Consider the following 57,671-nt stretch of genomic DNA (forward strand, 5'->3'; position numbering starts at 1 on the left):
GGTTAGAAGTGTATGCGGATGTGAAAAAATATTGGAATTTATATCAGCTTGCTGAAAAATTGATTGATATTGAAGACTGGCTACAACAATGGCGTTTCCGTCATATGAAAACAGTAGAAAGAATTATTGGACATAAAATGGGTACAGGTGGATCCTCCGGTGTTTCTTATTTAAAGCGAGTACTTGATCAACAATTCTTCCCAGAGCTTTGGAATGTTCGTACAAAATTATAAAAATAAACCTGTCAGTTCATTATGGCTGACAGGTTTATTTTTATTTGAGCACAATTATGTTTAAAATGAAGGAACAAGATATAATAAATGGATTAACTATTTAAATGGAGGTAAAGTTTTTGGATTTCAAGCAACTAGAAAATAAATTCGAAAAGAAAAAAGTGAATACATTTCTTGTTTATCAAAAAGGACAATTAACAACTGAGTATTATAAAACACCCGAATGTGCAAATAACTTATATAAAATAAATTCGATTACAAAAAGTATCGTATCTTTATTAATTGGTATTGCAGTTGATAAGGGCTATATAAATGATATACATACACCGATCACAGAGTGGATTGAAAATGTACCTAGGGGAAAACATAATTTAACACTATATCACTTATTAACAATGACTACTGGTGAGGACTGGAAAGAGTTTGGGAATGGAGTAGTATTCCCAAATGACTTTGTAGAATCAGAGAACTGGGTACAGTACATATTAGAAAAGCCAATAATTGAAGAACCTGCTACAAAAATGAATTATAATTCAGGTTCTTCTCATTTACTGAGCTATATTATTCAAGAAGCTACTGGAATGTCGACAGAGCGGTTTGCAAAGAAATATTTATTTAATCCATTAGAAATTAACGAATACGAGTGGCAACAAGATCCGCAGGGTATATATGTCGGCGGCTTCGGTATGAAAATGAAATCTACCGATTTATTAAAATTAGGAAAATTATGTTTGCAAAATGGATATTGGAATGAAAAAGAAATTGTATCAGCGAAATGGTTAGAAGAGTCAAGTAGGGCGCATTTTGAAACATATGAACATGTCGGCGCATATGGATATCACTGGTGGGTATTACATACCGAAAGATTTCACATGCCGTATTGTATATATTTCGCTATGGGATACGGCGGACAATACATCGTTATCATTCCTCAGTTAGAAGTAGTAGCTATTATAAGTAGTCATATGCCAAAACGTGGGCTCGTTCCATTAAAACTATTTATTGAGCATGTACAGGGAAATTCTAATTATATATAAGAAAAGGAGGGAATGTATGAAGGATGAAAAAATTTTATCTTTATTTAGATTCTGTTTAAGTCTTCTAGTATGTAGCGCCATTATTACGCAATTCATAATCAGGGCACAAGTGAAACCGTTCAATCCAGTTAACTTTTTTAGTTTCTTTACTATCGAAAGTAACATTTTAGTTGCATGTATTCTCCTTTTAAGTAGTATCGGAACAGCTACATTTGGTCGCTCAGAGCAGTTTAGTATACTTCGTGGTGCGGCGACGGTATATATACTTACGACAGGACTCGTTTATTTTTTGTTACTAAGAGGATTAGAAGAGTCACTTCAAACGGCAATACCATGGGTAAATACTGTGCTACATTATATCATGCCGATTACAATGCTTTTAGATTGGATTTTAAATCCACCTATTAAGAAAATCACTTGGAAACAAGCTGCAAGTTGGCTTTTATTCCCGTTTTTTTACGTTGTATATAGCTTAATACGTGGTCCAATCGTGAATTGGTATCCATATCCGTTTTTAGATCCGAGAATAGGTGGATATGGTAAAGTACTTTTATACAGTATAGGAATAGCAGTTGTAATTGGTGCTATTTGTATATTGGTAAGATTTTTAGGGAATCGAAACTTTAGAAAAGAATTTTAGAAATGCAAGAACCCCACTGTGTCTGTTTTTAACAGTGGGGGTTTCACTTTATCCAGCTATTTGTCGGGCTGCTCGTAAAAGTCCGATTGGTGAGGGCTGATGATTAGTGGGAGATGAACAAAACCCCCACTGATTAAGGTTTCACTTTATCTACTCGTCTTCTGAAACGACAACTTTATAAATTTCTCCGTCTTCGTTTCAAATTCTACATCAACAAAAACACCGTATTCTTTTCCGTTCTCACGTAACCACAATTTAAATTTTTCAACAGTTATTTGAACTGTTTTTGGTTTTCTACCTATATGAAGATAGTCAATAATTTCTGCTTTTGGGTATTGTTCTTTCGTCTTTTCTACGGCAAGTTTACCCCATTTGGCATACGGTGGCTGCGCATGAACAATTGATGAGCCTGTATATATATTTGAACATGTTGTTAGGAACAGAATGACAAGTGCGACACGTTTTAACAATTTTTTCATGATGAACTCCTTTTATCCTTTTTTATATTGTTTACATATTTTTTCAACGATATTAGTTTGGATTTTTTTGTCTTCTTTACATAAAAGCGAGGCTTTTACAAAACATAACCAAGAAATCATTTCCGTAATTAAGGAGGGAAAATTATGCGCCAAAAAGCTATTTTTAAAATAGCAGTTTTACTTGCGTTCATAGGACTGTCTTTAATGGTCAGTAGTATACAATTAAAGAATGTAGAAGCTTTTTCTAATCAAGTTATTCAAAGAGGAGCATCTGGCGAAGATGTCATTGAACTGCAATCTCGTTTGAAATATAACGGGTTTTATACGGGAAAAGTGGATGGTGTTTTCGGATGGGGTACATATTGGGCACTTCGGAATTTTCAAGAGAAATTCGGATTACCCGTTGATGGTTTAGCTGGAGCTAAAACGAAGCAAATGCTCGTGAAGGCAACGAAGTATGACAAGTCAACTGCTAATAAAGGGACGACAACGAATAAAGGAAATAGCGGTGGCACTGCACAAGAGAATAAACCACCTCAAAATAAAGGGACAAATGTTCCGAACGGTTATTCTCAAAATGATATTCAGCTTATGGCAAACGCAGTATACGGAGAATCACGCGGTGAACCATATTTAGGACAAGTTGCAGTAGCTGCTGTCATTTTGAACCGTGTTACAAGTGCGTCATTCCCAAATACTGTTTCAGGTGTAATCTTTGAGCCTAGAGCATTTACAGCGGTAGCCGATGGGCAAATATATTTAACGCCAAATGAAACAGCAAAAAAAGCAGTTTTAGATGCGATTAACGGATGGGATCCAACAGGAAATGCTTTATATTATTTCAATCCAGATACCGCGACTAGTAAATGGATTTGGACTCGTCCACAAATTAAAAAAATCGGTAAACATATTTTCTGTAAATAGAGCGGAGGTGGGACAATGTTACGAGGTATTATCATTGTATTATTAACAGTCGGTGTAGTAGGAACAGGCTATTGGGGCTATAAAGAGCACCAAGAGAAAAATGCAGTTTTAATTCGAGCGGAAAATAGCTATCAACGTGCATTCCATGATTTAGCATACGAAGTCGATTTATTACACGATAAAATTGGCACAACACTTGCGATGAATTCACGATCATCTTTATCACCTGCATTAGCGGATGTATGGCGTTTAACATCTGAAGCTCGCTCAGATGTAGGGCAACTTCCTTTAACATTAATGCCATTTAATAAAACGGAAGAATTTTTAGCGAATATCGGTGATTTTAGTTACCGTGCAGCCATTCGTGATTTAGAAAAAGAACCGTTAAATGAGCAAGAATATAAAACGTTGCAAACTTTATATTCAAATGCAGGAAATATACAAGATGAACTAAGAAAAGTACAACATCTTGTTTTGAAAAATAATTTACGCTGGATGGATGTAGAAATGGCACTTGCATCAAATCGCGATCCAGCAGATAACACAATTATTGATGGATTGAAAACTGTAGAGAAAAACGTAACATCATATTCTTCTACAAACTTCGGACCGACCTTTACAAGTGCGCAAAAAAATAAAAAAGGCGGATTTGAAGCGGAAGGAAAGGCAATTTCTAAAGATGAAGCGGCGAAAATTGCCAAATCGTTTTTGAATTTAAAAGGAAATGAAAAAGTAGATGTTGAGAAAAGCGGAAAAGGTGCGAAAGAATCCTTCTATAGTGTGAAAATTAAAGATGAAGCAACGAACAACGAGTTCTATATGGATATTACCGGAAAAGGCGGATATCCAATTTGGGTTATGAATAACCGCGAAATTAAAGAACAGAAAGTTAGTTTAAACGATGCAGGTAGTAAAGGTTTGAAATTTTTAAAGGACCATAAGTTTAATAATATGGAGCTTTATGATAGCTCTCAATATGATAATGTTGGTGTATTTACGTATGTAGTAAATGAAAATGGAGTACGAATTTATCCAGAAGCAATCCAAATGAAAATTGCTTTAGATGATGGTTCTATCGTTGGGTTCTCCGCAAAAGAATATTTAGCGTCACATCAAAAGCGAACAGTTCCATCGGCAAAGCTAACTGCAGCAGAAGCAAGAAAGAAAATCAATCCGGATGTAAAAGTCATGGAAGAACGTAAAGCTTTAGTAGTCAATGATTTGCATAATGAAGTACTTTGCTATGAATTTGTAGGCACTTTAGGAAAAGATACGTACCAAATATTCATTAATGCTAATAGCGGGGCCGAGGAAAAGGTAAAGAAAATGCAAGCTGTTGAAAAAATTTATGATTAAACCTTAATAGTGAAGTGGTGAAAATAATGAAAACTCTAATATATATATTGATGCTTTGCTTCGTTATAACTGGATGCAGTATTGGAAAAAAAGACAATCCAAACGAAAAGCCGGAACAAAAAAATGTTTCAATGAAAAATGTTAATTATACGAATAAATCAAATAAGCCAAATGAAAAAGCAGCAGATCATTTAGCATCTTTAGCAGCAAGTGTGCCAGGTGTGAATGATGCAACAGCGGTCGTTGTTGGAAAATATGCTATTGTAGGTATTGATGTAAAAGCAAAACTTGATCGAACTCGAGTTGAATCAATTAAATACTCTGTTGCAGAAAGTTTAAAAAATGACCCTGACGGTGCTAATGCAGTCGTTGTAGCAGATGTTGATACGTATGAACGGCTCAAACAAATCGGAAAGCAAATTAAAAAAGGAAAAACAGGTGAAGGTATACTAGATGAATTAGCCGCTATTGTGGGCCGAGTAATGCCACAAGTTCCAAATGATATGATAGAAAATAGAGAAACGAATCCAATTAAAGATAATGATAAACAATTACCAAAAGATGAAGAACAAGAGTTAAGAAAAGAACAGGATGATCAATCAAATAATCATTTGAATAAATGAAATTAGCCTCGTACTTAATTGTACGAGGTTTTTAAATATAATATTAAATATTCAGTTTATTTTTAAGGAAAAATATGGTTTAATTATGATGGGAGGGACAACTGTTATGATGAAAAAAAGCGCATGTATATTGTTTAGTTTATGCTTAGGTTTCAGTATGACAGCGTGTGAACAGAGAAAAGAAGTGAAAAATCAAACAGCAACTTCTTCTACTGTGATGGAAAGGCAACAGAAAGAGTCTATCAATATAAATCATTTTTCGAGTATAAATGAAGGGATGACTTATACAGAAGTGAAAGATTTAATTGGTTTTGAAGGAGATTTACTTATAGAAGAAGGGGTAGAACATTCTACACAAATTAAACAAATTTTTGCTTGGAAAGGAAACAATCCAAATTCATTTGTTGAAATTACCTTTTTAGATGGAAGAGTGCATTCAAAAGCACAGCAAGGTATAAGTTAATAAGCTAAAAAATGGGAGAGTTTAGCATGAACATACACACAGGGGAAATTCAATTAGTTCCGTATAAGGAGAAATATAAAGAAGTTATACAAACATTTACTTTACCAAGTGAACAAGTTCAGTTTACATCAGATCCAAGCGCATTACTGGAGAAAGCAAAAAGTGATCGTACAAAAAATGTGATTGTTATTTTAGATTACAATGGGGTACCGGTGGGTCTTTTCGCATTGGAAACGGGAGATAGAGTAAAGGAGTTCACAGATAATGAGGATGCTTTACTTTTAACATCATTTTCTATTAATCACAATAGACAAAGAAAAGGATTCGCTAAAAAGTCATTGTTATTATTAGAAGAGTTTGTAAAACGTTATTTTCCAATAAAAAATGAAGTTGTACTTGCTGTGAATGAAAGAAATATTCCTGCACAAAATTTATATGCAAAAGTCGGCTTCCAAGATAAAGGTTTTAGAAGAATGGGACCAATAGGCCAACAAATAATAATGCATTTGTCTATAATGAAATAATGAGATAGAAAACTTACTCTTGAATATTCATGTAGTAGGTTTTTTTATTTTAATAATATACAATATATGTATATAAAATGAAATAGAAATGAAGGATATAAAAAATGAATCAAGATAGAAAATGGAATCTCGTTGGGGGAAGAGTGATTAAAACTGGGATTGCAGTTTTTCTTACAGTGTTAGTTTGTGAATTTTTTAATATCTCAACTTGGAGTTATAAAAATGATTTAAAAGATTATAAACCAAATCATTATCATCACCATTTTTCAAGTGAGTATATTATTTTATTTGAGGTATTATCTATTCATGATATGTTAGAAGAATTAAAACAAATATCCGAGAAATATGAGTGGGGAAATCGATTCAATTGATAAGTTCATTTTATTGTGGGGGGAATAGTATGACACTTTATATTGCATTACTAAGAGGAATCAATGTCGGTGGACATAAAGTAATCAAAATGGCTGAGTTAAAACGAGTGTTTGAATCAATAGGGTTAAAACAAGTGAAAACGTATATACAAAGTGGTAATATCGTGTTCGAATCTGAGGAAGATATAAACTTTCTAAAAGACCGAATACAAACGGAAATAAAAAATGAATTTGATTTCGATGTTCCAGTCATGCTAAGAACACATGATGAATTTATAAATATTATTAAGCAATGTCCGTATGAAGTTCATTCATTGTTAGAAGGAGAAAGTGTTCATGTTGCTTTTTTAGCGAATGTACTTTCTGAAGAAGAGAGTAGTCAATTGCTTATATTTAAAAGTGAACTTGAAGATTGCTATATAGATGAGAAAGTCGTTTATTTGTTTTTCAAAAATAGCATTCGAAATTCTAAATTAATGAACCAGTTTCAGAAGTTACATACACCAGCTACAGTTAGGAATTGGCGGACTGTGAACAAATTAAAAGCAATTGTAGAGGGTATGTAAATATAAAAAGATGAGGTTTTCTACATGTAGAAAACCTCATCTTTTTATTTATATTGTTTTGCAACTACGAGTTCGACAATAGGATAAATAAAGAAGGAAGAGCAAATTGCGATGAACAGAGGGAGGTTTTTTACTCCATCTAAATTAGCCCCCATAGAAAATCCTTCAGAGAAGATTAATATAAGGAACATTACAATTACAAGCACAAAATATGCAATTTTAAAGCTTTTATATGTAATTTGTTGTCCCATTTCATCTTGACTTTCTTCTGATACACCGTGGGGATCTCCCCAAGTAATGTAATTAATTAAATTACTAAGTATTAACGAAATAGCAAAAATCGTACCGCCCAAAATAGAACCTTCAGTTATGTATTTATATGTGCCATGTACTAGTATTGCAATTAATGCTAAAACAATGATTATAAAAATAGTTTTTTTAGTATTCAATAAATAATTGCCCCCTCGATTGTAAAAAACTCTTTACAAATATAAGTATAAAATTGGAAAAGTATCATGTCAAATACTTTTTACACGAAATATGTAAGTATGTAATATTTTAGTTCTATGATAAATAAAAAATTACAATACATTTGAATGTAAAAGAATGGGCTCGCATATATTTGGAAGGGATGTCAGATTAATTTAGGGGGTAGTTATGTCTATACTTTTAAAAGCTGGTGCAGATGCAGGAAACAACGGTTTGAAGTTAATGGTGAAAGGGCAAGACCCTATTTTTATTCCGAGTATTTATTCTTTATATATAGGTGAGCCTACAGGACTCTTAGATGAGGTAGATGTTTCATTATCTGAATTAGAAAACCACATTGATGTGACTATAAGTTCGCCATCGTTAATGCTAAATAATGTACGATACATCGTTGGAGAAAAAGTCATTCAAGATCAATTAAAAGGTACTGAGGTAGAGAAGAAATCAAATAAGTCAACGGATGAGTTAATGGTTATTACAATACTATCAGGTTTGGCGGTAAGCGCTATGCGTCAAAGTCCAACTTCTAGCCATATTAATATTCGTTATGATTTATCTGTCGCTCTTCCTATGCAGCTTATTACACAAGAAATAGCTGCTGAAAATGCAAAACGTTATATGGGAAATCATAAGGTTATTTTCCATTATCCGAACGGACGCGATGTGACAATTAATGTTTCAATTGAGTATTGTAAATGCCTACCTGAGGGTGCTTCTGGGACGTGGGGCATTGTATACGATGAAGAAGGAAATGTTGTGAAACATAAAATAGAATGTGAGCAAAATCAAGTTTCTGAAATTGATTTTGTAGATAAAACTCTACTCTCTTTTGATATTGGCGCAGGGACGACAGAAGAAGTCGTTTCATTAGGGGTGAATTTCCGTCCGCAACTAAGTAAAGGTTTATCTTATGGTGTAAAAGAGACGTTACTACAAATCATTACGAGATGGAACCGGAAGTATCCAACTAAAACGATTGATAGCATTACAGAATTCAATCAAATTTATTTAAATGATAAGCATCCGAGAAATACATTATTAGTTGAGGAATCACAGCCAGCGCTATTAGGTTTAGCAGCGCGTGTTGCAACAGATATTATAAATAAAATTGATGATATGAAAGACGATCCATACGTGTTTATTTATGGCGGGGGTGCAGTAATTATTAAAAACAGTTTAAAAATGATTTTAAAGCAAAAAGGACGACTCAAAAATGTAATCTTTGTAGATAATCCGTTATTTACAAATGCACGAGGATTATTAGTCTATACTTGTTCGCCAAAATATAGAGAGCATAAGCAAAAAGAGTTAGGATTTACAAACTTAACGATAAGTTAGTTGGTGGAAGTATGCGATCTAGGCGATATAAACGTGGTGATCGAGTAAAAATCAATATTCATAAATCGGTATCACCTGAAATGCTTGCGTGGCTGAATAAACAATCAAATCCAACTAATTTCTTCTTCTTTGCTGCGCAGCAACTATTTAAACAAGTAGGAGATATTGACGTTTCTAAAGCTTTACCAAGCAGCCATGTTTTCTCATTATATGTGGAGCCTTCATCCTTATTAAAAGTCGAAGTAAACCCTTTTAAAAACATGACACTAGACACAAATACATCCACTGAAAATGCAAAAAAAAAATTATGGGAATCTGTTGATCAATTAGATTGTCCATTTTTTTAAACATAGAAAAATATAAGAAGTCCCCATCACTATACATACGAATACAGTGATGGGGTTTTGTTTGTAAATGGAAGGGGCACAATACAATTTGTGACCCTTCCATTAGTTATTTATCTAAATTTTAGATGTATGTTTAGAAACAGCATTAATTATGCTTTCCCAGTCATCTGGATGGTTTTCATGGCCTGCCCCTTTAAGGGTTAATAGTACTGAGTTTGGAATTTCATCAATTAGTGCGAGGCCATGTTCAAATGGTAGTGCTGTATCGTCTGTTCCGTGAATAACTAATGTAGGTGCTTGTATGGATTGAAGTACACCTTCATATGCATCATCACCTTGAAGTAAAGCGTGATTAAACATACTTATTAAATTGTTTGCGCGTTCTATTTCTTGTTTTACTTGTTTATAAACTCTATTTTCATCAAATATTCGTTCTGATCCACATAATAGACGAGATCCTGAAACTAAATACTCTGCCACATCATTTTTATTTGCCCAATCTATACTTGTGCCATTTACATGATGTGTTAAAATCCTTTCATCCATTGGAGGTAAATCGCGAGTATTGTCATCAGATCCTATTACACTAGTCGCTAGTAAAGTTAGCGTCAAAATTCTTTCGGGATGTTTTACAGCGGCAATTTGAGCAATCATACCACCTAATGACATGCCAAATAGGTGAGCTTTATCAATATGATAAGCATCTAGTACTCCAATTGCATCTTCAGCCATATCTGTTACTGTGTAATTGGAAGTTCTAGGTTCATAGGCAACAGAGCGCCCAACATCACGGTTATCAAAGCGAATAACAAACTTCCCCGTACTAGCCAACAGCTCACAAAACTCTTCATCCCAATAAACCATGGAACATGTAGCGCCCATAATTAATAAAATAGCAGGGTTCTTAGGGTTCCCAAAGCTTTCTGTACATATATCAATTCCGTTTATTTTAAATATCTTTTCACTCATATAGTTAGCCTCATTTCTTTTGAATTAATTAATAAAACAATTTTGGATGATTCTAAGATGTGTGTAAGATTCGTGGTGGAATTCATCCCGCTATTTGCTGGGCAGTAAGAGTCCCATCTTAAAATTCAGGGAAAGTAAAGAAGTTGGGAGGGGACCAACTGCCCGGAAAAGCCCGATTGGCGAGGGTTGATTAAAGTTTCACTTTATAATGCTTCTTGCATAATTACCCCCAAAAATAATTATATGTTAATTCAAGGCAAAAAATTTTGAGAAATAATTGTATGTTATTAAAATAAACAGCAAGGAGGAGAGTAAATGAAAGCAATTGTTATTGATCAATATGGTATTGTTGAAGAATTAAAAGAAAGACAAGTTTTAAAACCGGTTGTTCAGAATAACGAAAAAGCTCAACAATAAATAATATCCCATACTATACATTTTCATTTTCGAGTATTATTTATTGTTAGCTATTGTGATATTACTTCTAACAAATACTGTTTCGTATTGTATCGTGTAATTTTTCTAATCCAATTTCCATATCTTTCTCGTTTAACATTGAATAGCTAATTCTTAATTGGTTATCATTTGTTTCGTAATTTAATAGACAAGCTGTTCCTGGTAAAAAAGAGACATCTACTTCATTTGCTTTTTGTAATAAGGTAAAGGGATCTATCGAATCAGGTAGTGTCACCCATAAATTAAAACCTCCATTTGGTATTTCAAAGTGTAGTTCTTTTAATGGCGATAATATATCAATTGTTAAATCACGTCTCATTTGTAAAGCTGTACGTAATTTTTCTAAATGGTTTTTCATACGTTCTGCACGTAAAAACGGTAGAAGTGCCTTCTGTGTTAATAAAGGACTACCGATATCCATTGAACCTTTTACTGCATATAGCCATTCAAAAATAGGACCATCGGCAATAAGTGCCGCGATACGCAGTCCTGGTGCTAACGTTTTACTAAATCCTTTTATATATATTACGTGGCCATCCTTATCAAAACTTTTGATTGGGGGCGGGATTATAGCATCCCCAAAATATATTTCTCCGAAAGAATCATCTTCAATAATAAAAAATTGATATAACTCCGATAGTTCTATAAGTTCCATTCTTCGTTCTTTACTCATTACTGTACCTGTCGGATTCTGGAAGGTGGGATTCGTATACAATAAAACGGGATTTTTACTTTGACAAATATCATCAATTAAGTCGGAGCGAACTCCATGATTATCAAGAGAAACGGGAATGATTTGAACACCTTTATTGATGAAAATATCAAGCGCAGCACTGTAACATGGACTTTCTACTAATACAATATCTCCAGGTTTTAATAATGTTTGAGCAATTAAATCAATTCCTTGTTGTGCGCCGCTTGTAATTAATAATTGAGATGGGTCTGTCACTAATTTCTGGTGTTCATTTAAGTAATTTGCTATTTCAACTCGCAATTCATAATCGCCTTGAACTGGCCCATAAGTTGCTAACAACATCGGATTTTTATCCAGCAATTTATGCATTTCATCTGCCAAAAATGGATTTGGTAACAGACGAGGATACAGAATTGCTTGTGAAAAATTATAATATTTACGGTGCTTATTCATTGCATATTGAGAACGCATAACATTAATCGTTTTCATTTGTTGCCATTTATACGGAATTGGTTTGAAATCTTTCTTTACCCGTTTATATATGTAAGCACCTTTTCCTTGTTCGATGCGTATATACCCTTTCGTTTCTAACTGTTTATACGCTTTACGAACTGTTAATACATTGATTTGTAAATCTGTGGCCATACAACGTAAAGAAGGAAGAGATTCACCATGTGAAAGCATACCACTTTGTATTCTGTCAACAATTTGCATATATATTTGCTTGTAATACGGTATGTTTGTTTCTTTACGCAATACAATTTTCATAGGTTCACCTATTTTTCTTTTTAACTTAATTAAAGCGAAAAATATATAGGGAATCAACTACAACTTGAAGTAACTGTTATATGTACCGATACACTGTTATACACCATAGCCTCTATACTCATTCTAAGAGTAAAAAGGAGGAAGCAAAATGGTCATTTTTAATTACATTTTAGTATGTATTATTTTCGGGACAACATTTTTAACGATAAAAATTGGAATTGAAGCAGGGGCGCCACCGTTGTTTTCAGCAGGAATTCGCTTCTTTTTAGCGGGCATAATCCTTATGATTATTTTTAAATTAAAGCGAAAAGAAATTATGCCACATATATTTTCAAAACGCATTATGTATGCTGGATTTTGTTTAACATTTATGACATTCGCAAGTTTATATTGGTCAGAACAATATATTTCTTCGGGATTAGCTGCTGTTCTTTCTGCTACGGGACCAATGATGATTTTATTAATACAAGCAAAGAGGAATAGGGAGAAATTACAAAAGGAACAACTCGTTGCTTTAGTTATTGCACTAATAGGTGTTATATTTGTTTCTTTACCAGGAATGCATCAACAAGTAAGTTTCATATGGAGTATTGCTTGTATTGTGTTAGTTATAGGGGAGTTATTTTACGGAATAGGCTCTATTCGTTCGAAAGAAATACTGTCAGATTTATCAAATGTATCACCATTTCTTATTAACGGTATTCAAATGTTTTATGGAGGGATTTTACTACTAATCGCATCTATTATTGTAGAACAACCAAATGTAACCGTATTAACTTCATGGAGTGTGCAATGGCCTATTTTATATCTCATATTTATCGGATCGATTGGTGGACACGGATTATATTACTGGCTCTTATCAAAAACAAATCCAGTATTTCCATCGACGTGGTTATATGTATCACCATTAATTGCAATAATTGTGGGATATATCATTTTAGGAGAACCTTTAAATCCTACAATGGGAATGGGGGCTTGTCTTATATTGATTGGTGTATTTTTGGCCAATCGTTCAACACTACGGACTTATTTCAAAAAAGGGCGGTTATTAGAGAAGGAGATGTAGTTTAATAAAGCAATAGCCCTGTATATTACAGGACTGATAAAATCAAAAACACAGTTGGAAAAATAACCAACTGTGTTTTTGATAATTAATTCACTTTTTTAATAAAGCCTTTATAATGACGTTTTACAAGCTGGCTTTCTAACGTCTTCATAGTTTCTAGTGCTACACCGACAATGATAAGTAAGCTTGTACCACCAATTTGAGCAGAAGGTGGTAACGTAGCAATTTTCGTGAATACGAGCGGTAATATAGAAATAGCACCTAAGAAAATTGCACCGATAAATGTTAAACGGTATAGAATTTTAGTTACATATTGTTCAGTTGCTTTACCAGGACGAATACCAGGAACATATCCATTTTGCTTTTTCAAATTCTCAGCCATTTGTTCAGGATTTACTTGAATAAATGCGTAGAAGTATGTGAAAGCAACGATAAGACCGACATAAAGTGTCATTCCAATTGGATGTGCGAAATCAAGATTTGCAACTAACCATTTTGATACGCTTGAATCAGGGAAGAGCTGCGCAATTGTACGCGGCGTCATTAAAAATGCAGAAGCAAAGATAACTGGTATAACACCAGCACTATTTACTTTAAGCGGTAAATGAGTGTTTTTTGCTCCTTGATATTGATTGTTTCCTGAAACAGCTTTTGCATATTGGATCGGTATTTTACGTACAGCTTGTTGAATGTAAATAACACCAACAACTATCGCTAAAATTACGAGTCCAATTAAAACAATTTTTATTATGTGCATAAATAGCTGATCGCCAGCATTTTGGAATTGTTGTAAATAAATTTGATTTGCAACATTTGGAATGGCGGCAACGAGACCTGCGAAGATAATCATCGAAATACCATTACCAACTCCGTTAGCGGTAATTTGTTCGCCTAACCAAAGTAAAAATGCAGTACCTGCAGTTAAAACTGTCGCAATAAATAAGTATGTAGTCCAGCTTTGATCTGTTATTAATTGTCCACCTGCTATATTATTAAAGCCATAAGACATTCCGATGGCCTGTATGAATGCGAGAATGATTGTAAAGTATCGAGTGAATTGAGCTGATTTCTTACGGCCCATTTCTCCTTGCTTTGCCCATTCCGAAAATTTAGGTATAACATCCATTTGTAGTAACTGTACTATGATGGAAGCTGTAATATATGGTGTAATACCTACAGCAAAGATTGAGAAGTGTTGCAATGCTCCTCCGCCAAATACGTTTAACATACCTAGAACGTTAGCTTGATCTTGTACTTTTAATACCTCTGCGTTAGTATGAGGAACTGGAATAAACGTGCCAATTCGAAAAACGATTAACATCGCTAGTGTAAAAAGGATTTTCCTTCTTATCTCAGCTACTCTCATGAAATTTGAAATCGTACGAAACATTATGTCGCCTCCTATATTTTTATCAGTAAAAAACTGATTATTATACCCTATGAAGTAACCACAAACCTCCTTCCGCACTAAATTCATTTGACAAATGGATTTTCATACACTTTGTAGTTTTCACGGATATAAAAATATAAGGTGTTATATAAGCGACCTATACACTTCACGTAATCATTCAATACCCATAATATATCGAATAAATTAACAAATGTACATACATACGCATTAAAAATGAATAAATAGGGTCATTTTTTACATTTATTTAATGATAAATTGATAGGACATTATACTGGTAAATGCGCTTCGTATATTCCTTTAATCAATTAAAATCCTCCACCTTTTTATTTTCTTACAATTAATATATCGATTTAAAAAGAATTTAAAATCAAATAAAAGTATGAAAGTACATACTACTTTAGTAGTAGTAATAGTAATCAATTGTATTTCAATTAAAATTCATGTGATTAGAGGATTCTTTTTATTTAAGAAGGAATAAATATTTAAAGAAAGCTAAATAAACAGTGTACATATTTATAGGGGAGAAGATGTAAATGAAAGTTTTTATAAAAAAATTTCCACCATTAGAAGTAGCATATATAAGACGAACTGGTAGCTACTTTGAACCACAAGATCACTGGGGAAAGTTACTGAATTGGTCAATTGAAAATAAACTTTATCCACCAGAGCAATCATTTATCGGAATATCATTAGATAATCCTGAACTTGTTGCAAGTCATAAGTGCCGGCATGATGCATGTGTTACGATTCCTGAAAACTTCGATAAAGAAAAGTATCATGATGTGCAATTTAAAAGATTAGATGGAGGTACATATGGTCTATACCAGTTCTATGATGAACCTCATAAATTAAGTGAAGCGTATCAATACATGTATGCAGAGTGGCTACCAAATAGTGAGTATGATGCAGATTATGATAGAGATAATTTAGAGTTTTGCTTAAATAATGTTGCTGAAGATCTAGATGGAAAGTTAAAGGTTAATTTATTTGTGCCAATTAAAAAGATATAAAAAACAAATAATTTCATTTGTAGCTTTAAAATGAAATTGGAATAGTAGTGAAAGAAAAACTTTTTTTGAAGATAATATTTCTAGCGTAGGAATTTAAGTATGTAGGTTGCAATGAAAGGAGAATCCACATGGATACATTTGTAAATGACAAGTTTTATGAAACGAGAGATCAATTAGTTGAGGAAATTAATTTGTTGAGTGATGCTCAATTTAATAGGAAACCAGATAAGGATAAATGGAGTATTGCACAAGTTTGTCATCATTTAGTTTTATTAGATGAGAGAGTTATAACAGTTATTTCATCAGGATTAAAAAAGTTAGATAGTACCCAAAATGAGCGTAAAGAAATTCACACTATTTTATTAGATAGAACGAAAAAGTTTATAGCTCCAGAAATGATTGAACCAAGTAAAGAACCATTTGAAGTGGAGCAAATGCTCAATATGCTAAACGAATCAAGAAAAGAATTGATGCGTTTCCTGAGTACAATAGAAGATGAGTCTATATTAGCGAAAAAAGCAGTGATGCATCCAGCTCTTGGAGAATTATCCCTTGATCAGTGGATAGAACTGATTTATTTACATGAACAGCGTCATATTTCACAAATAAAAGAGATAAAATTACTTTGTGAAATTGAAAAGTAAAAATCATTCCCTATTTATTGATGCGTATTATAAACAGGGAAAACGGTTGATTCATATTGATTCAGAAGAAAACAAAAATAGAATGAAATTAGTTGAAAGTAACCAATAAGCTTAAGAAAATATGAAACTATCCGATTTTCTGTATAAGTGTAACCCCGTCTTAAATGAAGAGCGGGGTTATTTTTTTGGAAGTATTTTCATTGAGAAGGAAATACTTCGACAATGAAATTCAAAAAAATAATCATCATAACATATTTTATATGCGAATTTTAGTAAATTGAAATAATGATTTTATGATGATGAATGATATGTCCTTATTTTGAAAGTACTCTTCACACGCTTAAGGAAGGGGTATTCTGTCAGGAAACGATAAAATACAATTCTGTTAGGGGATGTATGCAATTTATTCTCTTTATTTTGCAACAGAACCACCTTCAAAATTATCTTTTGTAGTTGAAGTTTCCTGAATAATAAGTTACATTTTTAAAGTTCAAGCAACTTTATGAAAGTACAAAAAGGGGAGAAATATTATTATTATGCAAAAAATGAAATGGAAGAACTATGTATGTTACTTTGTAATTCTATTACTGCTTGGAACAGCAGTAATAGTCAAACCACCTATCTCTAAGGCTGAGGAATCTGAAGTTAATATCACATTGTTAGGTACTGCAGATATTCATGGTAGATTTATGCCTTGGGATTATGCGCTTGATGGAGCAAATATGAGTGGAAGTTTGACGCAGCTTTATACGGTTATAAAGAAGGTCCGTCAAGAAAATCCAAATACCATATTAGTAGATGCTGGGGATACAATTCAAGGAAACTCAGTAGAATTATTCAACGATAAACCACAATCGCCAATGATGGTAGCGATGAATACAATGGGATATGACGCCTGGGCATTTGGAAATCATGAATTCAATTTTGGATTAGATACATTGAAAAAAGTTAGTGAGCAATATAAGGGAAAAACGTTAGCAGGAAATATTTATAAGGAAAATGGAGAGCGCTTTCTTCCTGCATATACAATTGTAGAAAAAGGTGGAATTAAAGTTGGGATTATTGGTATGAATACACCAATGATTAGTGATTTTGAAAAAGGGACAGATCACTTAGATGGTTTAGTGGTGAAAAATCCGGTAGAAGAGACGAAAAAGGCAATTAAGGAATTAGAAGGTAAAGTAGATGTAATGGTAGGAGTTATGCATATGGGATTAGAAAATGAGAATGGTATCCCTGGTACTGGTGTTCAAGATATTGCAAATGCTTGTCCGGAACTAAGCGCTATTTTTGCGGCTCACATGCATAAACTTGTAAAAAAAGAAGTTGTAAATGGCGTAATTATTACAGAACCAGATAAATATGGAACACATATTTCACGTATTGACCTTACTTTTACAAAGCAAGATGGGAAGTTGACTTTAAAAAATAAAACTGCTACCGCTATACCTGTAAAAAATGCTGATGGAACAACGATATTATCTGATCCTACACTTGAAGAAGCATTAACACCTTTTCACGAATATGCGAGAGGAGATGCAAATGTTGTAGTCGCTCAATTAAAGGGTAGAAATCTTGTTCCTGAAAATGAAATAAAGGGTATTCCAAGTGTTCAGATTCAAGAAACACCTTTATCAGATTTCTTTCATGAAGTCATGCTCTACTACAGTAAAGCGGATGTAGTAGCCCATCAAATTGATAATGATTATGCCCGTTTAGATACAGGTCCTATTAAGAAAAAAGATATTGCGTACAATTACCAATATGCCTTGGGAGAAATTACAGTATATAAGATTTCTGGAAAAGATTTAAAAGACTATATGGAATGGGCAGCAGGATATTTTAACTCATCTCGTGCCGGAGATGTAACCGTTAGCTTTGATAAAACCCGCCGTGCATCTAAATACAGTACGAACGATTTCTTTGGAGGCGTAAAATACGAAATTGACTTAACAAAACCATATGGAAGCAGAATTACAAATTTACGCTCTATTCGTACAAACAAACCAATCAAAATGAGCGATGTTATGACGCTAGGAATGAATGCATATAGAATGGAGGCTCTTCAGGCAAAAGGGGGAGCTTTAGAGGGGCGTAAGTTTGAACAAATTTGGTCATCTAAACAAGAGAATGCATTTGGAGAAACAGGCGGAACCATTCGTAACCTTGCTATTACATATTTAAAAGAGGTAAAGAATGGTGTATACACTCCAAAAGTTATGCGTAATTGGAAAATTACTGGTGTAGATTTACATTCTTCAGAGCATAAGGCTGTAGTTGATCTCGTGAATAAAGGGATTTTAGAAATTCCAAAAACAGAAGACGGAAAATACACAAATATAGCATCTATAAATACGAAAGACTCAATTTCAAAAGAAGAAATTGTAGCACTCTCACAAAAAGCAAATATTAATCCAAATGAGTTTAATCATACAAAGACAAAAGGTGAATTTTATAAAAAACTTAATAGGATTACTAAAAAAATATAAATTATAAGGTTTCTTATAGTAATTGTTATTTTAATAGCATTAAACCCACTCTTACAATAGTAAAGAGTGGGTTTTTATGTTGTTATTTAGATGTAAGTATACTTTTATTAGAATGAATATAGATAATTAATAACTAACCAATTGGATGAGCGTCTATAAGGATTCTCTTTTATTCGAATTAATGTACATATGTGTTCCGTTCATTATTTATAATATTGACCACAATTTATGTAATTTTGCATAATGTTACATAAATTTCGTATTTTCTCTTTTTTCCGACAGAAATAGACAGTATACTTTGTACAAGCTTTCTATTTCAAAAATTATACGAGGTGAAATAATGAAAAACAAAAAGACATTAACTAAGGTAGCATTAACAACAGGATTAGCTTTAACAGCTGTGGCACCATATGGCGTAGGTCATGCAGAGGAAACAGATCAACTACAAGTTCAAATTCAAGAGGAATCGTTCCGTTCGGGTGAACTTACACAACCGTCACAAAAGGCACCAGAAAATGTAGTAAAGGATGCACTTAAGGAGAAAACAGAACAAGCTCTGTCCCAAAAACAAGTCAATGGAGAAGCAGGAGTAGATTATAAAGTTCTTCAAAAACGTGGTTCGTATGATGGAACTACACTTGTGCGTATGCAACAAACATACGAAGGAAAAGAAGTATATGGCCATCAATTAACTGCACACGTAGATAATAATGGTGTTATTAAAAGTGTTTCAGGTGATAGCGCGCAAAATTTAAAACAAGAAGAATTGAAAAAACCTATTAATCTATCAAAAGATGAAGCAAAACAATTTATTTATACGAAGTACGGGAACGATCTCAAGTTTATTTCTGAGCCAGAAGTTAAAGAGGTTATTTTTGTTGATGAAAATAATGGACAAGCTAAAAATGCATACCAAGTTACCTTTGAAGCTGCAACACCAAACTATGTTTCTGGTACTTATTTAGTAAATGCACAAAATGGTGATATGTTAAAAAATATGGTACAAGAATCTAACTTAAAAGCCAGTGACAAACTAGTTGGAGCTTTAAAGAAAAGTAAACAAAGCAGTCTTACATCATTAACTGGAACAGGAAAAGATGATTTAGGTATTTCTCGTTCATTTGGTATCTCTAAACAAAGTAATGGCAAATATGCTCTTGCTGATTATACAAGAGGGCAAGGAATTGAAACATATGATGTGAATTACAGAGATATTACTAAAGAAGAAAGCTATTATCCTGGTACATTAGCGACTAGTACTTCGGCAACATTTAACGATCCGAAAGCAGTAAGTGCTCATTACTTAGCAACAAAAGTATTTGATTTTTATAAAGATAAATACAAGCGTAATAGCTTTGATAATAAGGGACAAAAGGTAGTTTCAGTTGTACACGCTTGGGATTCTGAAGAGACGAATGATCCGAAAAATTGGCAGAATGCATTAAGTGCTAATAATGGAAGTATGCTTGTATATGGCGATCCTATTGTTAAAGCATATGACGTAGCTGGACATGAATTTACACACGCTGTTACTTCTAGCGAATCTAATCTTGAATATTACGGAGAATCCGGTGCGATTAATGAGGCATTATCTGATATTATGGGAACATCTATTGAGAAATACGTAAATAATGGAAAATTCAACTGGACAATGGGAGAACAAACGGGATCTGTTTTCCGTGATATGGAAAACCCAGCTTCTGTTCCATCTTCACTTGGAGTACCTTATCCAGATGATTACAGTGAATTTAACGATTTTAATGGATGGGATCAAGGCGGTGTTCATTTTAATTCAAGTATTATTAATAAAGTTGCGTATCTCATTGCGAAAGGCGGAACTCATAACGGAGTAACTGTTAAAGGAATTGGTGAAGATAAAATGTTTGATATTTTCTATTATGCAAATACAGATGAGTTAAACATGACTTCTAATTTCAAAGAATTGAGATCAGCATGTATTCGAGTGGCAACTAATAAATATGGTGCGAATACAGCTGAAGTTCAAGCAGTTCAAAAAGCATTTGATGCAGCAAAAATTAAGTAATTTAGAAATATAGTTCTCATTCATATATTAATACATTATGAAAAACAGCTAATGTCATTTTAAGGATATTAGCTGTTTTTTTACGTAGCAATGTATTATTGAAAATAAACTGACTAAGCAATAATGAGGCGCTTTCTCTTTAAGAAGTAGTGACAAATCAATAAGGTTTAAAGTGTATAAAAACAGAAAATTAATAATATATTGACCTCTTAGTAGAAAGTCTATAAAATGAAAGCGATAACAAACGATTGCTTTAAAATGATTTCCCTGATCTTTTAGTATTTACAAATATATGAAGGCATAAACAAATCTATTTTTTTAAGCGTTAATGCAAACGCTTTCGTATTAAAAGGTCATTGAAATACATACGTGAAAATAGCCAATATGGAGGTGAAGTTAAAGAGATTTCTAGATAAATTTAAGCAGTTTTATTCAGTAAAAGCATAATAAATCGTTAGTAATATTTGAAGAAAGGGTGTATGTGGTGCAAATTACAAAAAGATTAATTAACAAAACAGTTTTATTACTTACTTTAATCATTATGTTATCATCTGTTTTCTCTTTTCAGAGTGTGAAGGCAGTTTCAAATTCGAAAACAACTGAAATTATCATTCATTACAAAGAAAAGCTTGGAAATACAAAAGACTGGAATCTTTGGTTATGGGGAGAAAATGCAAATGGTACATCTTATGAATTTACTGGTGAAGATGAATTTGGAAAATACGCGAAGATAAAAATAGACGGTGACTATAATCGTGTAGGATTTATAGTTCGAACAAATGAATGGGAAAAAGATGGTGGGGATCGTTGGATTGAAAATATAAAGGACGGTCGTGCTGAAGTATGGATTCTTTCGGGTGATGAAAAAGTATATAACTCTAAGCCTTCATCGGATCTCTCAATTCAAAAAGCAACTATTGATAGTTTCAATGAAATTACTGTAACGACTAATGTCCCGTTTCATATTAAGGAAAAGAAAATTGAAATTGAAGGCATTAAAATTAAAAATATTACTCCTTATGATACAAACAGTGGAGATATTACTAATAAGGTTAAAATAATTACGGAACAGAAAATTGATTTAAAACAAACATACAAAGTTAAAATTGAAAACTTAGCTGATACGAATACTGAAATTGGTAAAGTCATTCGTAGCGAAGAATTTGATAATTTATTTTATTATGGTGGCAACGATTTAGGAAATACATATACTCCGCAACATACAAAGTTCCGTTTATGGGCTCCTACTGCAAGCGAAGCGAAGTTAGTTACATATAAAAACTGGAACGATAAAATAGGTGCTGAAATAAACATGCAACAAGGTGAAAAGGGAACTTGGACAGCAGAACTAAAGGGGAACCAAAAAGGGCTCTTTTATACGTATAAGGTCAAAATTGGTGATAAGTGGGCTGAAGCGGTTGATCCATATGTGCGTGCTGCTTCTGTAAATGGCGATAAAGGTGCAGTCGTTAATTTAGAAGAAACAAATCCGAAAAAATGGAAAGCAAACAAAAAGCCAAAATTTAAAAATCCGGAAGATGCTATTATTTATGAGTTACATGTACGCGATCTTTCCATTCAACCTGAAAGTGGTATTAAACAGAAAGGGAAGTATTTAGGTGTAACAGAAAAAGGAACAAAAGGGCCAGGAGGTGTAAAAACAGGACTTGATCATATAAAGGAGCTTGGTGTTACTCACGTTCAGTTTTTACCGATATTTGATTATGCTTCAGTAAATGAAGAGACTTTAAATGAACCGCAATATAACTGGGGATATGATCCTAAAAATTTCAACGTTCCAGAAGGCTCCTATTCTACAAATCCTTATGAGCCAACTGTTCGAATAACTGAATTAAAGCAAATGGTTCAAACACTACATGATAATAATCTTCGAGTAGTGATGGATGTAGTATATAACCATATGTATAATGCTGCTGAATCTAATTTTCATAAGTTAGTTCCAGGTTATTATTATCGTTACAATGAAGATGGAACATTTGCAAATGGAACTGGAGTAGGAAATGATACTGCTTCAGAAAGAAAAATGGTGAGGAAATTTATGATAGATTCCGTAACATATTGGGCAAAAGAATACAATTTAGATGGATTCCGTTTTGATTTAATGGGTATTCATGATTATGAAACGATGAATGAAATACGTAAAGCTGTTAATCAAATTGACCCTTCTATTATACTACACGGAGAAGGATGGGATTTAAATACACCTCTTGCAGCTGAGTTGAAAGCAAATCAAAAAAATGCAGAGAAAATGAAAGGGATTGCTCATTTTAACGATAATATACGTGATGGGTTGAAAGGTAGTGTATTTGAGGAAAAGGAAAATGGTTTTGTAAATGGAAAGCAAAACATGGAAGATCGTATTAAAAAAGGCATTACAGCAGGTATTGACTATGATACAAATTCGTCTACCTATCAAGATCCTGAACAGGTATTAACTTATGTGGAAGCACATGACAATCATACATTATGGGATAAACTTGAGTTAACTAATCCAGGTGACAGTGAAGAAATGCGAAAACAAATGCACAAATTGTCTTCTTCAATTTTATTAACATCACAAGGGATTCCATTTTTACATGCAGGGCAAGAGTTTATGCGGACGAAATACGGTGATCATAATAGTTACAAATCTCCAGATTCAATTAACCAGATGGATTGGCTGCGCCGTGCAACGTTTAATAATGAAGTAGATTATATGAAGGGTTTAATAGAATTACGCAAAAAGTACTCAGCTTTTCGAATGACATCTGCAGAGCAAATAAAAACACACGTATCATTTATTGATGCTCCGAAAAATACTGTAGCTTATACAATAGAGGGGAATAAAAATGAATACTTTACAGTGGCTCACAATGCAAATAGAGAAGCTGTTGAAATAACACTTCCATCGAAAGGTCCTTGGAAAGTACTAGTAGATGGGAAGCAGGCGGGAAGTACACCACTTTATGTTGTCCATGACAATAAAATTAAAGTTCCTGCATTAAGTTCATTTGTCTTAAAAACAGAGAAACCGATTAAATAAAAGCGAAGAATGTGGAAATAAATACTGCATTGAGCAAATTTAACAAGGATTGCAAATAAAAAAAGCGAAATGAAGATTATTCTCACTTCGTTTTTAAAGTTAATGTAATATAATTTCACATACTGTAATTATATTACAATTTAATAAAAGAAATAAGCAATAGATTATTTCTTTTGTGACAGTAGGAGGAGAAGATATCTTTGAGTTTATTTATAAAATTACCTGAAATACATTCGTAATTCATATAATGTTTATTATATATTCGAACATATAACGAACTAGATGTTCGAGTTGTATTAATTCCTACAAATCGTTTAAAAATAACAAAGGCGTAAAAAGTATATGGAATTAAAATAGAGAAAAGACACCATTCAAGGTGTCTTTTCTCTATTTTGAATATGAAATGTAAGTAACTCGATTGTATGTAATAGTATGTGATATTTTCACACTAACTGATTAAGAAAAATTTAAAACTCTTTTCTTAATCTATTTGTAATAAATTACATCATAAAATTTTATCGATATAATAAATAAAACTTTCTCAATATTATTTGATTTAATAACTATATTCAACCGCTCTCCAATCCATTACAATAATTTCACATTGGAAATACATGAATATTCTCAATGTTATAAATGGTTTATACCTTATAGGATTACTATGGGAAAGGATGTGAAATATCCAAAAAGAAATCATTTTTTATGATGAAATAAAAAATTTTAATGAAGAAAAAGTTATTTCATTATTTTCAAGTTTCGTTAAAGTGCATGTATTTATAATCACTATGAGACAAGGAGCAGAATCCGAAAAAATTTTTGTAAATTAGAAAATTGCATTTCAAAAATAAGTTAAACGTTTATGGAGGGTTATATGAGCGAGAAAATTTATTACTGGTCTCCGATTAAGCATTGGGAGAAGTTGCATAATGAAGTTTTGATAGGGGAAATGAGATTTACAGGTATTCTGTCTGAGTGGTTTCCAGATTTTTATTTTATGGCTCAAAAAGGTGTGAAAATTAGTGAACTAGTAGAGCGCTTTTCGTTAGGAAATGTAGAAGAGACACAAAAAAACATAGAGCTCATGATAAAAAATCGTGTGTTAGTAAGTAATATATTACACCCAAGAGAAGTATTTTCTTCACAAGAAAAGATTTTTTCAAATCCATATAGCAACCAGATTCGCTTTTCTAAAGAAAAGTTAGATAAGTATATGAGTGAACAATTAAATCGCACGCACGTTGCTGCACGGTCGACCGAAATTCAACTTGAAACAACAAATGAGCTACCTACTATAATCAAGGAACGTAGGTCTTGTCGTCAATTTGATATGGAAAAACATATTAGTTTTTCGGAATTTTCCCGATTCTTATCAACTCTAAAACAGGTTAGGGAAGAAAAAATATACTATCATTACGCAAGTGCAGGCGGGCTCTATCCCATTGATATCTTTGTTTATGTAAAACCAAAACGTATAGAGGATATGAAAGCTGGATTTTATTATTATAACCCATCAAAAAATAGTCTTGTGATTGTAAACAACATTGATCAAGTAATCAAAAGTGATCATGAGTTAATTAATCAGGATTTATTTACTCAATCTGCCTTCTCAGTTTATTTGGTTTATAATGCGAACGCTTCCATCCCGAAATACGGTTCAGATGGATATTTATTTGCTTGTATTGAGTCAGGCATTATCACTGCTACCTTAAATATGGTTGCTGAGACATTAAATTTAGGGGTTTGTTCAGTTGGTCATATGAAATTTGAAGATATTCAGCAATTTTTATGTTTGGATAGTCATCAAGTGTTTCTCCATGGGCTTGAAGTTGGCTTGAAAATTAACGAGTAGAAGAAATGAATATTAGGGGGATAAAGATAAAAATGCACATTAAAGATCGAAGTTCGATTCATGAAAATAAAGAAGTAGAAGCGTTTTGGAAGGAGCAATTATCTTCCGAGATTCTCGATTTTTCTGTATTTAAATTTAATAGCGATTACCAACTAAATAAAGAAACACCTTGTGAATACGTTCAAGTCATAGTGAATGTAGAATTTAGTAAAAGTATACAAAAAATAAGTAAGTCTCAAGATTTATTATTATTTAGCTGGTTTCAAGCCGCTTTAAGGGTTTGTTTGGCACATTATACAGATCAAGAAAGAATTACTATTGGTATTCCTATAATTGAAAAGAATCTTGAACAAAGTGAGAATCTTAATAAGTTGATTCCTTTAGGAAGTGAAATCCAGCCGCATCACACCTTTAAACAATTAGTAAATGAGATTGAACAAACGACTTTATTCGGGTATGAAAATCAGGAGTATCCGCTCTCTGAATTATTAGTTAAACACAATTTAACTCCTTTTCAAATTGTAATCGGGATGGAAGGATTACATAATGAAAATTCGCTAGAAGAATACGCAGAGAATAATTTAGCCCTATGGATACGAAGAAAATGGAATGAAATACATAATGAATTTGAATTTCAAATTTCTTGCAAGTCCCGTTCATTCTCTTCTTTGCAACAGTTTGCCAATTCGTATTGTTATGTTTTAAAGCAAGTTTCACAAAATCCGAATTTGGCATTGAAAGATATTTGTATTATTGCAGAAGAAGAAAAAGAGTTGTTAGAAGGATTGAATACTTTTCAAACAGGCATAGACTTGTTTCAATCATTTCAAGATTTGTTTGAAGCGCAAGTATTAAAAACTCCAGATCAAATTGCTGTTGTTTGTAATGATCAATCTTTGACATATAGAGAATTGAATAAGAAAGCGAATCAATTGGCTTCTATTCTTCAAAGTAAAGGTGTTTCAAAAGAAAGTATTATTGGCGTTATGGTAAATCGGTCATTAGAAATGATTATTGGTATGATGGGGATTTTAAAAGCAGGAGCAGCCTATTTACCAATAGACCCTAACTACCCAACTGAACGAATTGAATATATGTTACAAGATAGTCAAGCAAAATATTTACTTAGTAAGCGAACAGAGGAAGTATTGCCACAATTTGCAGGTGAAGTACTGTATCTTGATAAAGAATATCTTTTTCAAGGTGAAGAAAGTAATTTAGTACGAGAACATAATCCTAATGATTTAGCTTATGTTATTTACACATCAGGATCGACAGGAAATCCAAAAGGGGTAATGATAGAACAAAAATCGCTAGTTCATTTTTTAAATGTAATGAGAGAAAAAGTAAAAGCTAATCAATCATTCTTGTTTCTTGCTAGTGTATCTTTTGATATTTCCTTGTTAGAAATATGTCTTCCTTTAACGCAAGGTTCAAAAGTAGTAATTGCTACAGAGGACCAGTTTGTAACAAAAGAATTGGCTCATTTGGTCAAAAAACATAAGGTGGATTTATGGGAATCAACGCCATCGCGAATGGAAGTGATTTTGAGTGATCCAGAAGGGGCGATTTTTCTAAAAGATTTAAAATCTATTTTATTAGCAGGAGAATCATTTTCCATTGATTTGGTTGAAAAAATTCGTTGTATCAGTGAAGCAACAATTTTAAATATTTATGGTCCCACAGAAACAACCATTTGCGCAACAGTAAAAGACTTGAGCACTTCCAAAGAAGTTACGATTGGCAAACCTAACCCGAATTATCATTCCTATATATTGAATAAGTATGGCCAATTAAAACCATTTGGAATTCCCGGTGAACTCTGCATTGCTGGCGTAGCGGTAGCACGAGGGTATCTTGGTAAAAATAAACTGACAGATGAAAAGTTTGTACCGAGTCCTTTTGCGGCAGGGGAAATGATGTATCATACAGGTGATCTCGTTCGTTGGTTGCCTAATGGAGAACTTGAATATTTAGGTAGAATGGATCATCAAGTGAAAATTCGGGGGTATCGGATTGAATTAAGAGAAATCGAAACTCAATTAAGGGAATATCCAGAAATAAACCAGGCTATCGTTGTTGATCAAGTGTATGGAAATAGGAAATTATTAGCTGCCTACTATGTATCGGATAACAAGGTGTCTTTTGGTGAAATCAGAAAATATTTAAGTGATAAATTACCTGAGTTTATGATTCCTGAAAAAATGATTCAGGTAGAAGAGATTCCATTGAATCCAAATGGAAAAGTGGATAGAAAAAGATTGTTGGATATAACACAAACGGATTATGTATCAATTCCATACGTTGCTCCGCGCAATGAAATTGAACAAAAATTAGTGCGTGCATGGGAAAAAGTTATGGAGATTGAGGGAATCGGTATTCATGATAATTTTTTTGCATTAAAAGGAGAATCTATTAAAGCACTTCAGGTAATTAATTTATTAAGAAAAGACTGCTTAAAAATAAGTACAACAGATTTTTTTAAGCACCCCACAATCGCTCAATTGAGTTCTTGTGTAAAGTTAGAGCATAAAGAGGAAAACCTTGAAAGTAGACCAACTCATGTTAAAGATTTGTCTAAGCCATTTTCCTTAACAGAAGTTCAGACAGCGTATATGATAGGACGGAATTCACAGTTTGAATTAAGCGGTATTTCACCTCAAACATATTTTGAATATGAAACAGCATTGGATATCAATCGTCTTTCAAAAAGTTTTCAAAAGGTAATTCATCGTCATCCAATGTTGCGAGCTGTAATTTTACCAGAGGGAAAACAGCAAATATTACAAAGCGTTCCTGATTACGAGATTGAAATAGTGAGTCTCATAGATTTAGATGATAGGAATCAACATGCTCGCTTACAAGAAGAGCGTTCTCGAATGACTAACCATGTATTCCCTTTGGGGCAATGGCCTTTGTTTGAATTGAAAGCTTTTCTTTTAAAAGAAGACACGTATTTATTATGTTTTCGATACGATGCTTTATTAATGGACGGAGCAAGCATGAACATTGTTGGACAGGATTTGTTGCATTATTATTATAAACCAAATCAAAAATTAGAATCTTTATCTTTTGATTTTCAAGATTATATGTTTATCTATGATGAAATGGAACAAAGCGAAGAATATAAAACAGCAAAAGATTATTGGACAAGTAAGCTTCCTGACTTTCCGTTTGCACCTTCTTTGCTGTTAAAAAAGGATCCAGCAGAGATTGCTACTCCTAAATTCCAATCACTTACAAAAATCCTGGATAATAAAAAATGGACAAAGCTACGAAAGTTAGCACAAGAGAAAGCGGTAACGCCTTCCGCTCTACTTTGTACAATATATGGTGATGTGTTGACATATTGGAGTAATCAACGTCGATTAGCAATTAACTTGACTGTATTTAACCGTTATCCTGTTCATGATGAAGTAGAACAGATTGTTGGAGATTTCACATCACTTATTTTATTGGATGTTGATGTAAAACCAGAGCAAACTTTCTTTACTAGAGTAAAAGAAACGCAAGCTACTTTATTAGATGGCCTTGAACATCGTCATTACGATGGAGTTAACTTTATTCGAGATTTTACTCGATATCATCAAATGACGCCAAAAGCAGTTATGCCAATCGTTTTCACCTCGATGTTAGCAGGTGCAGGTGCTTTCTCTTGGGAACAACTTGGTTCTCTTCGTTATATTCATGCTCGGACTCCACAAGTGTATTTGGATAATGTAGTAATTGAAAAAAATGGAGAGTTATTAATTAGCTGGAACTATGTTGAAGAGTTGTTTGATGTTGATGTAATAGAAGCAATGTTTTCCCAATTTGTTGACTTATTGGAACAATTGGTGAAACAAAGCGATATAACATCTTTGCATATGAAAGAATCGGATCAAACTTTAATTAAGCAATACAATGAAACAACAGAAAAAATATCTTCAACTACTCTGTATCAATTATTTACAGACCAAGTAAAACGTACGCCGGATGAAGTAGCAGTGGTATTTGAACAAGAATGGTTAACATACTCGGAACTTCATAAACGTTCTAATCAAATTGCCCACTTCTTAAAAGAGCAAGGTATTGGTCTAGGTGACAAAGTGGGTCTTTTAGCAAAAAGGCGAGTTGACACAATTGTTAATATGTTAGGTATTTTAAAATCAGGTGCCGCTTATGTTCCGATTGATCCCGATCATCCTTTAGATCGCCAAACATATATTTTAAAAAATAGCTCATGCAAGCTTTTATTAGAACCTAGTCTTTATGAAGAAAATCATTTGTCATTTTATACAACAGAAGATATGCCCGCTATTGCTGGTCCAGAAGATATTGCCTATATTATATACACTTCAGGAAGTACAGGAAAACCAAAAGGAGTAATTATTACTCACCAAGCGGTTACAAATACTATTCAAGACATAAATCAAAAATATGAGGTGAATGAAGATGATCGTATTATTGGTATCTCTTCCATGTGTTTTGACCTATCTGTATACGATATTTTCGGAGCTTTAAGCACAGGTGCAATGTTAGTAATGATTCGTGATCCGAGAGACATGCAAGAATTAATCCGCACTGTCGAACGTAGAGGGATTACAATTTGGAATACAGTGCCTGCAATCATGGATTTGGCATTGGAGCAAGTAGGTTCTCATTTTGAATATCCTTCTTTACGTTTAGTTTTACATAGTGGAGATTGGATTCCGCTTTCTTTACCAGAAAAAATAAAACGACATTTTCCGATTGCAGAAGTAGTCTCACTAGGAGGGGCAACAGAAGCATCGATTTGGTCAATTTATTATCCGGTCAAACAGGTGGAATCACATTGGAATAGTATTCCATACGGGATGCCCTTGGCAAACCAAACGTATTATGTGTTGAACTATGAAAAGAAAATGTGCCCTGTTGGTGTAATTGGAGATTTATATATCGGGGGAGTGGGCCTTGCTAAAGGATATGTAAATGATGAAAAGAAAACAAATGAAGCGTTTGTGTCACATCCTGATTTTGGTCTTATATATAAAACAGGAGATTGTGGAAAAATGCATTCTGAGGGATATATTGAATTTTTAGGCCGCCAAGATTACCAAGTGAAAATTCAGGGATATCGAGTAGAGTTAGAAGAAATCTCTCATTGTCTTCTAACTTATAAACAAGTCGAACATGCTGTCGTAATTGATCAAACAGATGAGAACGGAATAAAATTTTTAGTTGCATATGTGGTAACTGAGCAAAATATTAGTACAACAGAACTACGAAAGCATTTGCGAGATCACTTGCCAGATTATATGATTCCTTCTTATTTTGTTTATTTGGACCAATTACCCCTGACTCCAAACGGGAAATTAGATAGAAAAGCGCTCCCTACTCCGGAGAAACAAAAAAATAAAGTATTTATTGCCCCAAAAACTGAAATGGAAAAAATATTAACTAGTATTTGGCAAGAAGTACTCAAAATAGATCAAGTTGGAGTAAATGATCATTTCTTCGCCTTAGGTGGAGATTCGATAAAAGCGATTCAAGTGTCCGTCAGACTGTATCGACAAGGATTCGAGCTTGAACCAAAAAATATATTTTCATTTCCTATATTAAGGGACATGGTTCAATTTGTTAAAAAGCTAGACCAGTTTTCAAGTTCACAAACAAATGATGTAAACATAATGAACGATAATAAAGCTACATTACTAAATGTTAAAGATAAACAACTTAATCAACATACACTTAACAAAATACAAGAAAAAATGCCGGATATAAAAATAGAACGTATTTACCCGTTAGCACCTTTCCAGGAAGTTATTTATGAGCATGCTACGAATGAACCTGATACAAATGCATATTTTGAACAAACAATTTGGGCACTTGAGGGGGAGCTGGATATTAAACTCTTTATTCAGTGTTTCCAACAATTAGTTGATCGTCATGATTCTTTAAGAACAATAATTGTGCAAGATGAACAAGCAAAACCTTGGCAAGCTGTTCTATATGATGTTCAAATAAATTCAGAAATAAAAAACTTGATTGAGATGACGAAACAAGAACAGCAAGAATTCCTAAAACAGTGGATGAATGAAAATTTAAGTCGAGGATTTAAAAATGATGAACTTATGACACGTCTCTGTATATTCCAACTAGGTAATAACGAGCATAAAGTAATTTGGAGTTCCCATCATCTATTATGTGATGGTTGGAGCGTCAGCATTTTGATAGACGAATTATTCCAGCTCTACGAAACTACAAATGCCGGAACTACGGCGGGGTTACCCATGGTAAAACCTTTTGAAACATTTATAGATTGGACTTTGGCACAAGATCATGAGAAAGCACGTCATTTTTGGCGAGATTATTTATCAGGATACAATCAGAAAATTAGTATTCCTAAAAAGAAAGTCCCATCTAAAAGTGAAGGGTTAAACTTCGCTTTTATGGATTTAACATTAGACAAGGATTTGACTGATCAGTTACAGACATTTGTAACTAAAAATAATATAACTATGAATACGGCATTACTAGCTGTATGGGGAATATTGCTTGGCAAATTCAACGGAACGAGAGAAGTAGTATTGCCTAATCTAGTATCAGTCAGACCTCCCGAAGTAGAAGGAATTGAAAATATGTTCGGTCTGTTCACAAATGTTTTGCCTATCCGATTAGCATGGACAGAAACGCAATCTTTTGTGGACTTCCTGCAAAAGGTACAACTAGAGACATTGAAATGTAATGAGTATGCATACTATTCATTTGTTGATATACAAAAGCAAAGTGAATTAAAAACTGAGTTGACTGACCATCTTTGGGTTTTTGAAAACTATCCAACTAATCCAGCAATCTTTTCTTCAAATGAAAACAGACATTTTGCTATCACGGATTACGAAGTTGTTGATGAGCCACATGTAAAGTATGGAATTATGTGCTTCCCTGAAGAAAGACTTACAATAAAGTTTGGATATGATCAAACCGTATATGAAGCAGAGAAAATACAGGAAATATTAAATCACATCCATGGGTTAATCAACACGATTCTTCAAAATCCAATACAAACAATTTGTGATTACAAATTATAAAAAATGAAAAGGCGAGCAAGAACTCGCCTTTTTAAATAGAATAGGAGTAAATCAAATGACAAAAAAATTACAGTTATCAGCCGAAGAGATGCGTCAGTTAGGATATCAAGCGGTTGACTTGATTGTTGATCATATGAATCATTTAAAAAGTAAACCAGTTTCAGAAACGATTGATAGTAATATTTTTAGAGACAAGCTAATTGAAACGATTCCGGAAAACGGATCTAATCCAAAAGAATTACTTCATTTTCTTAATAACAATGTGTTTAATCAAATTACTCATGTGGATCATCCTCATTTTATGGCTTTTGTGCCAGGTCCTAATAATTATGTTGGTGTATTAGCAGATTTTTTAGCAAGTGGGTTTAATGTATTTCCTACAGCTTGGATAGTAGGTGCAGGTGCCGAACAAATTGAATTAACGACAATTAACTGGTTAAAATCAATGCTAGGATTCCCTGATTCAGCTGAAGGACTATTTGTCAGTGGTGGTTCCATGGCTAATTTGACTGCACTTACTGTAGCGAGACAGGTCAAGCTGAATAATGACATAGAAAATGCGATTGTTTATTTTTCTAACCAAACTCATTTTTCTGTAGATCGAGCACTTAAAGTATTAGGTTTTAAACAGCATCAAATTTGCCGAATTGAGACAGATGAAGACTTAAAAATTTCAGTTAGTACTTTAAGAAAACAAATAAAAGAAGATCGATTAAAAGGGAAAAAACCATTCTGTGTTATTGCTAATGCAGGGACAACGAATTGCGGAGCGGTGGACTCCCTCGATGAATTGGCTGATGTATGTGGTGATGAAGATATATGGCTACACGTGGATGGGGCTTATGGGGCTGCAGCAATTCTCAGTGAAAAAGGAAGGGAGTTATTAAGTGGAATTCATCGTGCCGATTCTTTAACGTTAGACCCGCATAAATGGCTTTTTCAGCCTTATGATGTTGGTTGTGTACTTATTCGAAATAGCCAATATTTAAGTGAAACATTCCGTATGATCCCAGAGTATATTAAGGATACAGAAACTAATATAGAAGAAAAAGTGAATTTTGGGGAACGTGGAATTGAACTTTCTCGTAGATTTAGAGCATTAAAGGTATGGCTTTCTTTTAAAGCATTCGGAGTTACAGCTTTTCGTGAGGCAATTGATCATGGCATTATGCTAGCTGAACAAGTTGAAGAGTTTTTAAGGAAAGAAAAAGATTGGGAAGTAGTAACACCTGCCCAATTAGGAATTGTTACTTTTCGTTATATTCCATGTGAGCTAACATCTACAGATACAATTCATGAAATAAACAAAAAATTGGTGGAAGAAATTAATCAAAGAGGATTTGCTATGCTAAGTACGACTAAATTAAAAGAAAAAGTAGTAATTCGACTTTGCTCTATCAACCCAAGAACCACAAAAGAAGAAATACTTCAAATCATGATGAACATAAAAGCATTAGCAGAGGAAATAAACACATCGCCTAAACATCTTATATCTGTTTCTCAACCTTGATATATTAGGCGGATTTTACATATTAATAGCCGATTCTTATTTAGAATCGGCTATTATATTTAAATGATAAATACATATATACTATTTATAAGTGTTTCTCTTGTAATGGGATTAAGCCTCAACCTTGGATACTCGTTTGAAACCAGTCTTTATTGCTTGTACTATTTCGTTCACAGCATAAATAGATACATCGGCATTTGGATTTAACCCTTCAAACCAGTGATAGGCATTTGGATATAAATGAAACTCCACATCAACACCAGCTTGTGCTAGTTTGCTTACATAGGTTAATGTTTCGCTGCGGAATGGATCAAATTGACCAACAAATGTGTAAGTATACGGTAAGTCACTATAATCCTCAGCTCGAGAAGGTGCTGCATAGGCAGGGATTTGATCCGTTCCATACATTTCTCCTAAATACATTTTCCAGCCAGCTTCATTTGCCTTTTGGTTCCAAACAAATCCCTCTTTAATTTCATTCGCTGAAGGTGTATCATTTCTGTCATCAATCATTGGATATAGTGGCATTTGTAAACAAATTGAAGGATATTTTCGATCTCGTGCTAATAATGATAATGCTGCTGTTAGTCCACCGCCAGCGCTTACTCCTGCAACCCCAATTCGATTCGAATCAATGTTTAATGACTTTGCATTATCAGCAATCCATTTTAAAGCTGAATAGCAATCCTCAATTGGTGCTGGGTAAGGGTGTTCAGGTGCTAAGCGGTAGTCTACAGACACGACCACACAGCTAGCTTCTTTTGCAAACCTCATACAAGTATCATCGTTATCATCTATAGACCCTAAGATATAACCTCCACCATGTATCCATAATAAGACAGGTAAAGATTCATGATTTGATTTTGGACGATAAATTCGTAATGGTAACGGATTATCATCAGGCCCAACAATGACTTTATCTGTTAAAGAAAGAGAGTCATCAACAACGGTAGGTGGTCTCATTTGAGCTATTCCTTCTCTGATTGATTGCAAATTTTCTGGGCGTAAATCGAGATCCGGAAACATCTCTAACCCTTGTAATAATTCTGGATTTACTCTAGTTTTCATTTTAGCACCTCTATTTGTAATTGTTTTCAAATAAATGAAGTGTATTCTAAGTAGTTTAATTGTGAAAGAACACCACAATTAAATTGTAAATTGGATATGTTATAACGGTCAACAGAATATTCGGAAACTAAAACCTTTCTCAAGAAGGAGTTTCATGCAATCAATAATACAAGTAGTGGATTTAAGAGCAAAGTGGTTTAATGTCGTTGTAATTATGTACATTAGAAAAATTTCTTTTTGAGTCTAGAAAAGGATTAGATTCTTTTCTAGACTCATGAAGAATTATGAAAAGCAAAATTTTATAGATAGTTATCTTAAAAATAAACAAAGAGAGAAGAACTAGCCAATGTTCTTCTCTCTTTTTCATATGTAATTAGGGTATCCATAACTGTAAATACGGATGGTATAGATTTATGGATGAATAATTTATTTTTAAATTAATAACGTAATACATAAAGATTTTTGTATGTAATATTGCATATACAGGGACCACTGGTGAAAATGCTGAGCAATGTTTTTCCATATGGTAAATTAGTTCCTTAGTTATTTATTTTATTTCATTTTCAATCGTGTAAGGCTTGGGGCTAAGATTTACAAAGGTGACTAGTAAAAAATATAACAATATAAGTATAAGATTTTGTACTTAGTAATCTCACAATTTAAGGCATGACATTGGATAAGTGTGAGGAGTTCAATCGATTTTGAATAAAATCAATAGTATCAGTTGCAATTTTTTTACGTTTAAGAACGATCCCGGCATGCCCACATTTATAAATATATCGTGTAGGTCTTTCCCAAGATTCCCACAAGTAGTCTGTATCCTCAGAATGCACATATAGATCATGCTTACCTGAAATTAATAAAATATTTTCTTTTTTTACTTTTGGCAATGCTTGACTCGGTTCAGTGATTTTCCAATAATCTATTAAATCATCATACGTAACACCATGATGTTCCAAGTCTTCTCTAATAAATTTACCTGGAGTTGTATTCCAAATCGAATAAGAAAGTCGATTTGCATAGAAAATGGATGCTAATACATCAATTTCTTCTTCAACAAGAGAGGTTAAGTTAGTAATAAATCCGCCTAAACTAATTCCTATTAGAATCAGGGGCCCCTTTTTATTTGCTTTAATCCATTTAATCAAAGCTCGTAAATCAGCTACCGCTTGTCTAGTTGCTTGTAATGTTCGTTCAATATTTGCACTTACCATATACTCTCCACTGAATAAGGATTGATCGGGTTTTCTTTCAAAATGATAGGGTAGAGTGAAATAATACATATTCCACTTCAGGCTGGTCATATGATCGTGGAATATTTTTTTCACACGTTCGTTAGAATCCATTCTCCAACCGTGAACAAAGATAACATGAGGTGCATTTTCATTTTTATGTAAGAATAATTCCCCAGTTACAGAGTCGTTGTGTGAATCACCGGATTGAACCGAACTTTTATAGTTGAATTGCCCAACTATGTATTCATTTTCCTGCTTTGAATGCTTAATGTCAAAATGAAAATGTGATGGTTTTACTTTATAAAAAGATTCTATGTTCTTTATATTTAATGAAGTGTTAGAAAGGGAAGTAAACTGAAACGCTACACTTCTTTTTTTGTGTAAATCATATAAGGCGTACCAATCAATGAGTTTTGAAAAAATCAAATTAACCTCCTCCAAAATACATATTGTTTAAAACATAGACAAAATTTATGTTTTAAATTAATTAGGAAATATTCTCTTTTCCTAATAGTAGGTGCTTGAATTATAAAAATAGGTGATAAATTTGCATATTATATTATAAAGCTTACAATAAATAATTTATACTAAAATTTAAGAAGTAAGTTAATATTCTTATCCTTATAAAAGAATGTTAACTTGTTTCTTTTCTTATAAAAAGATGTAATTTCTATGAGGAACTTAACAATTCCCATCTAGATATTCACAAATAGCTTCTCTATATTTATTGTATAGAAATTATACAATAAATATATTTTTTATATTATATACATTAAATTAAGCTTAACCTCTCTTTTCTATAAGTCTCTTAAATTGACTAACTCCTTACCAATATTCAAAAACGACTGCATTTTTGAATTTGTGTTCTAGTTTTTCTTGAACAGGTAAATGAATAACTACACATAAACTCCTTATATCTCTAGTTAAACTACCGATTAGCTCCATATAAACTCTAGATAACCTATATAGAATACAAGTTATCAAGGAGGTAAGAAAAATGAATTTTATGAAACGAGCAATTCTCAGTATGAAAAAAAGGATAGGAACATCATTAATTTTGATGGCAGTTTTTCTGATTGTTACAAATTTGGTTCTTTCAGGTTTCACAATCCAAAATGCATCAAAAAAAGCAGTGGATGCTGCAAGAAAAAAACTTGGTGCAGATGTTACTTTAGGTCTTGATTTCGACAAAATAGGTCAAAAAGCTAAGGAAACTGGAGAAATGCCAAATCCGCCGCAGCTCGATGCAAAAGAAACAGATCAATTAGCGAAGTCCAAGTATGTAAAAGATTATAATTACATAGCTAACACTTTCGGTATTTCTGATGGGCTTAAACTAGTAGGAGCTTCAGAAGGAGAAGAAGAAGGAAAAGGTAAAGTGGGAATGACGGCTGCGCGAGGCGGTTCAAGCTCTGGTACAGAAATAGATATGAATGCTTCTTTTATGATTGAGGGAGTTCGCAAGACTGCATTACAAGAAAGCTTTAAAAACGGAAAAAGTAAAATCATTGATGGAAAACCAATAACAGAGCAAATGAAAGATCAGAATGTAGCTTTAATGGAAAAACGATTAGCGGAATTAAACAATTTGAAAGTAGGAGACAAAGTTAAAGTACAATCAGGGGATAAGAAGGAAACTCTTGAGGTTGAAATTATCGGCATTTACGAAACAAATGAGCAAGCAATGGGTCAACAGGCTCCTCCTATTATGGATCCAGCTAATAAACTATATATGCCGCATTCAACTATGAAAAAATTAGAAGTAGACCAAGGTATAAGTAGTGGTCAAGTCGTGTATTTCTTGAATGATCCACAATATATTGATGCATTTAAAAAAGAAGCAAAAAAATCTAACATTGATTTTAATTATTATAAATTAGATGCGCATGATTCATTGTACAAGCAAATGATTGGTCCTATCGAAAATATCTCTTCGACTTCTCAAATGATTATTTATATTGTATCGATTGCAGGTGCAATTATTTTAGGATTAATCATTATGCTATCAATTAAAGGACGTCGTAAAGAAATGGGAATTCTATTGTCTATTGGAGAGAAAAAGTGGAAATTGATAGCGCAATTCGTAGTAGAAGTAGTGTGTGTCGCTATTTTAGCATTTGGATTATCCATAACAACAGGAGCTAAAGTTTCTCAATATATCGGGGATAATTTACTTTCGAATGAAATTGCTACTGCAAGCGAAGAAACAGATACTTCGCAACATGGTACTGTAATGATGGCTGGATCTGGTGGTACTCTACAAAACCAAAAAGAAGATCCAATTGATAAAATTGATGTAAGTGTAACAGGAGAAGATGTAGGGAAAATGGGTGGAATTGGACTGGCTATTGCTATAATAGCAACGCTTCTTCCATCATTATCTATTCTACGTTTAAACCCAAAACAAATTCTTTTAAAAGATGAATGAGGAGGCTTAATATGGAGACGATTTTACAGTTTAAAAATTTGGATTATTATTATGAAAGTAATGGGAAAAATGTAGCGATACTAGATAATGTTAACTTTTCTTTTCAAAAAGGACATTTCTACACGATTTTAGGACCATCTGGATCTGGTAAAACCACAACTCTGAGCTTAGGTTGTGGACTGGATGTCCCTAAAAATGGTTATGTACTGTATAATGGTAAAGATATTAGAAAAATTGGTTTGGATCGATACCGTAATCAAAATGTATCTGTAATTTTCCAATCTTATAATTTGATAACCTATATGACAGCTCTTCAAAATGTCTTAACAGCAATGGAAATTACGGGTGTTAAAGTGCAAAATAAAACAGCAAGAGCATTAGAATTGTTAGAAAGGGTAGGACTCACAGAAGTTGAAGCGAAACGAAACGTCCTGCAACTAAGCGGCGGACAACAACAGCGTGTAGCAATTGCTCGAGCACTATCTTGTAATGTTGATTTACTGATTGCAGATGAGCCGACAGGAAACCTCGACGAGGAAACTGCAATGGATATAATAGAACTATTTCAAGAACTTGCACATAAAGAGAATAAATGCATTATTGTTGTGACGCACTCACAGGAGGTTGCTAAAAAATCAGATCGTGCAGTGTATTTAAGTAAGAAGAAGTTGGTCGTAAATGAAATCTAATATAAACATCGTAGCTTTTTAATTCACATAATTTTCAAAATCTAGACCTTTCAAAAGCTTATATTTGATTTATAATAAAATCAAGCCATAATCAAAATGGTCTCCCTGTACTGAATGTTAAAATAGTTTGTTGTTCCCGTTTTAATAATATAATAAAAAGAACTTGTAGGATATTCTACAGGTTCTTTTTATTATAATTGGTTACCTATATCATGGGATAATCACACATAAAAAACGGGACATTACCTAGATGTATGACCTAAATATCGTCCCGTTTACCTACTCTGTATAGTTATTGCAGAATTAAACCTACAATCATAATTAAACTAAATACTATTATCCAACCAAACGCACAATAGCCAAAAATTCTAATCCATTTAGGTAATTGATGCATGTTAATTTTATTTGTGGGAACTCCTTGCATAGAAAACATCATTTTTTGATCTCTATCTCTATTATTTTGTTGTTCATACATACTATCATCACCTTTCCAGAACTATTGCGTTTATAGTATATCAGCCTAAAGAAAATTATGTACAGAATAAGAAGGGATAGCATAAATATTATGTGGTGAATTTTATAAATAAATGCATTTAATTGCCATGGTTCTAAGCACTAATTCGTTATAAATACTGAAAAAGAGCACTACATAAATAGGACTCATTTTCTTCAAATATTAAGTTGCTGGATATAAATCAGAACCAAGGTAACGTTCTTTTATAATTTGAAGATGATGAAGCTCATGACCAGCAATAATGTATGCTAATGCACGAACTGTAACTTCAGAATTATTCGCATTTCCTCTTTGTGACCAAGCTTCTTTATCTAAGCTTCTAAGTAAATGCAGGGTAGATTGGCGAACAACTATTAAATTCCCAAGAAGATCTTGCATAGATTGCTTATCAAAAGCAGCTCTAAGAACATACATATCATCAAATGAAAAACCTGTTAATAAGTTTATACTTACTATAAAAACAAACAAACTCGTCCTATTTAAAGGAGAGTTTGTTTGTTTTTATGTTTAGATAATGGAATACTCATGCAAAATTGCACACTATGTTCCATATTTTTCATTGAATACTTTATATCTAGTGTTTCAAGAATTTGTTTAACAATATATAGCCCCAAACCATTTCCTCCAGTATTTCGATTTCTTGATTTTTCAATTCGATAAAATGGTTTGAAAATTTGTTGTAAATCTTCATCTTTAATATTGACACCTGTATTTATAATTTGCATTTTGATTTGACCTTGTTTCGAATCCTCACTTAACTTTATATAGACTTTTTCATTATGTGGTGAATACATAACCGCATTGTGTATAATATTTTTACATGCTTTTTCTAAAAGAGCACAATCTGTATAAATAGAAAGGTCAAAATCAATTTCTTTTATTATTTCGATGTTTTTTTGAGAAGCAAAAAATTCGAGATCTTTTGTAATTGTACCTATTAATTTTGAAAGATTAACTTTCTCTACTTTTAGTTTGAAGGTGTGTTGTTCTAATTTCGATACGCTTAAAATTTCACGAACTAATTGTTCCATACTTTCAATAATTTGATGATTCTTCTTTAAATATTGATCGCGATTTTGATAAGGGCCAATATTGTATATCATTCCTTCTAAGTATCCTTTCATTACAGTAAGAGGGGACTTTAATTCATGTGCTACAATCGCAAAAAACTCTCTGCGTTTTGTTTCTATTTCTCTTTCTTTTTCAATATCATTTTTTAATTGTTCATTTGCTTTTTTTAAATCAAACATAGCTTGTTGTAAGTTAATAGACAAGTCATTCAAACTATTAGATAATTCTCCTAACTCATCTGTAGAGCGAACCTCAATTTTTTCGGAGAAATCTAAATTTGCCATCTTTTGTGCACCTTCATTAATATAAATAAGTGGCTTTGTAATAAACCTGGAATAAAAATAAGCACTCCCTATACCAATAACGAGCACAATGATACTAATATAGGGGAGAAAGCGTACTAAAACCTGTGAAGCTTCATCAATCGGTTGAAATGTAGCAAACACTATAAGCGTTAAACTACCATCTTGGAATTGAATTGGTTTCGTAACATTATATGAATTGCTGAGGGTACTTGCATTCTCGAATCGTGTTGCTTTAGTAACTACTGTTTTTTGCGTACCACTTTGAATAAAAGAAAATGAAGGAGAGTAAATAATTACTCCTTCTTTATTTTGAAGATAAAGCATCGCATTATTTTTTTTGGCGTATTCATCAAAAAGTGGTATCGCATCTTGAAACGTAAGATTTTTAGACTTATCAATGATTTCGTTTATCCCTGTTTGAAGTTGATCTGTTTTATATTGCTCATAAAACGTAGGGAGAAAGAAGTATAAAGTTAAATAAATCAATACTGCAAAGGATAATAAAATGAGAGATGTAGTCATAAAGAGTTTATAAGTAATTTGCTTCATTTTCATGAGTTTCACAATACTATTCATCAATTTTATAACCAATACCCTTTATTGTTTTAATATAAGGGATAGCTAATTTTTTGCGTAGGTTTTTAATATGTGTATCAATTATTCGTGTTTCTCCAAAATAATCGTAACCCCAGACTTTCTCTACGATATTTTCTCTTGTGAGTACTTTTCTCTCATTTTGAAATAGTAGTTGTAGAATTTCAAACTCTTTTGTCGTTAATATAATTTCAACGTCATTTACATATACTCTATATGCATCCACATCAATACGCACTTCTTTAAATATCAAATGATTATTTACATTTTTATCATAACTTCTTCTAAGTACAGCTTCGACTCGTCTAATCAAAACATGAAATGAAAAGGGCTTTGTTATATAATCATCGATCCCAAGGTCGAATCCTTTCATTTGATCTTCCTCTTCTTCCAACGCAGTTAGCATAATAATTGGTACGTTTGACTGACTTCGAATCATTTTAGAAACTTCAAACCCATTAAGATTGGGCATCATGACATCTAGAAGAATTAAATCAAATGATTGCTTATTAAATTGTGTCATACCCTCTAGTCCATCTGAAGCGACTATCACTGTATAATGCTGCGTCATTAAAAATTGTTTAATTAATTCCTGAATTTCTTGATCGTCCTCTACCACGAGAATATGATAGTTTTTCATAATATCACCTCTGGTAGTCATTATAGCCGTACTATCTGGAGTTTATGTGGAGATACAATAGGAACTTCATAGGACGTTTAACGTATTAGCTTCATTTTCAAGAATGTGTATTCTCCAAAAAATATGATTAGCCATATTCCTTTTTATGAAAAAATAATTGTATGCTTGAAAAAACTTATCGTATGAAAAGCTGAACGATTTATATTTCTAAAAAACCAATGTATAATATTGGGAACTGCATGTGATTTCTTAAACTGTGTGAACATATACTTTCGCTACTTACTAGAAGGGGAAACGGAAATGAATTTCAATATAAAAAAAGCTAGCGAAATTATAGAGTGTACTTCACAAACTTTAGAGTTTTTTGCTAATTTAGTAAACGATTAAGGTGTGAACTAAGGATTATTTAAATCATGCGAGAAAGGTTGTGAAATTATTTGATGGGTTATAAAGCGATGCTGTTTGATTTAGATGATACATTACTTGATAGGGATAAAGCAGTAGAGGCATTATTTTTAATTGTTTTAGAAAAGTGTTATGAAAATGTAGATGGTGCGGCTAAAAGCAACATGTTACAGAAATTCAAAGAATACGATAAAAGAGAATATGGCATAAGTAATAAAACGACAGTTTTAGAATCATTGTTTGATGAATTCACGCCAAGGTATAGATTGCCACGCAATTACATCCAAGATTTTTGGAATAATAATTTCCCTAGATGTTTTTCAATAGACCAAAATACTATTCATTTCTTAAATCAAATAAAGAAGCACTTTAAAGTTGGAATTATAACAAATGGCTCAACTCAGAGGCAAAAAGCTAAAATATTTAACACGAATTTAAATAGGTATTTTGAAACAATCATTATTTCTGAAGAAGTGGGATTTAGTAAACCTGATAAACGTATATTCGAACTAGCATTAGATAAGCTAAATTTACAACCGGAAAATACTTTATTTGTTGGGGATGACTTAGAAAAGGATATTGCTGGTCCTCAAAATGCAAATATAAAAGGTGTGTGGTTTAACCCTCAGAAAATCAAGAATACTACCAAAATACAACCATATGCCGAGATTAACACTTTGGATAGTTTGTTAAGTTATGTTACTCCACAATATTTTTATAACAAGTAAAAGTAATTCCATATATATATTCAAAAATATAAAAAAAGAGAAACTATCATTAATTTCATTGACCGTATTAGTAATAAAAAAATATATATTTACAACAAAAAATAGAGGCCATTTTAATAGCTGAAGCTAATTTAATCTATGATTAATACGAAGTTTTGTAAAACAATTTTACTCATACTGTATAAATTATAAAGGGGTGGGACTATGGAAATAAAGAAAGTAGTAATCGATGGAATCAATATTGCGGTCATTAGGAACGATAAGGTATTAATATCGGATGTTCAGTCTGCATTAGATACTATGGCAACAGTTCAATATGAGGTAGATGCGAAACATATTATTATCCATAAATCTTTAATAAGTGAAGATTTCTTTGATCTAAAAACACGGCTTGCGGGCGATATCCTTCAAAAATTTATAAACTACAAGGTAAAGATTGCTATTGTTGGAGATTTCTCTATGTATACTAGTAAAAGCTTAAAGGATTTTATTTATGAATGTAATAAAGGGAATGACATTTTTTACTTAGCAACTGAACAACAAGCAATTGAAAAACTAAGTACATTAAAGTAATAATTATATCCTGCTAAATTCCCCCATTTCACTTAGTTCATGATTATATACGATATAGAAGAACTGATGTTTGTGGTAAACTAAGAGATGAATAAAGGGGGAGTTTTCTTGAACAATTTTAATGATACGATCCGAGATTTAAACAATATAGTTTACAAACCTAACAATTTAATGATTACGAATCTAAAAGAAGAAAAGCAAAACGCAGAATATGCAGGATGTTTATTCCACTTAAATAACAAAACCATTCGTTTTAGAAAATCAAAAGTTACTCCTAATAAAATTGGTCAATTTGTTTCTTTTTGGGAGAAAGATGAAAATATGCGAAATAGAGCTTTCTCTTATGAAGCTGCTCCTGATTTATTAGTAATCACTTGTATTGCTGATAATAAACTAGGACAATTTATTTTTCCTAAAGAGATTCTTCTTAAAGAAAAAATATTGAGAACACAAAGTCAAACAGGGAAAATGGCAATGAGAATTTATCCTGTTTGGGATACCACTGTTAGCAATCAAGCTAAAAGGAGCCAAACGTGGCAACTTCACTATTTTGTTGATTTAAGTGATATTAATAATTTGCCTATAGATAAACTATTAAATTTATATTCGTAGCTTTTGATTTTCCCCAAAAAGAAGTAATTACAGAAAAGACATTTGTAATGACGCCTTCTATTAATTTACCTTGTGAATCGTAATTTTTGTACCGGTACAGTTAAATGAAATGTACATTGTTACAGTGCCCCTTAAAATTTACAATCAGCATATATTATTTAAACTTATAAATTTTTAAGGGGTGCTAATTATGACAAGTTTACAAAATCAGCTTTTCACAAGATTAAATCTTAAAAAACGTAATGAAGTAACGTTTGAAGAATTACCTACTATACTCTTTTCATTTGCACACACTATACCATTTGAGAATTTAGATGTTATAGCACGAAATACGAATCAAATCTCTCTGGAAAACTTACGAGAGAAAATTTTAACTAGTTCCCGTGGTGGACTTTGCTACGAATTAAATACTCTTTTTTACTATTTCTTAAGAGACTGTGGCTATGATGTACAACTGGCATTAGGTACGGTTTATAAAAACGATATAAATGCATGGGCACTTGAGGATGGCCATATAACAATTATTTTAACTTATGATAATGTACAGTATTTAATTGATGTAGGTATAGCTTCGTTAGTATCTCTTGTTCCTGTACCTTTTACTGGTAAGTCTGTTTCTTCAAAAAATGGTTCGTACCGGGTGAGACGAAAAGATACGAGTAAGGGAAATTATGTTTTAGAAAGAATAGATACTGATGGAGAATGGAAAGTTTGTCATGCTTTTTATAAACATAATATTGATGAGATAATAGTAAACGATGTTCAAAGAAGAGTGATAGAAGATGAGAAGTCTATTTTTAATAAAGGACCAATTGCAGTAAAGTTGACGAACTCCGGTCATATTTCATTAACGAATACAAGTTTAACTGAAGCTATTCGTGGGGAAAAAACTAAGCATGAAATTACAGAAGATCAATATAAAGAGTTTTTATATACTTTATTTGCTATTAAGTTATGAATAATAAAGATAGACGGTTCTTATTCAGAAGCGGCTATCTTTATTATTTTTGGTGTAAATGGTTTTCTTCTAATATGTTTCGGAAACTGCGGTATAGTTAGTGTTTTTAATGTTTTCTCAGCTTCTTCATATGTATGAAAAATTGGTTCTTTTCCATCATCCCCTTGTAAAACTAGCCCTTCATCTCGAATTACATATGGCATAAAACCACCCCATCTAGTAAAGAATTATGTTCTTTTGCAGCAGAATAATACGATTTAAAGTTTGATTTTCTTAATACATATAATACACTAGAACAGTACGAAAAAGTATGTACAATGAATTTTGAATGTAAAGGAAGATTATTATGTCAGTTATTGATAAATTGAAACTTAATAAGTATACAAATATGGTCGTTATTAACGAACCAAGTGATTATGACATTTTTACAGGTAAAGAAACTGCATTCTCAAAAGAACACGATGCTATCTTTATATTTGTAGAAACGCTTGATGAAATGGTGAAACAAACGAATTTTATTATTAGTAATGAAGAATTACTAATTGAAAAAGGTTACGTATTCTTCGCATATCCGAAAAAAGGTAATGCTCGTTATAGTACGTTCATTCACCGTGATGAGATGTTTCCGGCATTAAACGTTGGAGAAGATGGTTATGTGGGAGAAAGCGACATTAAATTTGCACGAATGGTAAGTATGGATGAAGTCTTTACTGTTGTAGGTTTAAAACGCGAGAAGAAAAAAACAACGAAAACATCTGCTATGAGTCAATGTGTTGCCGATTATGCAGATCGAATTAAAGATGTTGAAGCATTATTAGCTAATCATCCGAATGAACTTAAGTTTTATCAAAGTTTAACGCCTGGATATCAGAAAGATTGGGCACGTAATCTTTTTTCTGTAAAACAAGAAAAAACACGTGAAAAACGTCTAGAGAAAATGATAGAGATCCTTTCACAAGGCTATAAAACAATTGAATTATTCCGTAAGAAGAAAAAATAATGATTAAGAAAGTCACAATGCTGCAACAATTAATTGTGATGAGTACATTGAAAAAAGCATTCCTTCCATTATACTAAGGAATGTTCTTATATTTATATAATTAGCAAAAGAGAAAAGGTGTTTGAAATGAAATCGTATATTGTAGTTGGATCTGGAATTTTAGGAGCGTCTACTGCTTATCATCTTGCTAAGGCAGGTGCGAATGTTACTATCGTGGATCGCCAACAATTAGGACAAGCAACTGATGCAGGAGCAGGTATTGTATGTCCATGGCTATCGCAGCGTCGTAATAAAGCATGGTATAAAATTGTTAAAGGCGGTGCACGTTACTATTCTTCGTTAATTCAGCAATTAGAAGAAGACGGTGAAACTGACACAGGATATAATCGTGTAGGTGCAATTAGTTTACATACTGACGAGAAAAAGTTAGATCAAATGGAAGAGCGAGCTTATAAACGACGTGAAGATGCCCCAGAGATTGGTGAAATCACTCGCTTATCAGCTGAAGAAACAAAAAAATTATTCCCAGCATTATCAGACGAATATAGTTCTGTTCATATTAGTGGTGCTGCACGAGTAAATGGAAGATTATTACGCAATGCATTAATAAGTGCTGCGAAAAAACATGGTGCAACTTTAATAAAAGGCGATGCTATATTAGTCCGTGAAGGAAATCATATTACGGGAGTTACAGTAAACGATGAAACAATTTTAGCAGAAAAGGTTATTGTAACTGCAGGCGCATGGGCGAATGAAATCTTGAATCCATTAGGAATTAATTTCTTAGTTACATTCCAAAAAGGACAAATTGTTCATCTGCAAATCGAGAATACAGCAACAGAAAATATGCCAGTTGTTATGCCACCGAACGATCAATATATTTTAACGTTTGACAATGGGCATGTCGTAATTGGTGCAACACATGAGAATGATACTGGTTTCGATCATCGTGTAACAGCAGGTGGTTTACATGAAGTATTCCATAAGGCATTAGCAGTTGCACCTGGCTTAGAAAATGCTACAATGCTTGAAACGAGAGTTGGATTCAGACCATTCACACCAGGATTCTTACCTGTTATCGGACCACTACCTAACTTTGAAGGAATTCTCGTTGCGAATGGATTAGGAGCTTCGGGTTTAACAGCTGGTCCATACTTAGGAGCGGAACTTGCTAAATTAGCGCTGGGACAACCAATTGAGTTAGATTTAAATGATTATGATGTTGCTGGCGCAATTGAATAATATAGGGTACTGCTAACATTTAGGAAGAACCATGCTAAACAAATTCGACAAGGAATAAGCAGTTTTCCCTCTGTTAAGAGTAAGCCTGTTTATGAAAAATAAAATTCTTTAAAAATAGAAGGCCGACATTATAAACCTGCATTAATAATGTAGAATTGTGATGTCGGCTCTTTATTTATATTTATTTAAAACTTATTTTTGAGAGGAGCTTAAGCAATGAGAGCGCCATATCAAGTATTGATATTTCCTTATATAAAAACTACTGATTCCATTCAATATGCTATTTTCAACCGAAGTGATTATAGTTATTGGCAAGGAATAGCTGGTGGCGGAGAAGTCGGTGAGATTCCTATTGAATCAGCAAAACGGGAAGCGTTTGAAGAGGCTGGTATTACAAGAGAATGTCCATATATACAATTAGATTCTGTGTCTTCACTACCAGTAGAGGATTCCTTTGGGGAGAAGAGGTTTATGTAATAAAAGAATTTTCTTTTGGAGTTAAAGTCCCTACAAAAAACATATCATTATCTAAAGAACACTTTAATTATAAATGGTTATGCTTTGAGGAAGCAGTAACGCTTTTGAAATGGGATAGCAACAAAACAGCATTGTGGGAATTAAACAAAAGACTATTAAAACAATAAAAATTTTTGCTAACAAAAATAGTTGTGGAAGAAGAATTGAACCATTAACAAACCCTTGCTACACTTCTAAACAATGTTTTATAGATTTGGCATGGGTAAAGAACGAAGAGAACTTGCACTAAGAAAAGCCCTATACAGTTGCCTCTGAAAAAATGAAAATAGTTAGAAATATTTTTATATCGTACGGTTTTTGGCTATGAATAACGGAATAAATATTAAGTATTCAACAGTTCAAATAAAACGAGTCAGCTTTTTATTTTAGGAAGAAAGCTGACTCGTTTTATGCTAAAATTCGCTTAGTGTATATTTTCGTTAAAATGTGGGTAGGCCCCCTTTTAGCAAAACCGGAGTGGGAATGATGAGTATAAATAGTTTTGTGGGATTGATAAATGACGAATTATTAAAAGAGGTAAGTATAAGAAGTGAGGATGAATTCGAGCCTGTAGTAGTTAAAGATATTCCTAGACTTTGGAAGTGTTTAGGAACAGGTAATTATGCCGCAGTATTCATGCACAAAGAATACAAAGATTGGGTAGTGAAAGTTTACGTGCGAGAAGGAGAAGGAATTGAAAAAGAGTCAGAAGTATACCGAAGAATTGGAGATCATCCTTCTTATTCAAAGCTTATATATAAAGGGGAAAATTTCATAGTATTGAAACGTTTAAAAGAAATTACCTTATACGATGCTATTCATAAGGGTATTAAAATTCCTAAGCAAGTAATACTTGATATTAATGAGGCTTTAGAGTATGCGAGGGAACAAGGGTTAACTCCTTGTGATGTTCACGGGAAAAATGTGATGATGGAAAAAGGAAGGGGATATGTAGTCGATGTATCTGATTTCTTAAAAACAAAAGAAGATAGTAAGTGGAGAGATCTAGAAAAGGCATATTTCACCTTTTATTTTCCTTTCATATATAAATTGCCTTTCCCGGTTAAAATACCGTATTTTATGTTAAACATTGTTAGACGTTCGTATAGAAAATATAAGAAGCTTAAAAAGAACTTCAAATTATAAAAGGACCATATATGTTCCTGAAAACGAGTTAAATTCACATAAATAACTTTAGAAAAATTTCAAATTTTGTTTAGGGGCTATTTCAAGACCTTAGCTTGCTAGGCATATGGTGTTACCTCAAAAAATAAAAAGATTAGGATTCACTCCTAATCTTTTTATTTATACATATTTTTGTTAGTTATATTACTATCAATTCCAAAACGGGATATTTTGAATAAATGAAACCGTCAAAATAAGTGTTGATGCGGAACCAGCAGTTACTAAAGTTACTATTTTTCGTCCATTCTGTTCTTTTGAAGGTTTTATAAGTTCTGTAATTAACACAATCCATATTATGATAGATACTATTGAAATAATATTTATAGACATATGTAACACATCCCTTCGTGTTTTTACATAAATATTGCTTCTTTTATAAAATAAAAGCAATTTAACAAGAAAATATGTAACGCATTAAAAATCAATATTTTCCTGTTAAACCACCTTTTTTAAATAGAAATACGACTGATAAAACGATAACAACAGCCTTCAAACTGCCCCAATATGGATAAATAGCATGATCTGTTAGACTAGCATGCTGAAAAATATTCTCTAAACCGAAAATTCCTATCATGACTGCTAAAAGAAATGAAGCTGATCCATACGTCCCTTTACGATAGAGGGTAAATAAATAGACTGTGAAAATCAGTGGTAAGATGATTTGTAGTACGATTATCATAGTTCGTCCCCCAAATTATTTATAATTATATTATATACAAAATTGTAATAAAAAGGAATGCGACTTATTTGATACTAACAGAACTACTCTAATCATATTCTTCTATAAAAAAGAAGAAAAAGGGGTGTACAGTTAATTGACAAAAGTTAAAGTTAGTTTACGACCCATTGTTCATAACGTAAATTTACCAACTGTATTGAAAACAACGATACTTCCAGGTGAATCGACCGAAAGACTATTTATCGCAACTCAATTAGGGGAGATTTTTTACATAGGGGACGGAGTTATAAAGACATTTTTAGATATTCGTCACCTAATTATTAAATTAGGTACATTTGAAGAAGGTGTTTCTAGTAGCGGTTATGATGAACGCGGATTGCTTGGACTTGCGTTCCATCCACAATTTTATCAAAATGGGTTATTTTATCTTCATTATTCAGTAGCTGGAACTCAAGGGCCAGGTGCATTTTCTGAGCAATTTAAACCGAATCCTTGTGACCCTAAAACGTTAAATTTAAAGTGGTTTAATAGAAATACGCAATATGATCACATTGATACAGTGGAAGAATGGACTTTACAATCTAATGGTCAAGCTCAAAAACGACGAACATTACTGAATGTAAGAAGACCATTTTTTAATCATAACGGAGTCAATAGTTTAAACTTTTCACCTGAGACTGGAAAACTTGTTTTTACAAATGGAGATGGCGGATCAGGTTATGATCCATTTAATTTAAGCCAAGATGATTTAGAAATAGCAGGAAAAATAATTGAAATCGATGTAAGTAAAAATACATTTATAAATAACCCTCCTGTAGTTACACGCTTTAATGAACTTCCTTTATCTATACAAGAAACACTTACAGTAATTGCAAAAGGAGTACGTAATATAACCGGCATTTCATTTCAAAGGTTTTATAATCAATATATCAAATACACCGGAAATGTCGGACAAGATATTGTAGAGTCTATTTTTTCATTTGTTCAATATAAACCTATACCGGTAACAGAACTTGTTCAAATGCATTTTATGAGGTTAACTCCCAATCAAAATGGGTTTATCAATTTTGGTTGGCGAGGATGGGAAGGGGATTTGCCTACTTCTTTTATACGACATTGTTCTGAGAATCAGACTTTGGATGAGAGAACAATGGTTTATTATGATGAAACAATACAAACTTCAGTGAAGCGTATTCTGCCTCTACTTAGTTATTTTCATAAAGATTCTAGAACAGATAAGTTTGGAGGAACTTCACTTACAGGAGTTCAGCCATATATGGGAAATGCAATTCCAAATTTAACAGGTAGCGTTGTTTTTACTGACCTTGCCAAGAAAGGAGAATCTCAGTCTCCAATTAAGGGTGTTTTAGCCTATACTAGAGCAGGTACAGACGGTAAACATGCTGACTTTCATGCTATTGAAACCAATTATGATTTTGGTACGCAACCAGCTTATTATATGAGTTTAGGAACAAATTCGGATCAAACTAAATTATATTTAGGAGTTTACAGTTCTATGAAAGTAACTGATTTTAACAAAGGTACCATTTTTGAAATTATTCCTTGATACGATATAAATTCTCAGTTTAAAAACATAAAGAGTTTATTCTGCTTCCAAAACGCACAACTTGACTTGTCCCCCTAAAAATCTTCAATCTATAAGTATCTATTATATAGTGATTTATAACTAGTAGAAAGCAACTCATAAACCATAAGTGTATGAATAATATAGAAAGTAATGAATGTGGTATCTTTAGGGGGTATTTTAATGAATTGGTTTGTACGTTATTGGTATCAACTGATGATAGAACATGATACGAGCTTTGTTCATAAAAGAAAATTGTCCCTTGCGAATAAGTTAGTACTTACAGCTTTGATGAGTGCATTGGCCACCATGTTTCAAGCAGCTGGGAACTTAGTTCCTGGTATAGGTTTGCTCATTAGTCCATTTTCGACATTACCGATTTTTTTTGCTATTTTCTATTCTATTCGTGAGGGAATACTTTCTTATATTCTTACTATTTTTCTATTATTTATTATTGAGCCCAGTGAACTAATTGTCTTTCCTTTTACTACAGGCTTATTAGGTCTAGCCTTAGGAGTATCCTTTTTAAAATTAAAGAGGAGAATTTGGATTGTTTCTTTTTCAGCAACTTGTCTACTTATAGGTATTATGATCGTTCTCGATGTTTTCCACTTTCCGGTACTTGGTCCTGCTGTTCATACAACTATGGATATAAAAATTATTTTATCAATATTTATAATGAGCTTTCTATACTGTTGGATTTATGCAGGTTTTTGCAGAATAATGATGAATAGATTATATAAAGTGTTGTATTGACAATGGCATAATGAGGATTGGAGATTGAATTCATGACTAACGTTGCAGTTAGAAGACCGAATTTGAATGATGTAGATGAACTATATTTATTTTTCCGTATAGTTATTACGAATACATACAAAAATGAAGGATTGTCACAATTATTAGATGACATAGAAAATGAAATTAACTCAAAAAAGCAGTATTTGAAAAGTGACTTTGATAGTAACGGAGAAAGTCGTTACTTTTTATTAGCAATTGATACAAGTAACGATAAAATCATTGGAACAATCGAAATCGGTCCAGCAAGTACATTGATTAATAGTTGTACAGGTGGTGTACTTAAAAATTTGTATGAAATAGGAACTGTATTCATACTTCCGGAGTATCAGAGAAAGGGAATAGGGAGTTTATTACTACATACAATGTTTCTTACATTACTTAGCAGAGGGATAACAGAATATTGTTTAGATAGTGGATATAAAAATGCGCAAAGTATATGGATGAAAAAGTTTGGAAAACCTAGCTATGTATTGAAAGATTACTGGGGAGAATCCAGTGATCATATGATTTGGAAGAAAAGTTTACATGATACACCTATAATATTTGAATTATAAAATGAAATATGCCTCTGAACATAGCTTTTCTTACTTATGTATGCTATTATTTATCTTTATAATAAAAGAGGACGTGAATGAACTTGATTAAAATTAATATTCCTGAAGCTGATGTTTCAATTACTGAACGTAAACAAGTTATTAAAGGAGACGAGCCAATCATTACTCCAATTAATGGATTTATCGATTTCCACTTGTTCCCTAGAGATAAAGGCGGCATTTTTATGTTTTACAATATTAATGACGAACTTCTTTTCGTAGGTAAAGCTCGTAAAATTAGACAACGTATTAAGAAGCATTTTGAAGATAATGTTTCACCAATTAAAAATCACCGTGATGAAGTATACCGCATTGATGCATGTATCGTAGAAGATCCAACAGAAAGAGAAATTTACGAAACATATATCATTAATGAATACAAAGCGAAATATAACGTTGATAAAGTATTCTACAAATAATCAACATTAATAAAAAGCAATCCTAGCTAATATGCAAGGATTGTTTTTTATTTAGATTTATTCTTCATATCTTTCTCCTTTTTTCAAATGATTAGCAGCAACAAAACAGATTACACCTATAAATATAAGTACAATACCAACCGTTTTATGTTTTCCCTCAAAGAAAGGAATATCTGAAATAACATTTGTCATACATAGTCCTAAAAATACAAGGATAGGGCCCACCCAAAGTAATACATTACCGAATTTTGTGTGCTTCCACATAATAACCCTCCTTAACCCTCTTTACATATATATCCATAAATAAAAAGTAAATTCATAGAGAAATATAGTTTTTTTCATATCGAAAATTTAACCCTCATATATTGGTACAAGCAAAAGAGAAAGGAGACCATCATGAATTGGTTAGAAGCTTTCATACTAGGTATAATTCAAGGTTTAACAGAATTTTTACCAATCAGTAGTACCGGACATCTTTATTTAGGAAGGCATTTGTTCCGATTAGATGAGGCTGGCTTATTTTTAGATACGATGCTGCATATTGGGACTTTACTCGCGGTTTTTATTTATTACAAAAAAGAATTTATATATTTAATTAAAAACCCATTTTCAAAGCTCATGTTATTACTTATCGTTGGGACAATACCCGCAGTTGTAATTGGTTTATTGTTTAAAGACTTCTTTGAAGATATTTCAAAAACAGGAATCACGATCGGTTGGGAGTTTTTAGTGACCGGATTCTTTCTCTACATGGCAGATAAACAAAAGAATGGTCGTAAAAAAATGGATGACATAACATATAAAGACGCATTAATTATCGGTTCATTTCAAGCTGCTGCTATTTTTCCAGCCATTTCCCGTTCTGGAATGACAATTGTCGCTGCATTATGGAGAAAATTAGACCGTGAAACTGCTGCGTACTTTTCTTTTTTACTATCGACACCAGCCATCGTTGGAGCTATCATTTTGCAATTTGTAGACGTTTTTCAAGGGAAAGCAGAATCTATTTCTAGTACATCTTTAATTGTCGGAACGTTATCAGCAGCGTTTTTTGGATACATAGCCGTTTCATGGATGATTCAATATTTAAAACGTCACTCCTTAAAAGTATTCGCGTATTACGTATGGGGATTAGGTATTTTAATTTTAATGTTGCAATTTACTGATGTATTTTAAGTATAATGATAAAGAAGTTAATTAGTTTAAGATCCTGTTTCATTCATACAAGGCAGGATCTCTTTTTATTAAGGGGGAAAATATGTTTAATAAGGCTATCGTTATTGGTGGAAGTATGGCAGGAAAGTTTGCAGCAAAAGCATTATCAACTTCTTTTAAAGAAGTAATCATTATAGAAGCTGGTGAAAGATGGGATGGAAAGTCTTCGAGAAAAAGAGTTCCACAAAGTAATCATCCTCACGTGTTATTAAAAGGTGGAGAAAACGCAATTGAAGAATTGTTTCCTAATATTACGAACGAATTAATAGAAGCGGGTAGTATTATAAACAACTTTACGCGTGATTTGAAATGGCATCAATTCGGTCTATGGAAACAACCGTTCATAGGGGAAGTACATATGATTCAACAAAGTCGTCCTTTGCTAGAATGGCATATTCAAAAACGAATACATCAAATTTCAAATATTACTATTAAATATGAAACATTGGTTAAAGGGTTATTGGTAGATGCAAAGCTTAACAAAGTGTGTGGAGTAAAAGTTAAATATTTAGAGACAAACACACAAGAAGAAGTTCATGCGGATCTTGTAGTTGATGCGAGTGGATTTGGCTCAAAAAGTATAGAGTGGCTACGAGAATACGAAATTAAAGTACAAGAAGAGAAAGTTCGTATTGATTTATTTTACGCAACGAAAATGTTCAAACTTAAAGAAAATGAGGAGTTAGACTGTTGTAATATGCTAATGTCTCCTAGTTTCCCTGATAACCCTTATGGCGTTCTTATTCAAACGATAGAAGATAATCGTTATTTTGTTACTTTTAGTGGATACGCAAATGAGAAAGCACCACAAACAGATGATGAGTTTTATGATTTTGCTGAAAATCTATCAATTTCTAATGTTACAGACTTCTTAAATAAGGCTGAGGGAATTACTGATATAAAGACATACAAAATTCCTTATCAAGTACGCCGGCGATTTGATTTAGTGAATAATGTACCAGAAGGATTATTAGTTGTTGGAGATGCGCAATGTCGTTTTGATCCCGTTTTCGGCCAAGGCGTATCAGTTGCTGCTATGGAGGCTCACCAATTGCAATTACTTTTGCAAGATAGAAAACAACTTGATAAAACATTTACACAACAATTTTATAAAAAGGCAGCTACTATAATAGAAACGCCTTGGGATATGACAACAACAGAAATATCACGTCACCCGCAACTAAAGAGAGAATTAACTACAAAACAAAAATTTCAACTATGGTATACGAAGCAAATATATCGACTATCCGCAAGTAATTCTGATGTTTATATTCGGTTAGTACGAGTGATGAATTTAATTCGTAGTCCATTTCATCTCTTTCATCCGAAAGTGCTACTATCTGTATTACTTAATCGAAAGAAATAGCAGGAATATAATTGATTAAAAAAGAATGTATAACAGTTAGTAAATCAAGAAGGAGAATACGGAATGGAAATATACATAGAGCAACTAAAGAAACAAGATGCTAAGGATTTATTTACGTTTGAACTTACAAATAAATCTTTTTTTGAAACAATGGTACCAAATCGTGGCTCAAAATATTTTGAATTTGAATATTTCCAAAAACTACTAGACGATTTATTAATAGAACAAGCGGATGGAGATTCTTATTTTTATTTAATTCGTAATGAAGAAAAAGAAATTGTAGGGCGAATCAATTTAGTAGATATAGATACGGAAACTCGAATTAGTTCGCTCGGGTATCGGGTCGGAGAAAAATTTACTAAAAAAGGAGTTGCAACAGCAGCCGTAAAATTAATTTTAGATGTAGCGGAAAATAATGAAATTACTGAAGTTTATGCTAAAACAACGACTAATAATCTCGCATCACAAATTGTACTAGAAAAAAGCGGATTTTCTTCTTATCAAAACGAATCAGATATAACATCTGCAGAATTAAATGGAGAACATGTGAAGTTTGTACACTATATTTGGAGAAATACTTCACACTTATAATAAGGAGGACTTATTCATGAATGATTTACGTTATCCAATTGGCCAATTTACATACAAACGTCCTATAACTGAAGAAATGATTGATACATGGATTCAAGAAATTGAAGATTTACCTAATGAACTAACAAGGGCAATTAAAGATTTAGATCAGAAGCAGTTAGATACACCATATCGCGTTGGAGGTTGGACTGTACGTCAAGTAGTTCATCACGTCGTTGATAGCCATATGAATAGCTACATACGCTTTAAATTAGCACTGACAGAAAAGAA

The 57,671-nt window shown here is 32.7% G+C and carries 51 protein-coding genes and 3 pseudogenes (2 of these 54 running past the window's edge); 39 read left to right on the top strand and 15 right to left on the bottom strand.

The annotated features are described in order from the left end of the window. The 3 genes from kynA to HFD78_RS11885 form a co-directional block, all read left to right on the top strand. Positions 1–233, top strand: partial view of a tryptophan 2,3-dioxygenase gene (gene kynA / locus HFD78_RS11875; protein ID WP_000661957.1) — the end only. Its footprint begins 607 nt before the window's first position; 233 of the gene's 840 nt are visible here — the last part of the coding sequence; its start codon lies off the left edge, out of view; it ends in the stop codon at positions 231–233. A 119-nt stretch (positions 234–352) separates the two neighbouring features. Further along, a complete protein-coding gene (locus tag HFD78_RS11880) occupies positions 353–1,270 on the top strand; it encodes a serine hydrolase domain-containing protein (RefSeq protein ID WP_098219543.1) in 918 nt (305 codons plus the stop codon). Positions 1,271–1,286: 16 nt separating this feature from the next. Continuing rightward, entirely contained in the window at positions 1,287–1,910 is a 624-nt protein-coding gene (locus HFD78_RS11885) for a Pr6Pr family membrane protein (RefSeq protein ID WP_000650952.1), read from the top strand. 146 nt (positions 1,911–2,056) lie between these two features. Here the strand turns inward: HFD78_RS11885 and HFD78_RS11890 are convergent, their stop codons facing one another. Next, entirely contained in the window at positions 2,057–2,389 is a 333-nt protein-coding gene (locus HFD78_RS11890; RefSeq protein WP_000734903.1) for a DUF3889 domain-containing protein, read from the bottom strand. Between the two features lie 144 nt (positions 2,390–2,533). Between HFD78_RS11890 and sleB the strand changes: the two genes are divergently transcribed. The 7 genes and pseudogenes from sleB to HFD78_RS11925 all read left to right on the top strand — a co-directional run bounded on the left by sleB (position 2,534) and on the right by HFD78_RS11925 (position 7,216). Beyond that, the gene (sleB, locus tag HFD78_RS11895; RefSeq protein WP_001249053.1) at positions 2,534–3,313 is read left to right on the top strand and encodes a spore cortex-lytic enzyme; all 780 of its coding nucleotides are present in this window, start codon (positions 2,534–2,536) and stop codon (positions 3,311–3,313) included. Between the two features lie 15 nt (positions 3,314–3,328). Further along, on the top strand, positions 3,329–4,669 hold the full coding sequence (ypeB, locus tag HFD78_RS11900; protein ID WP_000943727.1) for a germination protein YpeB: 1,341 nt from the start codon (positions 3,329–3,331) through the stop codon (positions 4,667–4,669). Positions 4,670–4,695: 26 nt separating this feature from the next. Next, entirely contained in the window at positions 4,696–5,292 is a 597-nt protein-coding gene (locus tag HFD78_RS11905) for a YhcN/YlaJ family sporulation lipoprotein (protein ID WP_000854053.1), read from the top strand. Positions 5,293–5,398: 106 nt separating this feature from the next. Continuing rightward, the gene (locus HFD78_RS11910; RefSeq protein WP_000976447.1) at positions 5,399–5,755 is read left to right on the top strand and encodes a hypothetical protein; all 357 of its coding nucleotides are present in this window, start codon (positions 5,399–5,401) and stop codon (positions 5,753–5,755) included. An 11-nt stretch (positions 5,756–5,766) separates the two neighbouring features. Then, complete coding sequence (locus tag HFD78_RS11915) at positions 5,767–6,279, top strand: GNAT family N-acetyltransferase (RefSeq protein ID WP_002061531.1); 513 nt, start codon at positions 5,767–5,769, stop codon at positions 6,277–6,279. A gap of 104 nt (positions 6,280–6,383) precedes the next feature. Next, positions 6,384–6,455: pseudogene (locus HFD78_RS30070) on the top strand (hypothetical protein); the annotation flags it as partial. Positions 6,456–6,679: 224 nt separating this feature from the next. Further along, positions 6,680–7,216 carry a DUF1697 domain-containing protein gene (locus HFD78_RS11925; protein ID WP_000177395.1) on the top strand — a complete coding sequence of 179 codons (537 nt, stop codon included), beginning with the start codon at positions 6,680–6,682 and terminating at the stop codon, positions 7,214–7,216. 44 nt (positions 7,217–7,260) lie between these two features. Here HFD78_RS11925 and HFD78_RS11930 read toward each other — a convergent pair whose 3' ends face one another. Further along, entirely contained in the window at positions 7,261–7,665 is a 405-nt protein-coding gene (locus HFD78_RS11930; protein ID WP_001093143.1) for a hypothetical protein, read from the bottom strand. Between the two features lie 208 nt (positions 7,666–7,873). Between HFD78_RS11930 and HFD78_RS11935 the strand changes: the two genes are divergently transcribed. Both HFD78_RS11935 and HFD78_RS11940 read left to right on the top strand, forming a co-directional pair. Further along, positions 7,874–9,043: a ParM/StbA family protein gene (locus HFD78_RS11935; RefSeq protein ID WP_000025622.1), complete on the top strand. Its 1,170-nt coding sequence runs from the start codon at positions 7,874–7,876 to the stop codon at positions 9,041–9,043. Positions 9,044–9,054: 11 nt separating this feature from the next. Then, the gene (locus HFD78_RS11940) at positions 9,055–9,390 is read left to right on the top strand and encodes a hypothetical protein (protein WP_001257760.1); all 336 of its coding nucleotides are present in this window, start codon (positions 9,055–9,057) and stop codon (positions 9,388–9,390) included. 114 nt (positions 9,391–9,504) lie between these two features. Here HFD78_RS11940 and mleBCA read toward each other — a convergent pair whose 3' ends face one another. Continuing rightward, the gene (gene mleBCA, locus HFD78_RS11945; RefSeq protein WP_097813680.1) at positions 9,505–10,359 is read right to left on the bottom strand and encodes a BCA family alpha/beta fold macrolide esterase; all 855 of its coding nucleotides are present in this window, start codon (positions 10,357–10,359) and stop codon (positions 9,505–9,507) included. A 484-nt stretch (positions 10,360–10,843) separates the two neighbouring features. After that, complete coding sequence (pdxR, locus tag HFD78_RS11950; RefSeq protein WP_191968076.1) at positions 10,844–12,277, bottom strand: MocR-like pyridoxine biosynthesis transcription factor PdxR; 1,434 nt, start codon at positions 12,275–12,277, stop codon at positions 10,844–10,846. A 148-nt stretch (positions 12,278–12,425) separates the two neighbouring features. Between pdxR and HFD78_RS11955 the strand changes: the two genes are divergently transcribed. Then, complete coding sequence (locus tag HFD78_RS11955; RefSeq protein WP_000234337.1) at positions 12,426–13,343, top strand: DMT family transporter; 918 nt, start codon at positions 12,426–12,428, stop codon at positions 13,341–13,343. 85 nt (positions 13,344–13,428) lie between these two features. Here HFD78_RS11955 and secY read toward each other — a convergent pair whose 3' ends face one another. Then, positions 13,429–14,733, bottom strand: coding sequence for a preprotein translocase subunit SecY (gene secY, locus HFD78_RS11960; protein ID WP_000490135.1), 1,305 nt, complete (start codon positions 14,731–14,733; stop codon positions 13,429–13,431). Positions 14,734–15,287: 554 nt separating this feature from the next. Here secY and HFD78_RS11965 point away from each other — a divergent pair. From HFD78_RS11965 to HFD78_RS12000, 8 genes are all read left to right on the top strand, one after another. Continuing rightward, positions 15,288–15,764: an AraC family transcriptional regulator gene (locus HFD78_RS11965; protein WP_000862354.1), complete on the top strand. Its 477-nt coding sequence runs from the start codon at positions 15,288–15,290 to the stop codon at positions 15,762–15,764. A 128-nt stretch (positions 15,765–15,892) separates the two neighbouring features. Further along, positions 15,893–16,408 carry a DinB family protein gene (locus HFD78_RS11970; RefSeq protein WP_097813679.1) on the top strand — a complete coding sequence of 172 codons (516 nt, stop codon included), beginning with the start codon at positions 15,893–15,895 and terminating at the stop codon, positions 16,406–16,408. 536 nt (positions 16,409–16,944) lie between these two features. Continuing rightward, positions 16,945–18,897: a bifunctional metallophosphatase/5'-nucleotidase gene (locus HFD78_RS11975; RefSeq protein WP_001171075.1), complete on the top strand. Its 1,953-nt coding sequence runs from the start codon at positions 16,945–16,947 to the stop codon at positions 18,895–18,897. Between the two features lie 340 nt (positions 18,898–19,237). Then, the gene (locus tag HFD78_RS11980) at positions 19,238–20,941 is read left to right on the top strand and encodes a M4 family metallopeptidase (protein ID WP_000791453.1); all 1,704 of its coding nucleotides are present in this window, start codon (positions 19,238–19,240) and stop codon (positions 20,939–20,941) included. A 484-nt stretch (positions 20,942–21,425) separates the two neighbouring features. Further along, positions 21,426–23,984, top strand: coding sequence for a type I pullulanase (gene pulA / locus HFD78_RS11985; protein WP_097995317.1), 2,559 nt, complete (start codon positions 21,426–21,428; stop codon positions 23,982–23,984). 871 nt (positions 23,985–24,855) lie between these two features. Then, positions 24,856–25,833 (top strand): SagB/ThcOx family dehydrogenase, encoded by a 978-nt coding sequence (locus tag HFD78_RS11990; protein WP_116291444.1) that lies wholly within the window; start codon positions 24,856–24,858, stop codon positions 25,831–25,833. Positions 25,834–25,865: 32 nt separating this feature from the next. Further along, positions 25,866–32,882, top strand: a complete 7,017-nt coding sequence (locus HFD78_RS11995; RefSeq protein WP_116291443.1) for a non-ribosomal peptide synthetase — start codon at positions 25,866–25,868, stop codon at positions 32,880–32,882. A gap of 55 nt (positions 32,883–32,937) precedes the next feature. Continuing rightward, positions 32,938–34,392, top strand: a complete 1,455-nt coding sequence (locus tag HFD78_RS12000; protein WP_000162820.1) for a pyridoxal phosphate-dependent decarboxylase family protein — start codon at positions 32,938–32,940, stop codon at positions 34,390–34,392. 111 nt (positions 34,393–34,503) lie between these two features. Here the strand turns inward: HFD78_RS12000 and HFD78_RS12005 are convergent, their stop codons facing one another. Both HFD78_RS12005 and HFD78_RS12010 read right to left on the bottom strand, forming a co-directional pair. Then, the gene (locus tag HFD78_RS12005) at positions 34,504–35,460 is read right to left on the bottom strand and encodes an alpha/beta hydrolase (protein ID WP_000857942.1); all 957 of its coding nucleotides are present in this window, start codon (positions 35,458–35,460) and stop codon (positions 34,504–34,506) included. 659 nt (positions 35,461–36,119) lie between these two features. Then, a complete protein-coding gene (locus HFD78_RS12010; protein ID WP_000577728.1) occupies positions 36,120–37,121 on the bottom strand; it encodes an alpha/beta hydrolase in 1,002 nt (333 codons plus the stop codon). 571 nt (positions 37,122–37,692) lie between these two features. Between HFD78_RS12010 and HFD78_RS12015 the strand changes: the two genes are divergently transcribed. Continuing rightward, the gene (locus HFD78_RS12015) at positions 37,693–39,123 is read left to right on the top strand and encodes an ABC transporter permease (protein WP_191968077.1); all 1,431 of its coding nucleotides are present in this window, start codon (positions 37,693–37,695) and stop codon (positions 39,121–39,123) included. A gap of 11 nt (positions 39,124–39,134) precedes the next feature. Further along, positions 39,135–39,812: an ABC transporter ATP-binding protein gene (locus HFD78_RS12020; protein WP_000447855.1), complete on the top strand. Its 678-nt coding sequence runs from the start codon at positions 39,135–39,137 to the stop codon at positions 39,810–39,812. A gap of 292 nt (positions 39,813–40,104) precedes the next feature. On the opposite strand, the gene HFD78_RS12025 is transcribed toward HFD78_RS12020, so the two are convergent. The 4 genes and pseudogenes from HFD78_RS12025 to HFD78_RS12040 form a co-directional block, all read right to left on the bottom strand. Next, a complete protein-coding gene (locus HFD78_RS12025) occupies positions 40,105–40,287 on the bottom strand; it encodes a hypothetical protein (RefSeq protein ID WP_000273232.1) in 183 nt (60 codons plus the stop codon). A gap of 201 nt (positions 40,288–40,488) precedes the next feature. Then, positions 40,489–40,764, bottom strand: a pseudogene (locus HFD78_RS12030) (DinB family protein); the annotation flags it as partial. A 41-nt stretch (positions 40,765–40,805) separates the two neighbouring features. Then, a complete protein-coding gene (locus tag HFD78_RS12035; RefSeq protein ID WP_002196569.1) occupies positions 40,806–42,257 on the bottom strand; it encodes a sensor histidine kinase in 1,452 nt (483 codons plus the stop codon). Positions 42,258–42,270: 13 nt separating this feature from the next. Beyond that, positions 42,271–42,936: a response regulator transcription factor gene (locus tag HFD78_RS12040; protein WP_000800726.1), complete on the bottom strand. Its 666-nt coding sequence runs from the start codon at positions 42,934–42,936 to the stop codon at positions 42,271–42,273. 440 nt (positions 42,937–43,376) lie between these two features. Between HFD78_RS12040 and HFD78_RS12045 the strand changes: the two genes are divergently transcribed. From HFD78_RS12045 to HFD78_RS12060, 4 genes are all read left to right on the top strand, one after another. After that, on the top strand, positions 43,377–44,069 hold the full coding sequence (locus tag HFD78_RS12045; protein WP_000540714.1) for an HAD family hydrolase: 693 nt from the start codon (positions 43,377–43,379) through the stop codon (positions 44,067–44,069). Between the two features lie 204 nt (positions 44,070–44,273). Beyond that, a complete protein-coding gene (locus HFD78_RS12050) occupies positions 44,274–44,642 on the top strand; it encodes a DUF4180 domain-containing protein (protein ID WP_000403464.1) in 369 nt (122 codons plus the stop codon). A gap of 108 nt (positions 44,643–44,750) precedes the next feature. Then, complete coding sequence (locus HFD78_RS12055; protein WP_001058767.1) at positions 44,751–45,254, top strand: MepB family protein; 504 nt, start codon at positions 44,751–44,753, stop codon at positions 45,252–45,254. A 190-nt stretch (positions 45,255–45,444) separates the two neighbouring features. Further along, positions 45,445–46,212 carry an arylamine N-acetyltransferase family protein gene (locus HFD78_RS12060; protein WP_000202806.1) on the top strand — a complete coding sequence of 256 codons (768 nt, stop codon included), beginning with the start codon at positions 45,445–45,447 and terminating at the stop codon, positions 46,210–46,212. A gap of 20 nt (positions 46,213–46,232) precedes the next feature. Here HFD78_RS12060 and HFD78_RS12065 read toward each other — a convergent pair whose 3' ends face one another. Beyond that, positions 46,233–46,415 carry a hypothetical protein gene (locus HFD78_RS12065; protein WP_001147161.1) on the bottom strand — a complete coding sequence of 61 codons (183 nt, stop codon included), beginning with the start codon at positions 46,413–46,415 and terminating at the stop codon, positions 46,233–46,235. Positions 46,416–46,558: 143 nt separating this feature from the next. Between HFD78_RS12065 and HFD78_RS12070 the strand changes: the two genes are divergently transcribed. The 4 genes and pseudogenes from HFD78_RS12070 (at position 46,559) to HFD78_RS12085 (ending at position 50,116) form a co-directional block, all read left to right on the top strand. Next, positions 46,559–47,212, top strand: coding sequence for a YdeI/OmpD-associated family protein (locus tag HFD78_RS12070; RefSeq protein ID WP_000110844.1), 654 nt, complete (start codon positions 46,559–46,561; stop codon positions 47,210–47,212). A gap of 126 nt (positions 47,213–47,338) precedes the next feature. After that, on the top strand, positions 47,339–48,454 hold the full coding sequence (locus tag HFD78_RS12075) for an NAD(P)/FAD-dependent oxidoreductase (RefSeq protein ID WP_000844389.1): 1,116 nt from the start codon (positions 47,339–47,341) through the stop codon (positions 48,452–48,454). A gap of 216 nt (positions 48,455–48,670) precedes the next feature. Continuing rightward, positions 48,671–49,098: pseudogene (locus HFD78_RS12080) on the top strand (NUDIX hydrolase). A 358-nt stretch (positions 49,099–49,456) separates the two neighbouring features. Then, positions 49,457–50,116, top strand: coding sequence for a protein kinase family protein (locus HFD78_RS12085; protein WP_000026534.1), 660 nt, complete (start codon positions 49,457–49,459; stop codon positions 50,114–50,116). A 189-nt stretch (positions 50,117–50,305) separates the two neighbouring features. Here the strand turns inward: HFD78_RS12085 and HFD78_RS12090 are convergent, their stop codons facing one another. Both HFD78_RS12090 and HFD78_RS12095 read right to left on the bottom strand, forming a co-directional pair. Next, a complete protein-coding gene (locus tag HFD78_RS12090) occupies positions 50,306–50,485 on the bottom strand; it encodes a hypothetical protein (protein ID WP_000026325.1) in 180 nt (59 codons plus the stop codon). A gap of 91 nt (positions 50,486–50,576) precedes the next feature. Further along, positions 50,577–50,834 carry a hypothetical protein gene (locus HFD78_RS12095; protein WP_000587709.1) on the bottom strand — a complete coding sequence of 86 codons (258 nt, stop codon included), beginning with the start codon at positions 50,832–50,834 and terminating at the stop codon, positions 50,577–50,579. 136 nt (positions 50,835–50,970) lie between these two features. Between HFD78_RS12095 and HFD78_RS12100 the strand changes: the two genes are divergently transcribed. From HFD78_RS12100 to HFD78_RS12115, 4 genes are all read left to right on the top strand, one after another. After that, on the top strand, positions 50,971–52,401 hold the full coding sequence (locus tag HFD78_RS12100) for a PQQ-dependent sugar dehydrogenase (protein WP_000170001.1): 1,431 nt from the start codon (positions 50,971–50,973) through the stop codon (positions 52,399–52,401). A gap of 201 nt (positions 52,402–52,602) precedes the next feature. Continuing rightward, positions 52,603–53,175, top strand: coding sequence for a YybS family protein (locus HFD78_RS12105; RefSeq protein WP_001103993.1), 573 nt, complete (start codon positions 52,603–52,605; stop codon positions 53,173–53,175). Between the two features lie 32 nt (positions 53,176–53,207). Further along, complete coding sequence (locus HFD78_RS12110; RefSeq protein WP_000185961.1) at positions 53,208–53,771, top strand: GNAT family N-acetyltransferase; 564 nt, start codon at positions 53,208–53,210, stop codon at positions 53,769–53,771. Positions 53,772–53,848: 77 nt separating this feature from the next. Beyond that, the gene (locus HFD78_RS12115) at positions 53,849–54,229 is read left to right on the top strand and encodes a nucleotide excision repair endonuclease (protein WP_001048941.1); all 381 of its coding nucleotides are present in this window, start codon (positions 53,849–53,851) and stop codon (positions 54,227–54,229) included. 57 nt (positions 54,230–54,286) lie between these two features. Here the strand turns inward: HFD78_RS12115 and HFD78_RS12120 are convergent, their stop codons facing one another. Next, the gene (locus tag HFD78_RS12120; protein WP_000265477.1) at positions 54,287–54,493 is read right to left on the bottom strand and encodes a hypothetical protein; all 207 of its coding nucleotides are present in this window, start codon (positions 54,491–54,493) and stop codon (positions 54,287–54,289) included. Positions 54,494–54,625: 132 nt separating this feature from the next. On the opposite strand from HFD78_RS12120, the gene HFD78_RS12125 reads away from it, so the two are divergent. From HFD78_RS12125 to HFD78_RS12140, 4 genes are all read left to right on the top strand, one after another. After that, complete coding sequence (locus tag HFD78_RS12125) at positions 54,626–55,405, top strand: undecaprenyl-diphosphate phosphatase (protein WP_001104298.1); 780 nt, start codon at positions 54,626–54,628, stop codon at positions 55,403–55,405. A gap of 82 nt (positions 55,406–55,487) precedes the next feature. After that, positions 55,488–56,810 carry an FAD-dependent oxidoreductase gene (locus tag HFD78_RS12130; RefSeq protein ID WP_000482051.1) on the top strand — a complete coding sequence of 441 codons (1,323 nt, stop codon included), beginning with the start codon at positions 55,488–55,490 and terminating at the stop codon, positions 56,808–56,810. Between the two features lie 63 nt (positions 56,811–56,873). After that, positions 56,874–57,401, top strand: coding sequence for a GNAT family N-acetyltransferase (locus HFD78_RS12135; protein ID WP_000409238.1), 528 nt, complete (start codon positions 56,874–56,876; stop codon positions 57,399–57,401). 16 nt (positions 57,402–57,417) lie between these two features. After that, positions 57,418–57,671: the start of a YfiT family bacillithiol transferase gene (locus tag HFD78_RS12140; protein ID WP_000999082.1), read on the top strand. The gene runs 268 nt beyond the window's last position; only the first 254 of its 522 coding nucleotides appear in the window; it begins with the start codon at positions 57,418–57,420; its stop codon lies off the right edge, out of view.

The sequence above is a fragment of the Bacillus sp. EKM501B genome, from assembly GCF_011800505.1.
Lineage (GTDB): Bacteria > Bacillota > Bacilli > Bacillales > Bacillaceae_G > Bacillus_A > Bacillus_A cereus.

What these genes read in the sequence shown, in the direction of transcription:
- HFD78_RS11885 (WP_000650952.1), top strand. Translation starts at nt 1,287, where the DNA reads ATGAAGGATGAAAAAATTTTATCTTTATTTAGATTCTGTTTAAGTCTT.
- HFD78_RS11890 (WP_000734903.1), bottom strand. Translation starts at nt 2,389, where the DNA reads ATGAAAAAATTGTTAAAACGTGTCGCACTTGTCATTCTGTTCCTAACA.
- sleB (WP_001249053.1), top strand. Translation starts at nt 2,534, where the DNA reads ATGCGCCAAAAAGCTATTTTTAAAATAGCAGTTTTACTTGCGTTCATA.
- ypeB (WP_000943727.1), top strand. Translation starts at nt 3,329, where the DNA reads ATGTTACGAGGTATTATCATTGTATTATTAACAGTCGGTGTAGTAGGA.
- HFD78_RS11905 (WP_000854053.1), top strand. Translation starts at nt 4,696, where the DNA reads ATGAAAACTCTAATATATATATTGATGCTTTGCTTCGTTATAACTGGA.
- HFD78_RS11910 (WP_000976447.1), top strand. Translation starts at nt 5,399, where the DNA reads ATGATGAAAAAAAGCGCATGTATATTGTTTAGTTTATGCTTAGGTTTC.
- HFD78_RS11915 (WP_002061531.1), top strand. Translation starts at nt 5,767, where the DNA reads ATGGGAGAGTTTAGCATGAACATACACACAGGGGAAATTCAATTAGTT.
- HFD78_RS11925 (WP_000177395.1), top strand. Translation starts at nt 6,680, where the DNA reads ATGACACTTTATATTGCATTACTAAGAGGAATCAATGTCGGTGGACAT.
- HFD78_RS11935 (WP_000025622.1), top strand. Translation starts at nt 7,874, where the DNA reads ATGTCTATACTTTTAAAAGCTGGTGCAGATGCAGGAAACAACGGTTTG.
- HFD78_RS11940 (WP_001257760.1), top strand. Translation starts at nt 9,055, where the DNA reads ATGCGATCTAGGCGATATAAACGTGGTGATCGAGTAAAAATCAATATT.
- mleBCA (WP_097813680.1), bottom strand. Translation starts at nt 10,359, where the DNA reads ATGAGTGAAAAGATATTTAAAATAAACGGAATTGATATATGTACAGAA.
- pdxR (WP_191968076.1), bottom strand. Translation starts at nt 12,277, where the DNA reads ATGAAAATTGTATTGCGTAAAGAAACAAACATACCGTATTACAAGCAA.
- HFD78_RS11955 (WP_000234337.1), top strand. Translation starts at nt 12,426, where the DNA reads ATGGTCATTTTTAATTACATTTTAGTATGTATTATTTTCGGGACAACA.
- secY (WP_000490135.1), bottom strand. Translation starts at nt 14,733, where the DNA reads ATGTTTCGTACGATTTCAAATTTCATGAGAGTAGCTGAGATAAGAAGG.
- HFD78_RS11965 (WP_000862354.1), top strand. Translation starts at nt 15,288, where the DNA reads ATGAAAGTTTTTATAAAAAAATTTCCACCATTAGAAGTAGCATATATA.
- HFD78_RS11970 (WP_097813679.1), top strand. Translation starts at nt 15,893, where the DNA reads ATGGATACATTTGTAAATGACAAGTTTTATGAAACGAGAGATCAATTA.
- HFD78_RS11975 (WP_001171075.1), top strand. Translation starts at nt 16,945, where the DNA reads ATGCAAAAAATGAAATGGAAGAACTATGTATGTTACTTTGTAATTCTA.
- HFD78_RS11980 (WP_000791453.1), top strand. Translation starts at nt 19,238, where the DNA reads ATGAAAAACAAAAAGACATTAACTAAGGTAGCATTAACAACAGGATTA.
- HFD78_RS11990 (WP_116291444.1), top strand. Translation starts at nt 24,856, where the DNA reads ATGAGCGAGAAAATTTATTACTGGTCTCCGATTAAGCATTGGGAGAAG.
- HFD78_RS11995 (WP_116291443.1), top strand. Translation starts at nt 25,866, where the DNA reads ATGCACATTAAAGATCGAAGTTCGATTCATGAAAATAAAGAAGTAGAA.
- HFD78_RS12000 (WP_000162820.1), top strand. Translation starts at nt 32,938, where the DNA reads ATGACAAAAAAATTACAGTTATCAGCCGAAGAGATGCGTCAGTTAGGA.
- HFD78_RS12005 (WP_000857942.1), bottom strand. Translation starts at nt 35,460, where the DNA reads ATGAAAACTAGAGTAAATCCAGAATTATTACAAGGGTTAGAGATGTTT.
- HFD78_RS12015 (WP_191968077.1), top strand. Translation starts at nt 37,693, where the DNA reads ATGAATTTTATGAAACGAGCAATTCTCAGTATGAAAAAAAGGATAGGA.
- HFD78_RS12020 (WP_000447855.1), top strand. Translation starts at nt 39,135, where the DNA reads ATGGAGACGATTTTACAGTTTAAAAATTTGGATTATTATTATGAAAGT.
- HFD78_RS12025 (WP_000273232.1), bottom strand. Translation starts at nt 40,287, where the DNA reads ATGTATGAACAACAAAATAATAGAGATAGAGATCAAAAAATGATGTTT.
- HFD78_RS12035 (WP_002196569.1), bottom strand. Translation starts at nt 42,257, where the DNA reads ATGAAAATGAAGCAAATTACTTATAAACTCTTTATGACTACATCTCTC.
- HFD78_RS12040 (WP_000800726.1), bottom strand. Translation starts at nt 42,936, where the DNA reads ATGAAAAACTATCATATTCTCGTGGTAGAGGACGATCAAGAAATTCAG.
- HFD78_RS12045 (WP_000540714.1), top strand. Translation starts at nt 43,377, where the DNA reads ATGGGTTATAAAGCGATGCTGTTTGATTTAGATGATACATTACTTGAT.
- HFD78_RS12050 (WP_000403464.1), top strand. Translation starts at nt 44,274, where the DNA reads ATGGAAATAAAGAAAGTAGTAATCGATGGAATCAATATTGCGGTCATT.
- HFD78_RS12060 (WP_000202806.1), top strand. Translation starts at nt 45,445, where the DNA reads ATGACAAGTTTACAAAATCAGCTTTTCACAAGATTAAATCTTAAAAAA.
- HFD78_RS12065 (WP_001147161.1), bottom strand. Translation starts at nt 46,415, where the DNA reads ATGCCATATGTAATTCGAGATGAAGGGCTAGTTTTACAAGGGGATGAT.
- HFD78_RS12070 (WP_000110844.1), top strand. Translation starts at nt 46,559, where the DNA reads ATGTCAGTTATTGATAAATTGAAACTTAATAAGTATACAAATATGGTC.
- HFD78_RS12075 (WP_000844389.1), top strand. Translation starts at nt 47,339, where the DNA reads ATGAAATCGTATATTGTAGTTGGATCTGGAATTTTAGGAGCGTCTACT.
- HFD78_RS12085 (WP_000026534.1), top strand. Translation starts at nt 49,457, where the DNA reads ATGAGTATAAATAGTTTTGTGGGATTGATAAATGACGAATTATTAAAA.
- HFD78_RS12090 (WP_000026325.1), bottom strand. Translation starts at nt 50,485, where the DNA reads ATGTCTATAAATATTATTTCAATAGTATCTATCATAATATGGATTGTG.
- HFD78_RS12095 (WP_000587709.1), bottom strand. Translation starts at nt 50,834, where the DNA reads ATGATAATCGTACTACAAATCATCTTACCACTGATTTTCACAGTCTAT.
- HFD78_RS12105 (WP_001103993.1), top strand. Translation starts at nt 52,603, where the DNA reads ATGAATTGGTTTGTACGTTATTGGTATCAACTGATGATAGAACATGAT.
- HFD78_RS12110 (WP_000185961.1), top strand. Translation starts at nt 53,208, where the DNA reads ATGACTAACGTTGCAGTTAGAAGACCGAATTTGAATGATGTAGATGAA.
- HFD78_RS12115 (WP_001048941.1), top strand. Translation starts at nt 53,849, where the DNA reads ATGAACTTGATTAAAATTAATATTCCTGAAGCTGATGTTTCAATTACT.
- HFD78_RS12120 (WP_000265477.1), bottom strand. Translation starts at nt 54,493, where the DNA reads ATGTGGAAGCACACAAAATTCGGTAATGTATTACTTTGGGTGGGCCCT.
- HFD78_RS12125 (WP_001104298.1), top strand. Translation starts at nt 54,626, where the DNA reads ATGAATTGGTTAGAAGCTTTCATACTAGGTATAATTCAAGGTTTAACA.
- HFD78_RS12130 (WP_000482051.1), top strand. Translation starts at nt 55,488, where the DNA reads ATGTTTAATAAGGCTATCGTTATTGGTGGAAGTATGGCAGGAAAGTTT.
- HFD78_RS12135 (WP_000409238.1), top strand. Translation starts at nt 56,874, where the DNA reads ATGGAAATATACATAGAGCAACTAAAGAAACAAGATGCTAAGGATTTA.